Annotated in this window: 62 protein-coding genes (2 of these 62 cut by a window edge); 41 read left to right on the top strand and 21 right to left on the bottom strand. The window is 54.2% G+C overall.

All coding sequences use genetic code 11. From position 1 onward, the window contains the following. From P0Y67_RS05960 to P0Y67_RS05925, 8 genes are all read left to right on the top strand, one after another. Positions 1–127: the 3' end of a hypothetical protein gene (locus P0Y67_RS05960; protein WP_342391123.1), read on the top strand. It extends 206 nt beyond the left edge of the window; the window shows 127 of its 333 coding nt (coding positions 207–333); the start codon falls outside the window, past its left edge; it ends in the stop codon at positions 125–127. Between the two features lie 11 nt (positions 128–138). Then, the gene (locus P0Y67_RS05955; protein ID WP_342391122.1) at positions 139–468 is read left to right on the top strand and encodes a hypothetical protein; all 330 of its coding nucleotides are present in this window, start codon (positions 139–141) and stop codon (positions 466–468) included. Beyond that, positions 469–798 (top strand): hypothetical protein, encoded by a 330-nt coding sequence (locus P0Y67_RS05950; protein ID WP_342391121.1) that lies wholly within the window; start codon positions 469–471, stop codon positions 796–798. A 38-nt stretch (positions 799–836) separates the two neighbouring features. Beyond that, positions 837–1,181, top strand: a complete 345-nt coding sequence (locus tag P0Y67_RS05945) for a hypothetical protein (protein ID WP_342391120.1) — start codon at positions 837–839, stop codon at positions 1,179–1,181. A 71-nt stretch (positions 1,182–1,252) separates the two neighbouring features. Beyond that, positions 1,253–1,603: a hypothetical protein gene (locus tag P0Y67_RS05940; protein WP_342391119.1), complete on the top strand. Its 351-nt coding sequence runs from the start codon at positions 1,253–1,255 to the stop codon at positions 1,601–1,603. Between the two features lie 10 nt (positions 1,604–1,613). Further along, the gene (locus tag P0Y67_RS05935; RefSeq protein ID WP_342391118.1) at positions 1,614–1,970 is read left to right on the top strand and encodes a hypothetical protein; all 357 of its coding nucleotides are present in this window, start codon (positions 1,614–1,616) and stop codon (positions 1,968–1,970) included. 6 nt (positions 1,971–1,976) lie between these two features. Continuing rightward, complete coding sequence (locus P0Y67_RS05930) at positions 1,977–2,315, top strand: hypothetical protein (protein ID WP_342391117.1); 339 nt, start codon at positions 1,977–1,979, stop codon at positions 2,313–2,315. Then, positions 2,315–2,656 (top strand): hypothetical protein, encoded by a 342-nt coding sequence (locus P0Y67_RS05925; RefSeq protein WP_342391116.1) that lies wholly within the window; start codon positions 2,315–2,317, stop codon positions 2,654–2,656. Before P0Y67_RS05930 ends, P0Y67_RS05925 begins: the two co-directional genes overlap by 1 nt. 45 nt (positions 2,657–2,701) lie before the next feature. On the opposite strand, the gene P0Y67_RS05920 is transcribed toward P0Y67_RS05925, so the two are convergent. From P0Y67_RS05920 to P0Y67_RS05890, 7 genes are all read right to left on the bottom strand, one after another. Beyond that, positions 2,702–3,031 (bottom strand): hypothetical protein, encoded by a 330-nt coding sequence (locus tag P0Y67_RS05920; protein WP_342391115.1) that lies wholly within the window; start codon positions 3,029–3,031, stop codon positions 2,702–2,704. Positions 3,032–3,063: 32 nt separating this feature from the next. Further along, complete coding sequence (locus P0Y67_RS05915) at positions 3,064–3,366, bottom strand: hypothetical protein (RefSeq protein WP_342391114.1); 303 nt, start codon at positions 3,364–3,366, stop codon at positions 3,064–3,066. Between the two features lie 17 nt (positions 3,367–3,383). Further along, positions 3,384–3,737, bottom strand: coding sequence for a hypothetical protein (locus P0Y67_RS05910; RefSeq protein WP_342391113.1), 354 nt, complete (start codon positions 3,735–3,737; stop codon positions 3,384–3,386). Between the two features lie 198 nt (positions 3,738–3,935). Continuing rightward, positions 3,936–4,289, bottom strand: coding sequence for a NirD/YgiW/YdeI family stress tolerance protein (locus P0Y67_RS05905; RefSeq protein ID WP_342391112.1), 354 nt, complete (start codon positions 4,287–4,289; stop codon positions 3,936–3,938). A 200-nt stretch (positions 4,290–4,489) separates the two neighbouring features. Beyond that, positions 4,490–5,062: a TetR/AcrR family transcriptional regulator gene (locus P0Y67_RS05900; protein ID WP_342391111.1), complete on the bottom strand. Its 573-nt coding sequence runs from the start codon at positions 5,060–5,062 to the stop codon at positions 4,490–4,492. 55 nt (positions 5,063–5,117) lie between these two features. Then, a complete protein-coding gene (locus tag P0Y67_RS05895; protein WP_446728802.1) occupies positions 5,118–6,560 on the bottom strand; it encodes a coniferyl aldehyde dehydrogenase in 1,443 nt (480 codons plus the stop codon). 184 nt (positions 6,561–6,744) lie between these two features. Beyond that, positions 6,745–7,374: a tRNA-uridine aminocarboxypropyltransferase gene (locus tag P0Y67_RS05890; protein ID WP_342391110.1), complete on the bottom strand. Its 630-nt coding sequence runs from the start codon at positions 7,372–7,374 to the stop codon at positions 6,745–6,747. Between the two features lie 77 nt (positions 7,375–7,451). Between P0Y67_RS05890 and P0Y67_RS05885 the strand changes: the two genes are divergently transcribed. Then, positions 7,452–7,910, top strand: coding sequence for an EVE domain-containing protein (locus P0Y67_RS05885; RefSeq protein WP_046220450.1), 459 nt, complete (start codon positions 7,452–7,454; stop codon positions 7,908–7,910). A 195-nt stretch (positions 7,911–8,105) separates the two neighbouring features. On the opposite strand, the gene P0Y67_RS05880 is transcribed toward P0Y67_RS05885, so the two are convergent. Beyond that, positions 8,106–8,903 carry a Cof-type HAD-IIB family hydrolase gene (locus P0Y67_RS05880; RefSeq protein WP_027250502.1) on the bottom strand — a complete coding sequence of 266 codons (798 nt, stop codon included), beginning with the start codon at positions 8,901–8,903 and terminating at the stop codon, positions 8,106–8,108. 142 nt (positions 8,904–9,045) lie between these two features. Further along, the gene (locus tag P0Y67_RS05875; protein WP_342391109.1) at positions 9,046–10,110 is read right to left on the bottom strand and encodes an alpha/beta fold hydrolase; all 1,065 of its coding nucleotides are present in this window, start codon (positions 10,108–10,110) and stop codon (positions 9,046–9,048) included. A 148-nt stretch (positions 10,111–10,258) separates the two neighbouring features. Between P0Y67_RS05875 and P0Y67_RS05870 the strand changes: the two genes are divergently transcribed. Further along, on the top strand, positions 10,259–11,479 hold the full coding sequence (locus P0Y67_RS05870) for an EAL and HDOD domain-containing protein (RefSeq protein WP_342391108.1): 1,221 nt from the start codon (positions 10,259–10,261) through the stop codon (positions 11,477–11,479). 78 nt (positions 11,480–11,557) lie between these two features. Here P0Y67_RS05870 and P0Y67_RS05865 read toward each other — a convergent pair whose 3' ends face one another. Continuing rightward, positions 11,558–13,153: an AbgT family transporter gene (locus P0Y67_RS05865; protein WP_342391107.1), complete on the bottom strand. Its 1,596-nt coding sequence runs from the start codon at positions 13,151–13,153 to the stop codon at positions 11,558–11,560. Positions 13,154–13,630: 477 nt separating this feature from the next. Here P0Y67_RS05865 and P0Y67_RS05860 point away from each other — a divergent pair, with 477 nt between their 5' ends. Beyond that, positions 13,631–14,635 carry an acyltransferase gene (locus tag P0Y67_RS05860; RefSeq protein WP_342391106.1) on the top strand — a complete coding sequence of 335 codons (1,005 nt, stop codon included), beginning with the start codon at positions 13,631–13,633 and terminating at the stop codon, positions 14,633–14,635. Positions 14,636–14,666: 31 nt separating this feature from the next. Here the strand turns inward: P0Y67_RS05860 and P0Y67_RS05855 are convergent, their stop codons facing one another. Continuing rightward, positions 14,667–15,098, bottom strand: coding sequence for a DUF2500 domain-containing protein (locus P0Y67_RS05855; protein WP_342391105.1), 432 nt, complete (start codon positions 15,096–15,098; stop codon positions 14,667–14,669). Between the two features lie 54 nt (positions 15,099–15,152). Between P0Y67_RS05855 and P0Y67_RS05850 the strand changes: the two genes are divergently transcribed. From P0Y67_RS05850 to P0Y67_RS05840, 3 genes are all read left to right on the top strand, one after another. Next, complete coding sequence (locus P0Y67_RS05850) at positions 15,153–15,518, top strand: hypothetical protein (protein ID WP_027250508.1); 366 nt, start codon at positions 15,153–15,155, stop codon at positions 15,516–15,518. Positions 15,519–16,487: 969 nt separating this feature from the next. Next, positions 16,488–17,114: a lysoplasmalogenase gene (locus P0Y67_RS05845; RefSeq protein WP_027250509.1), complete on the top strand. Its 627-nt coding sequence runs from the start codon at positions 16,488–16,490 to the stop codon at positions 17,112–17,114. Between the two features lie 22 nt (positions 17,115–17,136). Further along, positions 17,137–17,460, top strand: coding sequence for a putative signal transducing protein (locus tag P0Y67_RS05840; protein ID WP_342391104.1), 324 nt, complete (start codon positions 17,137–17,139; stop codon positions 17,458–17,460). A 67-nt stretch (positions 17,461–17,527) separates the two neighbouring features. Here the strand turns inward: P0Y67_RS05840 and P0Y67_RS05835 are convergent, their stop codons facing one another. Continuing rightward, positions 17,528–17,794 (bottom strand): DUF1145 domain-containing protein, encoded by a 267-nt coding sequence (locus P0Y67_RS05835; protein ID WP_027250511.1) that lies wholly within the window; start codon positions 17,792–17,794, stop codon positions 17,528–17,530. Then, positions 17,791–18,396, bottom strand: a complete 606-nt coding sequence (rsmD, locus tag P0Y67_RS05830; protein ID WP_161444877.1) for a 16S rRNA (guanine(966)-N(2))-methyltransferase RsmD — start codon at positions 18,394–18,396, stop codon at positions 17,791–17,793. The genes P0Y67_RS05835 and rsmD overlap by 4 nt, the downstream gene beginning before the upstream one ends. Before the next feature lie 181 nt (positions 18,397–18,577). On the opposite strand from rsmD, the gene ftsY reads away from it, so the two are divergent. The 8 genes from ftsY to glpD all read left to right on the top strand — a co-directional run bounded on the left by ftsY (position 18,578) and on the right by glpD (position 26,984). Next, positions 18,578–19,879, top strand: a complete 1,302-nt coding sequence (gene ftsY / locus P0Y67_RS05825) for a signal recognition particle-docking protein FtsY (protein ID WP_342391103.1) — start codon at positions 18,578–18,580, stop codon at positions 19,877–19,879. Positions 19,880–19,881: 2 nt separating this feature from the next. Continuing rightward, a complete protein-coding gene (gene ftsE / locus P0Y67_RS05820; protein WP_027250514.1) occupies positions 19,882–20,550 on the top strand; it encodes a cell division ATP-binding protein FtsE in 669 nt (222 codons plus the stop codon). Then, positions 20,540–21,466, top strand: coding sequence for a permease-like cell division protein FtsX (ftsX, locus tag P0Y67_RS05815; RefSeq protein WP_342391102.1), 927 nt, complete (start codon positions 20,540–20,542; stop codon positions 21,464–21,466). The genes ftsE and ftsX overlap by 11 nt, the downstream gene beginning before the upstream one ends. A gap of 148 nt (positions 21,467–21,614) precedes the next feature. Beyond that, positions 21,615–22,475 (top strand): RNA polymerase sigma factor RpoH, encoded by an 861-nt coding sequence (gene rpoH / locus P0Y67_RS05810; protein ID WP_161444870.1) that lies wholly within the window; start codon positions 21,615–21,617, stop codon positions 22,473–22,475. A 573-nt stretch (positions 22,476–23,048) separates the two neighbouring features. Next, entirely contained in the window at positions 23,049–23,375 is a 327-nt protein-coding gene (gene glpE, locus P0Y67_RS05805; protein ID WP_027250517.1) for a thiosulfate sulfurtransferase GlpE, read from the top strand. Positions 23,376–23,445: 70 nt separating this feature from the next. Then, positions 23,446–24,297 (top strand): rhomboid family intramembrane serine protease GlpG, encoded by an 852-nt coding sequence (gene glpG / locus P0Y67_RS05800; protein ID WP_342391101.1) that lies wholly within the window; start codon positions 23,446–23,448, stop codon positions 24,295–24,297. 123 nt (positions 24,298–24,420) lie between these two features. Beyond that, entirely contained in the window at positions 24,421–25,185 is a 765-nt protein-coding gene (locus P0Y67_RS05795) for a DeoR/GlpR family transcriptional regulator (RefSeq protein WP_027250519.1), read from the top strand. Between the two features lie 284 nt (positions 25,186–25,469). Then, complete coding sequence (glpD, locus tag P0Y67_RS05790; RefSeq protein ID WP_342391100.1) at positions 25,470–26,984, top strand: glycerol-3-phosphate dehydrogenase; 1,515 nt, start codon at positions 25,470–25,472, stop codon at positions 26,982–26,984. Positions 26,985–27,089: 105 nt separating this feature from the next. On the opposite strand, the gene P0Y67_RS05785 is transcribed toward glpD, so the two are convergent. Beyond that, complete coding sequence (locus P0Y67_RS05785) at positions 27,090–27,497, bottom strand: flagellar basal body-associated protein FliL (RefSeq protein WP_192016030.1); 408 nt, start codon at positions 27,495–27,497, stop codon at positions 27,090–27,092. A gap of 158 nt (positions 27,498–27,655) precedes the next feature. On the opposite strand from P0Y67_RS05785, the gene P0Y67_RS05780 reads away from it, so the two are divergent. Both P0Y67_RS05780 and ubiA read left to right on the top strand, forming a co-directional pair. Continuing rightward, positions 27,656–28,267, top strand: a complete 612-nt coding sequence (locus P0Y67_RS05780) for a chorismate--pyruvate lyase family protein (protein WP_342391099.1) — start codon at positions 27,656–27,658, stop codon at positions 28,265–28,267. A gap of 12 nt (positions 28,268–28,279) precedes the next feature. After that, complete coding sequence (gene ubiA / locus P0Y67_RS05775) at positions 28,280–29,137, top strand: 4-hydroxybenzoate octaprenyltransferase (protein WP_303455257.1); 858 nt, start codon at positions 28,280–28,282, stop codon at positions 29,135–29,137. A gap of 69 nt (positions 29,138–29,206) precedes the next feature. Here the strand turns inward: ubiA and plsB are convergent, their stop codons facing one another. Then, positions 29,207–31,663, bottom strand: coding sequence for a glycerol-3-phosphate 1-O-acyltransferase PlsB (gene plsB, locus P0Y67_RS05770; protein WP_342391098.1), 2,457 nt, complete (start codon positions 31,661–31,663; stop codon positions 29,207–29,209). A 220-nt stretch (positions 31,664–31,883) separates the two neighbouring features. Between plsB and lexA the strand changes: the two genes are divergently transcribed. The 6 genes from lexA to P0Y67_RS05740 all read left to right on the top strand — a co-directional run bounded on the left by lexA (position 31,884) and on the right by P0Y67_RS05740 (position 37,873). After that, positions 31,884–32,504: a transcriptional repressor LexA gene (lexA, locus tag P0Y67_RS05765; RefSeq protein ID WP_192016026.1), complete on the top strand. Its 621-nt coding sequence runs from the start codon at positions 31,884–31,886 to the stop codon at positions 32,502–32,504. Positions 32,505–32,596: 92 nt separating this feature from the next. Further along, on the top strand, positions 32,597–33,394 hold the full coding sequence (locus P0Y67_RS05760) for a class I SAM-dependent methyltransferase (protein ID WP_342391097.1): 798 nt from the start codon (positions 32,597–32,599) through the stop codon (positions 33,392–33,394). A 243-nt stretch (positions 33,395–33,637) separates the two neighbouring features. Beyond that, positions 33,638–34,783, top strand: coding sequence for a cytochrome c oxidase subunit II (gene coxB / locus P0Y67_RS05755; RefSeq protein WP_342391096.1), 1,146 nt, complete (start codon positions 33,638–33,640; stop codon positions 34,781–34,783). Between the two features lie 13 nt (positions 34,784–34,796). Then, on the top strand, positions 34,797–36,401 hold the full coding sequence (ctaD, locus tag P0Y67_RS05750; RefSeq protein ID WP_342391095.1) for a cytochrome c oxidase subunit I: 1,605 nt from the start codon (positions 34,797–34,799) through the stop codon (positions 36,399–36,401). Between the two features lie 9 nt (positions 36,402–36,410). After that, complete coding sequence (locus tag P0Y67_RS05745; RefSeq protein ID WP_342391094.1) at positions 36,411–36,962, top strand: cytochrome c oxidase assembly protein; 552 nt, start codon at positions 36,411–36,413, stop codon at positions 36,960–36,962. Between the two features lie 8 nt (positions 36,963–36,970). Then, complete coding sequence (locus tag P0Y67_RS05740; RefSeq protein ID WP_342391093.1) at positions 36,971–37,873, top strand: cytochrome c oxidase subunit 3; 903 nt, start codon at positions 36,971–36,973, stop codon at positions 37,871–37,873. Positions 37,874–37,885: 12 nt separating this feature from the next. Here P0Y67_RS05740 and P0Y67_RS05735 read toward each other — a convergent pair whose 3' ends face one another. After that, complete coding sequence (locus P0Y67_RS05735; RefSeq protein WP_027250530.1) at positions 37,886–38,092, bottom strand: DUF2909 family protein; 207 nt, start codon at positions 38,090–38,092, stop codon at positions 37,886–37,888. Positions 38,093–38,145: 53 nt separating this feature from the next. On the opposite strand from P0Y67_RS05735, the gene P0Y67_RS05730 reads away from it, so the two are divergent. The 6 genes from P0Y67_RS05730 (at position 38,146) to P0Y67_RS05705 (ending at position 43,477) form a co-directional block, all read left to right on the top strand. Then, positions 38,146–38,826, top strand: a complete 681-nt coding sequence (locus tag P0Y67_RS05730) for an SURF1 family protein (protein ID WP_342391092.1) — start codon at positions 38,146–38,148, stop codon at positions 38,824–38,826. A gap of 34 nt (positions 38,827–38,860) precedes the next feature. Beyond that, positions 38,861–39,409: a cytochrome oxidase gene (locus P0Y67_RS05725; protein ID WP_342391091.1), complete on the top strand. Its 549-nt coding sequence runs from the start codon at positions 38,861–38,863 to the stop codon at positions 39,407–39,409. A 31-nt stretch (positions 39,410–39,440) separates the two neighbouring features. Further along, the gene (locus P0Y67_RS05720; protein ID WP_342391090.1) at positions 39,441–40,595 is read left to right on the top strand and encodes a COX15/CtaA family protein; all 1,155 of its coding nucleotides are present in this window, start codon (positions 39,441–39,443) and stop codon (positions 40,593–40,595) included. 18 nt (positions 40,596–40,613) lie between these two features. Beyond that, positions 40,614–41,540, top strand: coding sequence for a heme o synthase (cyoE, locus tag P0Y67_RS05715; RefSeq protein ID WP_342391089.1), 927 nt, complete (start codon positions 40,614–40,616; stop codon positions 41,538–41,540). Between the two features lie 87 nt (positions 41,541–41,627). Further along, on the top strand, positions 41,628–42,977 hold the full coding sequence (dinF, locus tag P0Y67_RS05710) for an MATE family efflux transporter DinF (RefSeq protein ID WP_342391133.1): 1,350 nt from the start codon (positions 41,628–41,630) through the stop codon (positions 42,975–42,977). Between the two features lie 107 nt (positions 42,978–43,084). After that, a complete protein-coding gene (locus tag P0Y67_RS05705) occupies positions 43,085–43,477 on the top strand; it encodes a 3D domain-containing protein (protein WP_342391088.1) in 393 nt (130 codons plus the stop codon). Positions 43,478–43,648: 171 nt separating this feature from the next. Here P0Y67_RS05705 and nfuA read toward each other — a convergent pair whose 3' ends face one another. Further along, on the bottom strand, positions 43,649–44,227 hold the full coding sequence (gene nfuA / locus P0Y67_RS05700) for a Fe-S biogenesis protein NfuA (RefSeq protein ID WP_342391132.1): 579 nt from the start codon (positions 44,225–44,227) through the stop codon (positions 43,649–43,651). Positions 44,228–44,345: 118 nt separating this feature from the next. Next, positions 44,346–45,029 (bottom strand): ComF family protein, encoded by a 684-nt coding sequence (locus P0Y67_RS05695; protein ID WP_342391087.1) that lies wholly within the window; start codon positions 45,027–45,029, stop codon positions 44,346–44,348. 46 nt (positions 45,030–45,075) lie between these two features. Here P0Y67_RS05695 and bioH point away from each other — a divergent pair, with 46 nt between their 5' ends. Both bioH and P0Y67_RS05685 read left to right on the top strand, forming a co-directional pair. Then, complete coding sequence (gene bioH / locus P0Y67_RS05690) at positions 45,076–45,900, top strand: pimeloyl-ACP methyl ester esterase BioH (protein WP_342391086.1); 825 nt, start codon at positions 45,076–45,078, stop codon at positions 45,898–45,900. A gap of 145 nt (positions 45,901–46,045) precedes the next feature. Continuing rightward, on the top strand, positions 46,046–46,510 hold the full coding sequence (locus P0Y67_RS05685) for an ATP-dependent Lon protease (RefSeq protein ID WP_337112575.1): 465 nt from the start codon (positions 46,046–46,048) through the stop codon (positions 46,508–46,510). Between the two features lie 82 nt (positions 46,511–46,592). On the opposite strand, the gene P0Y67_RS05680 is transcribed toward P0Y67_RS05685, so the two are convergent. Continuing rightward, on the bottom strand, positions 46,593–48,914 hold the full coding sequence (locus P0Y67_RS05680; protein ID WP_342391085.1) for a Tex family protein: 2,322 nt from the start codon (positions 48,912–48,914) through the stop codon (positions 46,593–46,595). Between the two features lie 211 nt (positions 48,915–49,125). Between P0Y67_RS05680 and greB the strand changes: the two genes are divergently transcribed. The 3 genes from greB (at position 49,126) to envZ (ending at position 51,832) form a co-directional block, all read left to right on the top strand. Beyond that, positions 49,126–49,602 carry a transcription elongation factor GreB gene (gene greB, locus P0Y67_RS05675; protein WP_027250540.1) on the top strand — a complete coding sequence of 159 codons (477 nt, stop codon included), beginning with the start codon at positions 49,126–49,128 and terminating at the stop codon, positions 49,600–49,602. 142 nt (positions 49,603–49,744) lie between these two features. Then, a complete protein-coding gene (gene ompR, locus P0Y67_RS05670) occupies positions 49,745–50,464 on the top strand; it encodes an osmolarity response regulator transcription factor OmpR (protein WP_027250541.1) in 720 nt (239 codons plus the stop codon). 9 nt (positions 50,465–50,473) lie between these two features. Continuing rightward, on the top strand, positions 50,474–51,832 hold the full coding sequence (envZ, locus tag P0Y67_RS05665) for a two-component system sensor histidine kinase EnvZ (RefSeq protein ID WP_218384610.1): 1,359 nt from the start codon (positions 50,474–50,476) through the stop codon (positions 51,830–51,832). A gap of 62 nt (positions 51,833–51,894) precedes the next feature. On the opposite strand, the gene P0Y67_RS05660 is transcribed toward envZ, so the two are convergent. Further along, on the bottom strand, positions 51,895–53,268 hold the full coding sequence (locus P0Y67_RS05660; RefSeq protein WP_342391084.1) for a uracil-xanthine permease family protein: 1,374 nt from the start codon (positions 53,266–53,268) through the stop codon (positions 51,895–51,897). A 211-nt stretch (positions 53,269–53,479) separates the two neighbouring features. Beyond that, positions 53,480–55,302, bottom strand: partial view of an ATP-dependent DNA helicase RecG gene (gene recG / locus P0Y67_RS05655; RefSeq protein WP_342391083.1) — the 3' portion only. It continues 259 nt past the right edge of the window; 1,823 of the gene's 2,082 nt are visible here — the last part of the coding sequence; its start codon lies beyond the right edge, outside the window — the gene reads right to left on this strand; it ends in the stop codon at positions 53,480–53,482.

Genomic DNA, 55,302 nt, shown 5'->3' with positions numbered 1-55,302 from the left:
TCACCCTGTGTTTGATGCCATGTATTCGACAGTACTGACTGCGCTTTCTACTCAAAAGCAATTGACAGTCCGGATTGTTGAAAACTCGGAAGACTGTGAAGTCAGTTATGTCCGAATGTTTATGTGAAGGCGAATAAAATGAAAATAAATCAAATATGTAAGCTGACTATCCTGTGTTTATCTTTGTTTTGGTCAGCGACTTCTGTCGCCACAGATGCAATTTACTGTCCGTATACGAAAGTGCTTGAGCTTCAGGTTCAGCCTGAAAATGTTTTAGTGCATTTAGAAGGGCAAGGGTGGAAACAGTTGGGCACTTACCTGGAACCGGCTTTAGATAGCCGAGTCTCTATCGTACTTGCGGCGCATGCGTCGGGTAAACAAGTCATGATGGCTTTTCCATTGAGCAGTGGCATTGAATGTGAAAAAACCAATTATGGTGTTTCTCCGTATAAAGTAAGGATTCGGTAAATGACCAAGTTTCTTAAATCTGCAGGCTTGCTATTCTTTCTGTTTTCAACCCCATTTTCGATAGCCGAAGAACATTACGTGTCAGGTAAAATTACTAACATTACCGCTATCGAAGGAGCATTGTTAGTGAACGTAGAAAATGGAGTGATTCCTGAAAATTGTGCTGGCACGTCTAATAACTGGATGAAAATAAAGCAGGAAAACACCACTATGATCTCTGTGGTTCTGGCACAGTGGGCTGCCAATAACCGAGTGGCGACTGTGTATACCTCTGGTATTGAAACAGGTGGTAAATACTGTTTAGTCATTCAGGTTGACCCGGCTGGCTGATGTTAATTAACTAATAAGAGAATTTTTTGGAGATTATGATGAGACAACTCTTTGTCTTTTTAATGGTGTTTGCATCTGTAAAATCTTATGCCGTAGATATGAATTTCGTCGGTTCAGGTGTTTCAACCATAAAAACCATTCATTCTTACTCTGAGTTTGGTGGTGGGGATGTTTACTTAAAGCTTGCAGAACCAGAGACCACATCTTGCCCAAGTGGATATTGGTTAAGAAAAACGGATCCTGGCTTTGAGGCCAATTTGTCGATGGCAATTGCAGCATTTCACGCGAAATCGCGTGTGATAGCGTACGGATTACCTGATGAAATGTGGCCGGGTTCACCAACAGGTAAGTATTGTCATCTTTATGCGATCCAGTACCAATAGGATATTGGTTCAATTAAATGTTTAGCCATTAAATGTTCAGCGATGATCTTTAGTTGGCTTCAGCATATTGAATGTTAAAAGTAAAAATGTTGATTAAGATGAAAAAATTAATTTTAAGTTTCATTGTAATGATTGCATTACCATTCTCTGTGTTTGCAGAGAAAGGTGATCCTGAATTTAACCAGCCATTTACTATTACCCAGGTATTCTCCGAAGGCACAACGACGGCAGGGTTTTATACTGCAGAAGCTTTAACTGGGTGCAAGTGGAATATTATGTATCTGGACCTTTCTACAGAATCGGGCAAAGCCATGTTCTCTCAGGTCCTGGCAGCCAAGAGCGCTGGGTTCAAGGTTGTCAGGATTTATTATAAGAAAAATGACAGTGAAACCTGTACGGCAAAAGGCTTACATATCCGATAGGGACATATTAATGAAAAAATACATTTTTATACTGATTGCAGTCTGTTTGTCATCGAATGCTTTTTCAGCAACTAACTACTGGGTTGATACAACAGGGAAAGTATTGAACATTGCCACGTATGCGACTACGGAAACCGTTCTGGTTTTCTTGGATAACAATGGTCAGGACGTCGCTGAATGTTCTGATAAACAAGCGTTTGCAATCAGCAACACCTTGTCTAGTGAGGCAAGAGCAAGAATGTATTCGATGTTATTAGCGGCAAAAACAGCAGGTACACCAATCACAATTGCTTATACCAAAGTGGGTAGCTGTGAAGCGTGGGGCAGTAATAACAGTGTGTACCGCAGAATCATGAGGCTGAGGTAATAAATCATGTTAAAAAAGATGATAGCGGTTTTATCTCTGGCGTTTTCGACAACCGCGTTGGCGGAATTTAGCTGTGAAGTTGAAGTCAATCGCGTGCTGGTATACGCAAATGGCAGTGTGAATGTCCTGCATTCCGGTCGAAATGAGTACACCTATATTTGTAATTTGAACACAGCAAGGCAAGGTGTGGGTATCACCACATGTGCGATGTGGACCAGCATGTTACAAAACATTCAAAAATCGTACGGCAAAGCGATATTTTACTACCCAGGTTCGGGCGACTGCAGCACATTAGCCACTTATGGTAGTGCGCCTGTACCTGTTTATATAGGATCAATGAAGTAATGAAAAACTCCAGTGCGATGAAGCTGTTCATTTCCGTCTTTTTGCTCATTTCTTCTTCATTTGTCTTTGCTGGCTCGGTGACTGGCACGGTATCACGTATCATCGTCAGGGATGATGGTCTGCATTACGTCTATATTAATGGTGATATTATTAATCGTGCAGAGTGCGCAAAGGACTATAAGTATTGGATAATAAAAGACGAAAACAGCACATACGGGAAGTCGCAGTACAGCCTGTTATTGGCAGCGAAAGCCAGCGGAAAAGCCGTTTATATTGAAGGTGCTGGCACCTGTATGCGCTGGGGAGATGGTGAAGACATCAAGTATGTCTCATTTAATTAACTTCTCTGTTAAATAAGCCCGTAAAATTCACTCACGGGCTTGATTTTAGTTAAGGTATATATCTTTTATTTTAAACCAGGGTCCTTCACAACCTTCAATTGTAATGGTCACTGAGAGGTTGGCGGTTTTAGCCGCCAGAATGGCAGATTTGATTGTGTTATCAGCCACACGAAGTCCGGCCCAGCCATTGTTTTCCGGGCATTGGTTATCTGAGATCGCCCTTGTAAAACCGCCTTTTAGTTGGGCTGCAACTGCGCCTTCGGCACTGACAAAGACCCGGCTTATCACCCCGTTATCTTGAGAGTGGCTTGCTGCTTGTAGATGAAAACTCAGTAGTGGCAAGAGTAAGAGGATAAAGGTCGATAGTTTTTTCATTAAAATCTGACTCTGGTTTTCATATAAAATCCTTATTTGAGGTATACACCAACAATGTTACCTTGTCCCTGGGGTGTGCAGTTCTCAAAGCGAATAATTACGGGTTTATTGGAAGCTTGTGCTGTTAATAAAATAGAGACGATCGCATCATATTTAGGGTGGTTAGGCGTTAAATAATATCTGGCACTTGAGCATCCATTAGCAACCAGATCAACAAATGTATTACCATTCATGTCATACACATGAAGGTTTTTGGGGATACTGGCAGAGGTGTAAATAGGCTCTGCAAATGAACAAAAAGAATAAAGTAGTAAGAGTGGAACCAGAATTTTCATAAAATAGCCTTAAGTCTTTATTTTCTTAGTTGAATACTTCTTAATTGGCAGTAATTATCGGCAGATCCCTTCCAAAATCTATCTGTATCATTCCAGACCTGAAACCGAACAGTTTGTTTTGCTACATATGCTGCCATAGCCATGGAAAGTAGCCGGTCTGCATAATCAGAATCTTTAATATATACACCGCCGGGGCACTCAGTAAGGCCTGTCGGCATGGTAATTAAAGTATCACCATCTAATGAAGGGACGACTTCGGCAACACCCCAACTATATATTCCTGTTATCAAACCTGTACTGGTTACCACAATTTCTGCTTGAGATAAATTTGGATAAATAAAAATCGTTAATGCCAGAAATAATTTTTTCATCATATTTTTCCTAATGTTATGAGAAAAATAATAATATCAGGTTTTATTTCTTAGTGAATAAAAATGTTAGTTTTATGATGTGAAAATTATCTTGTGTGGATTAAATGAACTGAAAATAAGGTTAAAAATGGAAAATTATTTATGAGCTGATAGAACAAAGCCCCGCATCGCGGGGCTTTTGTCATTTTAACTCGTTATTCATTGCCCGAGTTGCACGCTGTTGACATCCACTGTGGTGCCGTTGAGGTCTTTGTCGACTTCGCCCATCAGGATTACCTGGGTTTCCGGGCCGACTTGTTTATCGCCCCACAGGTGGTTGTCGATTTCGACGATCATTTCGCCTGTGCTGTCTTTGAAGCGGTAGTCTTCATCGCCGAGTGAGGCGACGATATGGCCGGTCAGGGTGACGCGCGCGTCGTCTTTGGCCTGCATAGCCTGGGCGACGGTTGAGTTGGCACCCTGGGTTTCATTGGGTCCTGTGTAGCCTCCCTGAGCGGCGGTTGCGGCCAGGGGCAGGGCCAGAGTGGCAAATAAGAAGATCACTTTTTTCATGACTGGGTTCTCCGTTATCGGGCTCATGGGAGCAGCGACTGTTTTCAGTATGACAGCTGAGCAACGATTTGCCGCTGTCATCGTGCTGTCTATGTCGCCAGAATAACGAAGAGAACGTGAAGCAAGCGTGAAATTCCCGTCAGGAATATATGAAAACTAGCGATAAAGAAGATTTTTTTATCGCCAATAGTGGTTCGCTATCAGGCTTGCCGGGCCATGCCGTGCCACAGCATATCAAAAGCCGCCTGACGTGAGGCGGGATCGGCTGCCAGTGCCGGTTGCTCGGCAAACAGGCTGACGGTGGATAAAAACAGGCTGTGGCAGGTGTTCAGCATCAGAGGTTGCGGCCAGTCTGCCAGTTCCCCTTGCTGCTGTCCCTGCTCTATCAATTGCGGCAGGAAAGGCAGGGCCTGACTGAGCATGGCATGCTGCTGGCTGAGCAGGTACTGCGGGTCGTTGGCCATCTGGCGCAGGAACTGAAATTGCTGGGGATGGGTAAGCCCCCAGCTGATGGCGGCTTGCCAGATGTGCTGCAACTGCGCCTGTACGCTCAGGCTGGTGTCCGGTGGTATCAGGGCCGTCGCCATGTCTGCTTTGATGCTCAGATACAGAGTTTCGACCAGCACCTGCTTGCTGGCAAAGTGATGGAACAGTGTGCCGTTGGCCACCCCGGCCTCTTTGGCGATCTTGGCGGTGGCAGTGGCCTGAATACCCTGCCGGGTAAAGAGGCTGAGGGCGGCATCTAACAATTGTTGCTTCTTATTCTGGCTCATAGCTCGCTGTCAGTGGAGAAACTGGCTCATCGGGGTGAGCCAGCATAATACAGGTTTAGCGTAAGAAGAAAGTCATCATCAGCTTTTGCACTCTGGCTCGCCAGCCGGTGAAAGGCGGTACGGCCAGTTTGGCGGTATTGATGCGGCCTTTGGTCAGCACGGTTTTGGCTTTGGAGAAAGTCAGAAAGCCTTCCTTACCGTGATAATGGCCCATGCCAGACGGCCCGATACCACCGAAGGGCGCATCGTCGGCCGCGACATGAAACACCGAATCATTGATGGCCATGCCGCCGGCGTGAACATCAGACTTCACGCGCGCTTGCAGGGTTTTGTCCTGCGTCATCAGGTACAAGGCCAGCGGACGGGGGCGCTGCTGGATGTACTGGATGGCCTCGTCGATGTTGCTGTAGGTGATCACCGGCAGCAAGGGGCCGAAGATCTCTTCTTGCATCAGGGTCAGGCTGTCATTCGGGTTCACCAGCAAATGCGGCACCATACGGTGCGCACCGGGGTCGAGGGCATCCGGGTGGACGGTTTCAATCCGGGTGTTGTTCTTGGCGGCTTCAGCCAGCCACTGGCTCAGACGGTCGAACTGGCGCTGGTTGACGACTGAGGTAAAGTCCTGGCTGTGCACGCCTTGCGGATACATTTGCGTAAATTGTTTCTTGAACTCGGCAATGAACGCATCTTCTTTGCCTTCCGGCACTAAGACATAATCCGGTGCCACACAGATCTGGCCCGCATTCAGGCATTTGCCGAAAATCATCCGTTCAATCGCTTGCGGCATATCGGCATCCGGGGCGATCAGGGTCGGTGATTTACCGCCCAGCTCCAGCGTAACCGGGGTGAGGTTATCCGCCGCGGCGCGCATGACATGGCGGCCGATGGCGGTGGAGCCGGTAAACAGCAGATGATCAAACGGCAGTGCCGTAAACGCCGCCGCAATGTCGGCTTCCCCTTCAATGACGGCGACCTCAGTATCAGCAAAGATATCTGCCAGCAGGGCGGTAATGACCCGGTTGGTTTGCGGGGTGAATTCACTCAGCTTAATCATGGCACGGTTGCCGGCCGCCAGCGCAGGGATCAGCGGGCCGATGCTCAGCATGACAGGGAAGTTCCAGGGCACCACGATACCGACCACACCGACCGGCTGGTAAATGACTTCCAGTTTGGCCGGCATCAGTAGCAAGCCGGCGTGACGCCGCGATGGCCGCATCCATTTTTTCAGTCGTTTAATGGTGTAGTTGATCTGCTGGACACAGGGCAGGATGTCGCTCAGCAGAGTATCCTGGTGACTGCGGTGGCCGAAGTCGGCAGACAGGGCTTCACACAGCGCGTCTTTGTGAGCAAGCAAGGCGGCTTTCAGCTGTTTGAGCCGGGCAACCCGGCTGGCATAGTCCGGCATGGTCTGCGCCAGGTACTCATTGTGCTGGGTGTGGAACAGTCGCTGCATAGTGAAAATCTGCTGGCTGTCTTGGCTCGCAGTGGCAAAGGTCATCCCTATCTCCTGTTTTGACAGAGTGAACCGCGTTGACGCGGTTTAGTATCAGAGAATGCCGGCCGGTTTGTCCGTAAACCGACTGACCAGTCGGTTTTAATATAGGGCGGCTCAGCGCTGCGCGCAAGAAATCAGCAAATTTAAATACCGTTCTGTGAGGTGCAGCCCGTGAGGTGCAGCGCGATTATGGCGCCGTCCGGCGCCGCGGATGCCCGCTTTTTTCCGCCGGGAAGGCTGCCAGAAAGGCGTCGAAATACTGCTGTAATGCTTTGGCATCGCTGTGCTCTCCCAGCAGATCCAGCAGGGCGATGCCTGTTTCGCAGGTGCACAGATTGCCCGTCTGCTGATTGCGGCGCAGTGAGTAACAGGAGGCGCGATCCACACTCAGGCTGAGCCTGGGCAGCTTAGCCAGCCACGGGCTTTTGCGCACCATCTTGCGTGCTTCCTGCCAGGTGGCATCAAGCAGAATGAATAACGGGGTTTTGCCTGTCTCGCGCGCAAAGGGGGCCGGGGGATGGGCGTCGTCGGCGGGAAACAGCAGCCAGGGCTGGAGCTTGTCATTGGCTATCAGTGTCAGCAGCGCCTCGGGCGGCTCGGTACGAGACCAAAGCAGGCGCTGGCAATGCGGCAGCGTTCTGGCCATCAGCGCCCCGGTATTGGTGTCTTTGCCAAATTCCTTGCTGTGAGTCAGCAGCACAAAGATCGCCTGAGAGCGCAGGCGCACCTCGGCATGGCAGATACAATTATGAACAAAGCCGCAATTCGGGCAGGGTGTTACCGTTTGTGGAGCAGGTTCGGCGCTCATGGTTGTCATCGCTTATGGTATTCTTGGGTCTGTGACCTCTGATGTTACTGCTCTGGTACCACAAAATCACGACAACAGGATGCGATATGGCTTATTGGTTATTCAAAACGGAACCCGATACTTTCTCTATTGATACCCTCAAGCAGATGAATGTGGCTTGCTGGGAAGGCGTTCGTAACTATCAGGCGCGCAACATGATGCGCGATGAGGTCAAAGTGGGTGACCAGGTCTTTATCTATCACTCTTCGTGCAAAGACATTGGGGTGGTGGGGATTGCCAAAGTGGTGCGCGAGGCCTATCCCGATCATTTTCAGTTTGATCCCGACAGCCCGTATTTCGACCCGAAATCCGATCCCGCCAATCCGCGCTGGGTAATGGTGGACATCGAGTATGTGCGCCATCTGCGCCTGGTCACGCTGAAACGCATCAAAGCCAATGATGCGCTGCATGAAATGCCGCTGGTGCAGCGTGGCAACCGCCTCAGCATCATGCCGGTCACGGAGCAACAGTGGCAGGAAGTGCTGCGTATGACAGGGCAGTTTTAACACACTGGGATCGTGGTTGATTGTTCCCTCCCCTTGACAAGGGGAGGGTGGGGTTCGAACGGCGGGCGCGGATTTTTGCGTTTGTGCCGTATAACCCCCTCCTAGCCTCCCCCTTGAAAAGGGGGAGGGATCGTATTGAGTTTGCTGAAACCACGAATATTCCCTCCCCATTGAAAAGGAAGCAGGGGAAGTGGCTTACAGCAGATGCTCGGCCAGATAATGCGCCACGGCTTCGTCGGCGCATGAACCAATCACGCCATTGTCAGGCAGGGCGGCCATCACTTTGTGGTGAGCTGTGCCCATTACCAGACCTTTGCCGGCCATGCTCAGCATTTCCACATCATTCATACCGTCACCGAAGGCGATACAGTCTGTCAGTGCATAGCCTTTCGCTTCGGCAACTGCTGCCAGGGCGTGACCTTTCGACACCCCGACATCCATCACTTCCAGACACCAGGGTGTGGAAAAGGCGATGCTGGCACGCTCGCCAAACACGGCACGGAACTTGTCTTCCAGCACCACCAACTTGTCGTGGTCTTTATCATCACGGGTGAAGAACACCTTCGCCACGCCATCCAGCGGCGGGTTGTTTACGTCAAACAGTTTGTATGTAAAGGTTTGGTGGAAATCACGCAGATACGCATCTTCGATGTTGAGCAGCCAGTCATCATGCCGGTAGATATGAATACGTAAGTCCGGCTCGTCTTTGGTGAGCTCCATCAATCCCAAAATCACTTCAGGCTGCACGTCCTGCTGGAACAGCACTTCGCCCTGACAGGTATGCACCCGGGCACCGTTGGAGGTGATCATGAAAGCCGGAATGCCCAGTTGCTCACGCATTTCGGCCACATCGACATGGTGGCGGCCGGTTGCGAAGACGAAATCTTTGCCTTGCTGGTGCAGCTGCTGGAGTACCTCTTTGGTGAAAGGGGCGATTTTATGATCGGGTGTCAGCAGAGTACCGTCGAGATCAGAAGCAACAATTTTATACATGGCACGTCTCTTTCTTTGATGGCTGCACCGGTTCGGGCCAGCCGGGTGATTTACCTACACAGGCAGTGTAAACCAGATTGGGATCAAGAAAAGAGGCTAATCTGCGACCCCGGTTTTTTCCGCTATTTCAGTCAGTGTGAGTTCAGCTTGGCTGACTGCTGGCCACCAGCGGGGTGGCGGCTGTCGCTGGCTGGCTGAACCGGGCGAAGTGTTCCAGCACAGCCGTGACCGCCTGTACCCGCTGCGAGTCCTGCTCGAAAAGCACTTCATGGCGGGCGCCTTTGATCACCTTCACCTGACACTGCCCGCCGGCCTGTTTGATCTGCTGGCTAAACAGGTTCTGCGCCCGGTTGTCGACTATAGTGTCCTGTTCATTTTGCAGCAGCAGTACCGGGCAGCGGATCTGACCGGCCAGTGCCACCGACTGGCGCGCGGCGCTCAATGCCTGCCAGACCCATCGGGAGCTGGGGCCGCCCAGTTTTAATGCCGGCTGATCTTCATACAGATTGCGGAACCACTCGTAACGGCACTTACTCTGGCATAAGGGGTTATCGGCAAAGGGCTTGGGATAATAAGGGGTCTGCCCTGGCGCATAGCCGGGCTGACGCTGGAGCTGCTCGGCGACTCTGGCCAGCGGCGAGGCAATAGGTTTCATCCAGTGGCTGACTTTGATGCCGTGCATCGGGGCGCTCAGCACGGCCGCTTCGATAGCATCCGGGTACTGGGCCAGATACAGGCTGGTGACTGTGCCGCCCATCGAATGGCCGAGCATAAAGAGCTGCTGGTAGCCCGCCGGTTTGACTATGGTATCTATAAAGGTGTGGAGATCACTGACGTAATCGGCAAACTCTTCCACATGGCCGAGCTGGCTGTCCGGGGTCAAGCGGCCGGAGCAGCCCTGGCCACGGTGGTCCAGGGCAAAAACATCATAGCCCTGACGTGTCAGCTCCCAGCAGAGTTCCTGATATTTATGAAAGGTTTCGACCCGGCCGTTGACCAGCACTATGGCTCTGTCAGCGCTGAACCCGGTCAGGCTCATCCAGGCAATGGGCACGCCTCCGACACCGGCGAACTGACTTTGCCGGCGCTGAGCCCAGCACTCGGCCACCGGTCCGGCCATGGTGGCCGCAAAATCGGGTTCCATACTGATCGCCCCGGCAGGGAGGGAAAATGAAAATCCTTGAGTCATGGGAAGCTTGTCCAACATTTGTCCGCTCTTTGTGGCGATATAAAGGAATTAGTAATATGTTCCAGTATAACGTAAAGTATTGATGGTTTTGGATACGGCATAAAATCTGGTGCCATTCTATTATTGTTATTGTCTTCCACCGGACAGGATCATTAATTTCCCCAATATGTACGCCTACGTTGCTCGTCAACCTATCTTGAACCGCCAGCAGAGAACCGTTGGTTATGAACTGCTGTTTCGTGATGGGGAGCAGAATGCCTTTCCGGACATCGAAGCCAATACGGCCACCAGCCGTTTGCTGGTGGAAAACTACATGGCGGTCGGCGATGATCTGGCCACCGCAAGCCAGCGTACCTTTATCAACTTCCCCCATGACAGCCTGGTGAAATTGCTGCCTTTATTGCTGCCGCGGCACAAGGTAGTGATAGAAGTGCTGGAAACCTGCACCCCGGATGACGAGCTGTTCGCGGCGATACGCCATCTGAACAAACAGGGTTATACCATAGCGCTGGACGACTTTGATCTGCAACCGGCCTGGCAGCGTTTCATGCCCTATGTGCATGTGATTAAGCTCGATTTCATTAAACTGGGTTGTCAGCGCGCCTGTGCTTTTGTGGCCCAGCATGAGAATCGCCGCCTGAAATTTCTGGCCGAAAAAGTCGAAAGCCGGGAGGAGTTTGAAGCCGCCCGGGCTGCCGGTTTTCATCTGTTTCAGGGCTATTATTTCAGTAAGCCTGAGCTGCTGAAAAACCGTCAGGTGACGCCTGAAACCCTGACCACTTTGAGACTGCTGCGGGAAATCAGCCGTACCCCGGTCGATTTTCCCCGTGTCGAGCGCATTATTGCCAGCGACGTGTCCCTGTCTTACCTCTTACTGCGCTATGTCAATTCCGCCGCCCACAGAACCTTATCGCCAATCGGCAACTTTAAGCAGGCGCTGGTGTATCTGGGCGAGGAGAAAATTAAGCTGTTTGTCTCTGTGGTGGCCGCGGCTCATGCTTCTATTCGCAAACCGCGCGAGCTGTATATTCTGTCTTTGCAGCGGGCGCGCATGTGCGAAGAGCTGGCCAGGGGAAGCGGTATTGCCCTGAACAGTGATCAGGCGTTTCTGGCCGGGATGTTTTCGCTGCTCGATGCCTTGCTCGATAAACCGCTGCCTAAACTGCTGGAGCTGTTACCTCTGTCTGAAGAGGTCCACAGCGCTTTATTGCTGCGGCAGGGGCCGCTGGGCGATATTCTGAATTTGCTCGATGCCTACGACAATGCCGACTGGGAAAGTACCGCCCGGTATTGCCAGCGGCTGGGGATGAATGAAGCTCAAGTGGCGAATGTGTATCACCAGACGCTGCGCTGGCTGGCCAGCTATCAGATCCCGTATCAGAAATAAGCTGTGTATCCCGCTGGGGGAAAGAGGAAAAACAAAACCGGGCGTTTGCCCGGTTTGTCGTTTCAGGAGGAAGCAGGATTAGCCGCCAATGTTGTAATAGGTCGCGGCGCCCGGACCGACCGGGATACCCAGTACAAACACCCAGACATAGAACATCAGGCTCCAGCCGACCACGAAGACCATGGAATATGGCAGCATAGTGGCAATCAGGGTGCCCAGTCCCAGATTCTTCTGGTAACGGGTCGCCACCGCCAGAATCATACCGAAGTAGCTCATCATAGGGGTGATGATATTGGTGACTGAGTCGCCGATACGGTACGCCGCCTGAATGGTTTCCGGCGCATAGCCGACCAGCATCAGCATAGGCACGAAGATCGGCGCGGTCACGGCCCACTGTGCCGAGGCGGAACCTATCATCAGGTTGATGAAGCCACACATCAGGATAAAGGCGAAGAACAGCATAGGCCCGGTCAGACCGATGGATTGCAGCATGTCTGCGCCCCCAACAGCAAAGACTTGGCCAAAGTTGGTCCATTTGAAGAATGCCACGAACTGGGCGGCAAAGAACACCAGCACGATATACATGCCCATGGACGACATGGAAGCCGACATCGCACTGATCACGTCGCGATCTGTCTTCATGGTGCCGACGACTTTACCGTACGCAAAGCCAGGGATGGCGAAGAACACAAAGATGAAAGCCACTATGCCTTTCAGGAAAGGCGAGCCCGCCACCAGACCGGTCTCAGGATGACGCAGGATGCCGTTTTCCGGCACGATAGTCAGCGCCAGCAGGACAGACACCGCCAGTGCTGCCAGCCCTGCCACTTTCAGACCTTTCTTTTCCAGATCCGTCAGCGCGCCCATTTTGTCTTTGCCCAGATCGTCGCTGGCTTCTTCGACATTGTAAGTGCCCAGTTTCGGCTCCACAATTTTCTCGGTCACAAAGGCACCCATGATGGTGATCGCGAACGTTGAGGCAAACATGAAGTACCAGTTCACTTCCGGACCAACCTGATAGGTCGGGTCAATCATTTGCGCGGCCGTCTGGGTAATTCCGGACAGCAGGGGATCGACTGTGCCCAGCAGCAGGTTAGCGCTGTAGCCACCGGAGACACCGGCAAAAGCCGCGGCCAGACCCGCCAGCGGGTGACGACCCAGCGAGTGGAACAGCATGGCGGCCAGTGGGATCAGCACCACATAACCCAGCTCAGAAGCCGTATTGGAAATGATACCGGCAAACACCACCACCAGAGTCACCATGCGGCGGGACGCGCCCATGACCAGTCCGCGCATTGCAGCAGAAAGTAAGCCAGAATATTCTGCAATCGCGACACCCAGCATGGCCACCAGCACGGTGCCCAGCGGAGCAAAGCCTGTGAAGTTTTTCACCAGATTGGCCACTATCATTTGCAGACCTTCGGCGTTCATCAGGCTGATCACGTGGATCATGCCGTCGGCGGCACGTCCCGGGGCGCCTTCCGGGCGCGGGTCTGGCACTGAAACGCCAAAGTAGCCGGCAATGCCGGAAGCAATCAGTATTGCCAGGCTGAACAGGGCGAAAAGGGTGATAGGGTGCGGCAGCAGGTTACCCAGCCACTCAACCGTATCCAGAAAACGCGTAAAGAGCGTTTTTTTGGTATTCAACTGTTTTTGTGAAGCACTCGAATGCATCACGACCTCCATTCTTACGTCATGTACCCGTCAATGGGCATCTTAATCGGTGCGGGAGGTTACGCTATTGTTAACACCATAAACAAGATAAAAATGTGTCTAAATGTTTCTGTTGTATGTTTTATAACTGCATACTGACGATCAACTTAGTTTTTTGTGTTCATTTTTGTGTTAACCGTGGACCATTTTACTTTTCTATATGCCTGCTGTTGATTATTTGTGCGAGTGACTCAGAGAATAAAGGACTCAGTTTTGCCTGGCCTGCTTCCTATGATGGCTGTAAAAGTGTGACTAATACCTCGTTTTGGTGTGAATTTAATAAAACATCATTCAAATTATCAATTTGATAACATACTGATAAGCATCTGCCTTTAGTTTGTGTAGACGACACGCCAGGAAGGCATGCACAAATTCTGAACAGGCAACTCATGACGCTTTCTTATTGAAAGAGGGGTTGTAACAAGTGAAGGAGATCCCATGCGGGAAAAAATAGTCTTTGTCGACTTACTGCGCTGTGTTGCCGCCGCTGCTGTGGTTGTGATCCATGTGTTAGGGCCTTACCGTGAACTGATCGGGCAGATCCCGGACCATGCCTGGATAACCGCAGTGAGTTATAACAGCTTCAGCCGTTGGGCGGTGCCTGTCTTTATCATGATCAGCGGCGCGCTCATGCTGACAGACATCCGGCCGTTTGAGTTTGGCTATTATGTCCGGCGGCGGCTGGGCAAGGTATTGATCCCCTTTCTGGTGTGGTCGGTGTTTTATGCGTTTTTTTCCGGCCTGACCCTGGACGGCTATCAGAACAGTGTCGCGATGGCGACACTGGTTCACATGCCAGAGCATGAAACCTATTATCACCTGGGCTTTTTTTACTACTTCCTGCCTTTGTATCTGGTGATACCGTTTTTGCAGGCGTGGGTGAAGCGGGCTGATCCCACGGCGGTGAAAGGGGTGACGCTGGTGTGGATGCTGCTGACGGCTTTGTTTTTGTTTTACATCGACGGTCCCTGGAGCCACCAGTTGGTGCTTTACAGCGGGTATTTGCTGCTGGGCTACTGTCTTTATCGTTATTCCTGGCCGACCCTGGGCTGGTTACTTCCCCTGGGCGTGGCGGGCTTGTTACTGACGGATTATATGGTACTCAGCCAAAGCTTTGCGGCGGGTGAATATACTGTGGGCCGCTGGCTGTCTTACAAAACTCTGAATACTGTGCTCATCGCCGCGATGGTTTTTGTGGTGTGCCGTTATATTGCTAATCGCCTCAGTGAAGAGACGCTTGCCAAGCTGGCTTTTGTGAGCCGCTACAGTCTGGGTATTTACCTGTTGCACCCGATTTTTCTGTGGCCGGTCAGGGCGTTTGATTGGTACTTTATTCACCCTGTTGTGATGATACCGTTCTGGACTCTGGCGGCCGGCGGCCTTGCTTTGCTGGCGAGCTGGCTGCTCAGCCGTCACCGGCTGACGGCCTGGCTGGTGCCCTGATGACACCGTCTTACTGACGTGGCGACATTTGTCAGCGTTTCAGCGCAAAGTGCAGAAATTGCCGACCCCGGTAAGTCAGGGTGCCTGAGTCACCGGCATTCAGGGCGTGGAAATAGTGCGGTCCGATCTGGAAATCACGTTTGGGGCCGCCTGTTACCGGCTGGACATACAGCCAGTATTCCTCACTGTCGCCGCCTGACTGAGTGTTGTTGAGAGCGACACTCTGTTTATCGAGTATCAGCACCTCTATTGTCTTTTCTATCGCCGCGTTGCCCGACAGATGACGGCGGTAGATGTAAGTGAATGAGGCGACAGCAACAACAAGCAACACCAGAAGAATCAGAAAAGGGGTAACGGGCATAGCAGGCTCCTTAGGTAACTGCCCGCTATTATGCTTGAGTGTGTAGCGGGTTGTCTGTGACAGAATGCGGCTATGGTGAGATCGCTGCCGGTAGATTTGCAACTGGCTGGTCTCCTTGTAAGGTTAAAGAAGAAGTGTGTAGCAGGAGAGATGTGGGTGTCAGAAATTGAATTAGTGGTGAGCCGGAGCCGGCGCCTCGAGCATTTGCTGCGGCACCATTATCATGCGGAAGGAAAAGGGCTGCATCAGTTAATTACCAGCTGTGAAGAGCGTTTGCCTCACGAGATCATCCCGACCCTGCGTTATGTGGCCACCATACGCAATAAAGTGGTGCATGAGGAAGGATTTAGCCTGGATGACAGTCGTCGCTTTCGCCGGGCCTGCCAGGCGTGCGAAAAAGAGCTGACGCCCCGCAGTGCGCGCAGGGTGTGGGCGGTTGCCGTTTTGTTGGTGCTGGGCATGACCGCCCTGGCGCTGTGGTTTTATTCAAACAATTGGCACCATATAAAGCTGGATCCGTAACGGATGGCGCATGATGGCGACAAAATAAAAAAGGTGCCCCAGGCACCTTTTTTATTGGCTAATTTTATCTTTTGCTTAATAAAGCACAGGCAGCAACATGAGACCGGCGACGACGGCGATCATGACAAGCCCTTGTTTTTGGGAAGGTGATAACATAGTTATAGGCTCCTGTTATGTTGCTGGAAAATTTGTTAAGAAAAGAATAGCACTTTTTTTATCGCCTGATCAAAGGAAGAGTGTGATATTTAGCAATAAATTTACTTTTAGTTGTCATGAAATCCCTTTGTTGATGACATTTGGCTGCTGAAAATGGTGAGGTCAAAAAACAATCTGATTGGGTTATTAAGTTTTAATTTTGTTTTAAGTATCTGATTATTTTGTTTTTTTAATGGACTTGTGTTTTTGTTTTTATCCGTGTTTAAGTTCTGATTGTGGTTTTGTGCTCTGGCGGCGTCTGGCGTTAGCTACCATTGTTTTTCGTGATAAAACTAAAGAAAACCGGTTCAGGTATACAGCCAGGTCAGGTTTTTGCATACGATTTGCGTTATTAATCGACATTCAGCGCTTGGTAACTGCGCGGGTGTCCGGTATGAGGGTTGAAGGCTGCTCTGATCTGTTATTGGTGCTGTAATTTATTTTATCTATTTGTTTTTAATGTATTTTTATTTTTATTTTGAACGTGGTTTCTATCCGATTTCTTTGCTTGATTCGCTAAACTAAAGCGGTATTTAGCGCATTAGTACGAGCCTGGCGGTTTTGGCAGCGGAAGCGCATTGTTTTTGTTCCCAGGCAGGGAATCGCAGCCATAGCATTGAACGAAAAGGAATAAAAGTGGCGGTAAAGGAATAAGTTATATGAAAGTGTGATGGATCACAGAGGTGAGAATTGACCGGGTTTCTGGCCTATCTGAGCTAGACAAACTGTGTTTGCTTTTTACACTGTCACAGCTTTGATAACTCGGGTGAACGTATGTGGGTCTGGTTAGCCGTCTCTTTTTCTGCTTTGTTACATATCAATGCCGCTTACCGCGGTCCGCAGTGGCAGTTTTATTTGTTTAAACCGCTGACGATTGTCTTGCTGCTGGCAACGATCCTGCAGTTTGGCCAAAGTGATGGCTATCAGCAATGGATCATTGCCGGTCTGCTGTGCTCGGTTGCCGGGGACATTTTTCTTATGTTGCCCAAAGACAAGTTTGTGCCGGGCCTGACCAGTTTCTTGCTGGCGCACATAGTGTATTCACTGGCCTTCTGGAATGAGCTGTCCGGCTCGATTGTCTGGTGGCTGCCTGCCTTGCTGATGGGGGCCGGGATTATCGTCTATCTGCTGTTGCTGCCGTCGCTGGGCCGGTTGGCTCTGCCGGTCGGTGTCTATATAGGGGTGATTTTGCAAATGACCTGGGCGGCGGGTGAGTACTGGCTGACGACCCGCACAGGTGCCGGCCTGGCCGCATTTGCCGGGGCGCTGGTATTTCTGGTCTCTGATACCTTGCTGGCCCTGGATAGGTTCAGAGGCCATTTCAGAGCAGCCACCGGCAGTATCATGACCACCTATTATCTTGCCCAGTCGCTCTTAGTGGTCAGTGTGCTGCTACGCTGATGATAAAGAGAAGAGGTGGGTAATGGCAGCTAGCTGGCAACAGATCTACCGGGCGGGCAACAGCCTTGAAGCGCACACCCTGAAAGGACTGCTGGAACATGCCGGTTTGGCGGTGCGTCTGACCGGGGAAAATCTCGGGGCGGCTGCCGGGGAATTACCGGCGGATGTGGTACAGGTGACAGTCTGGGTATCGGCACAGGATGCATTCCAGGCGCGCCAGTTACTCGCCGGGTACGAGAAGGGTAATCAGCGGCGCTGGCGGTGCGTGTCCTGCGGCGAAGAGAACGAAGGCCAGTTCGACTGGTGCTGGCAATGCGGCACCGATAAACCCGAGACCGAGCGCTGAATCGCTGAATCAATAAATTAATGAATCAACGAAGGGCGCCGTCTGGGCGCCCTTGCCGTGAGCTTTTTTACACCATGTGCTTGCGGCGAATATCCAGCAGCGCAAAGATGCCGAAAATCAGTATCGACCATTTTTCCCAGCGACTCAGAGACAGTTTGTCACCAAAGGCACCGAGGAAAATCAGCATTTGCAGGCCGTGCATCGCCAGCAGAAACGCCGTCATGATATACAGTGCGATCGCCGCCACACCCGGAAAAGGGTGGAACAGGTTCAGCAAAAGCACCGCCCAGACAAATCCGATCGCCACTTTCGCCAGTAAAATCAGCGCTTTCATATTTCCTCTCTTTGATACAGGCGGTAGCAAACTTGTCCCGCCGATTTTTCTTTGATGAGCTGCCAGTGTTCGGGCGTATCAGGCAGGCCCAGTTCCTTTTCCGCTTCCAGATAAATCAGGGCTTGCGGGGCCAGCCAGCCATTGCTTTCCAGCAGACGAATCACCTCCGGCAGCATGTCGCGCCGAAAAGGCGGATCAATAAACACCAGATCAAAAGCCGACCCCGGTCTATTCAGGAAAGCCAGGCTGTCCGTCTGATGCAGCTCGGCTTTGTCGGTTGCCAGTGTGTCCAGGTTACGCTTCAGCTGACTGGCGGCTTGGGTGTCGAGCTCCAGCAGCGTCAGGTGCTCCGCACCACGGGATAAGGCTTCAAGGCCAAGGCTGCCGCTGCCGGCAAAAAGATCCAGACATCGTGAGCCGTGGATATCCGGCGCCAGCCAGTTAAAAACGGTTTCTTTGACACGGTCGGTTGTCGGGCGTAACCCGGCAACATCGTGGACCGGCAGTTTACGTCCTCGCCAGCGGCCACTGATGATACGCACAAAGCCTGCCTGGCTGGGCGGGTTAGCTTTGTGTCCGGAATGCGTCTTACGTCTAGTCATACATTTCTTCGACCGTAGAGAAAGTGGTAGTATACATGGGCCTGATTATCTTTGTGTTTGTTCCTTGTTACCCTGGCGATTGGTTATGTTCGCCAGGCACACTAAGCTGGCAAGCCCAAAGATAAACAGGCCCTTTATTTTCAGGCCGTAAATTGTACCAATCAATGTCTAGGATTTGCCAATGGCAGAAAAAAAGAAGCGCGGATTATTTTCATGGCTGGGGTTTGGTGAAGAAGAACAAACCGAGCAAAAAGAACAGCATAAGCCGCAAGAAGAGGCCGTAGAGCCGGAACAGGCTCAGGATGCCGTCACTGAGACACAAACGCAGTCTGCATCTACAGAGGACTCGGTTCCACCTCATCAGGACATGGCGGAGGCGGAAGCCCCGCTGACGCACCGCGACGCCGAGCCCGAGTTGCCCGAGCAGAGTGCGCATCTGGATGTTGAGGCAGATACTCAGATCCGGCCGGTAGAAAAAGATGCACAGCCACAAAGCCAACAAGCAGCGGCTGAACCGGCCCTTGTTTCTGAGGAGCCGGCGGTGCAGGAAAAACCGCAGCGCGAGGGTTTCTTTGCCCGGCTGATGAAAGGGCTGAAGAAAACCCGCAACAATCTGGGGGCTGGCTTCTTTGGTTTATTCCGGGGCAAGCAGATTGATGATGATCTGTTTGAAGAACTGGAAGAGCAGCTGCTGGTGGCGGATGTCGGTATGGACACCACGCTCAAGATTATCGAAAACCTGACCGAAAAAGCCGACCGCAAACAGCTCAAAGACGGCGAGGCCCTGTACGGTCTGCTGAAAGACGAGCTGAGTGAGATGCTGGCCAAAGTCGAGCAGCCACTGGTGATTGATACCAGCCGCAAGCCTTATGTGATTTTAATGGTGGGCGTCAATGGCGTGGGTAAAACCACCACGATCGGCAAGCTGGCCAAGCAATTTCAGCAGCAGGGTCTGTCTGTGATGCTGGCCGCCGGAGATACCTTCCGTGCCGCGGCGGTCGAGCAGCTGCAGGTGTGGGGCGATCGTAATAACGTGCCTGTGGTCGCCCAGCATACCGGTGCTGACAGCGCGTCTGTGATCTACGATGCGATTGAGTCCGCCAAAGCGCGCAATGTCGATGTGGTGATTGCCGATACTGCCGGCCGTCTGCAGAACAAAGGCAATCTGATGGAAGAGCTGCGTAAGATTGTCCGGGTGATGCAGAAAATTGATCCGCTGGCGCCGCACGAAATTATGCTGACCGTTGATGCCGGTACTGGCCAGAATGCGATCAGCCAGGCCAAACTGTTCAGTGAAGTGGCACCAGTGTCTGGTATTACACTGACCAAACTGGATGGCACGGCTAAGGGTGGTGTAATTTTTGCCATCGCAGATCAGTTCAATATCCCTATCCGCTACATTGGTATTGGTGAAGGGATTGAAGATTTGCGTCCTTTTGCCGCCCAGGAATTTATTGAGGCTCTGTTCAGCGACGAGGATTAACTGTGATTCGGTTTCAGCAGGTCAGTAAAGCATATCGGGGCGGTCGTCAGGCCCTGCAAAAAGTGGATTTCCATCTGGGAAAAGGTGAGATGGCCTTTCTCACCGGCCATTCCGGTGCCGGTAAAAGCACGCTGTTGAAACTGATCGCTGCGGTTGAACGGCCGAGTGATGGCCGGATTTTCTTCAATGATCATGATATTACCCGGATAGACAGCCATCAGATCCCTTTTCTTCGCCGTCATATCGGGATGATTTTTCAGGATCACAGACTGCTGATGGACCGGACCGTGTTTGACAATGTGGCGCTGCCGCTGCAAATCGCCCAGTCTCCGGCCGGTGATGTCAAGCGACGGGTTTCCGCCGCGCTCGATAAAGTCGGCCTGCTGGATAAAGCACAATGCCTGCCGATTCAGCTGTCCGGCGGGGAACAGCAGCGGGTCGGGATTGCCCGGGCCGTGGTCAATAAGCCGCTGGTGGTGCTGGCGGACGAACCGACCGGCAATCTGGATGCCGATTTGTCCCAGCAGATGATGGGACTGTTTGCCGAATTTAACCGGGTTGGGGTGAGTGTACTGATGGCCACCCACGACACATCCTTGTTAAGCCGTCATAGTTACCGGCGGCTTGATTTACACCAGGGCAGTTTGCGCGAGGTGGCGTATGGCGCGTGAAGCTCAAGGCTGGTTCTCTGTCCAGCGTCAGGTGGGTAAGCAGGCACTCACTGATTTATGGCGCCGTCCGGTGGGCAATGTCCTGACGCTGGCAGTGCTGGCCTTTGCCCTGACCTTACCGGCCTGTTTTTATCTGGCGGCTAAGAATATTGCGATTGTCAGCCAGGCCTGGCAGAACCCGACTCAGCTGACTGTCTATATGGCGCCGGGTGCCGGCGATGCCGAGGCCCGTACACTGAGAGAGAGTCTGGCGGGCTGGACGGAAATCAGCTCGGCGGATTATGTCTCTCCTCAGCAGGGACTGAATGAGTTCCGTGAGCACGCCGGTTTTGCCAAGGCACTGAGCCTGCTGGATGAAAATCCCTTGCCGGCAGTGCTGATTATCAAACCGTCGGTGCAATGGCAGTCGGGCAGCCAGGCGGAAATACTGGCCCGCAAGCTCAGTGAGCAGGCCGGTGTGGATGATGTCCGGCTGGACAGCGACTGGCTGCAGCGCCTTGATGCCATCAAGCAACTCAGTGTCACGCTGACCATGATCATGGCTGGCCTGATGCTGCTGGCCGTGTTCCTGATAGTGGGCAATACACTGCGTCTTCAGCTGCAAAATCAGAAAGAGGCGGTGCAGGTCATGAAACTGGTCGGGGCGACCAACACTTATATTTTGCGGCCATTTCTGTACACAGGTGCCTGGTATGGTTTACTGGCCTCGGTGGCTGCGTTAGTGCTCACTACGCTGGTAAGCTTTATACTGGAAGGTGCGGTTGATAAACTGGCCGCTTTGTATGGCAGTGATTTCCACTTAACCGGCCTGGCCTGGGACGAATGCCTGCTATTGATCCTCTTATCGGCTCTGCTGGGCATACTGGCAGCCCGTCTTTCAGCCGGCAGACACTTAAAAGAAATTGAACCAATGTGACGAATCAGACTCTACGTATTGGTTATGCATGCTTGCATTTTGTGCAGCATTGAAGGCATTATTGTCGGTCTGGCAGTGTAATGCTGCTTGATTTAGGTGAAAGTCCAGGGTATTTGGCCCTGGCAAAGCATCCACAGGGGTTACTTGAATGACAAAAGAGATGACTTCATTAGCTTTAGTTTCTGCTGATAGCCTGGAAGGCTATATCCGGTCTGTAAACAGCCATCCAATGCTGACAGCCGAGCAGGAGCGGGAGTTAGCTGAGCGTCTGCATTATGACGGTGATATTGAGGCTGCCCGCAGTCTGGTATTGTCGCACCTGCGCTTTGTAGTCCATGTTGCCCGCGGCTATACAGGTTATGGCCTGCCAATGGCTGATCTGGTTCAGGAAGGCAACATTGGTCTGATGAAAGCGGTAAAACGCTTCAACCCGGAAGTAGGTGTCAGGCTGGTGTCGTTCGCTGTCCATTGGATCAAGGCTGAAATTCATGAGTATGTGCTGCGTAACTGGCGGATCGTGAAAGTCGCGACCACCAAGGCTCAGCGTAAATTGTTCTTCAACCTGCGTAAGGCGAAAAAGCGCCTTGGCTGGTTTAACAATGAAGAAGTCGAAATGGTGGCCGAGCAACTGGGTGTGGAAACCAGTGAAGTGCGTGAGATGGAATCCCGTCTTGCCGCGCAGGATGCCACCTTTGATATGCCGGCCGATGATGACGAACGTGATAACAGCTATACAGCACCTGTGTATTTCCTGGAAGACAAGTCATCTGACGTGGCGCTCAGCTATGAAGAGAATAACTGGGAAGATCACGCCAACAACCGTCTGTCACTGGCACTGGCGAATCTGGACGACCGCAGTCAGCACATCGTACGTTCGCGCTGGCTGGAGGACGATAAGTCCACGTTGCAGGATCTGGCTGATCATTATGGCGTCTCAGCTGAGCGAATTCGCCAGCTGGAGAAAAACGCGATGCGCAAATTGAAAGATGCCGTCGGTGACGCGCTGTAACGATCTTCATGGCGCAGGATCCTGAGGGTGAGGATCCCTGGGGGTCGCTGGATTTTCTATCCACAAACTTATTGAATGAAGAAACCGGCTTTGAGCCGGTTTTTTTGTGCCTGAACACCTATGGAATGGCGGTTTGCTGAGTGGCCACTGCCATGCCCGGCTGAAGTTGAAAATGTTATCCACAGGCTTTGATCGGATCTTTACTATATCTAGTGGATCCTTTTGGGCAGAAACACATTATCAACGCTATTCACAGTTTTTTCCACAGCTGGCGAAACTATGATCAGCCGGGTACCGGCTGGCACAGCTAGCCTGGCTAACTCTCGATCCTGTAAGGATATTCGGCAAAACCCGCACGCAAAAGGCAGCCAGATTTTTTTCAAAGCTGTGAGTAACTGAGTATACTGGCTGGCATTGCAATAATTGGGGATACCGCGCTCAATGAGCCAGGATCCCTTTGGCACACCATTGCTGGTTTTTGCGTCGATCGTGTGTCGCGCAAGATCGTGTGATGAGGGGGTTGCTGCAGCCAGATGCTGGCACCCCGGTTGATAATTACAGAATGAGGTCATCATGGAGCAGTTTGAACATATTTCGGTTGAGCAAGCGTACGCATTATTACAACAGTCCGACACTAAGGCGGTACTGGTCGACATCCGCGATCCTCAATCCCACGCCTTATCTCATCCGGAGTCTGCTTTTCATCTGACCAATGACACTATGGTCAGTTTTATGGATGACGTTGACTTCGAGCAGCCGGTGATCGTGATGTGCTACCATGGGATCAGCTCTCAGGGCGCAGCCCAGTATCTGATTAATCAGGGGTATGAAACCGTGTACAGCATGGACGGCGGCTTTGAAGCGTGGCGCCGTCAGGCCTATCCGTGTGTTGAGCAGTAATTCAGCCAGATGATCATCCTGCGTCTGCCGGTGACGCCAGCGGCGCACAAATTTCAACAGGGAGTCTGAGATGCAGCGCATCGCCGTGCTCAATAACCCCCGAATGGCACAGGCCTTCATAGATTATATGGCCTCCCGTGGTATTGAACTTACCCTGGCCGCTGAACCCGGCGGCCAGTTTGCCATTTGGTTGTCTGATCCAGCGCACCAGGTAGAAACTGAAGCCGAGTGGCAGCAATTTATCCGCCATCCTGACGATCAGAAATACCAGGCCGCCTCCTGGCAGGTGGCGAACCGCCGCCAGCAGCCTTCGTTTCGCTATGACAGTCCCAGTATGATCGACATGGTGAAATCGGGGGCCGGGCCTGTCTGTCTGCTGGTGATGGTGCTGGCGGTCGGCATATACGGCGGCTGGTTGTTGGGCTGGCAGGCGCCGCTTTTTTACTGGCTGCATTTTCCGACCATGCAGGGCGACAGCTGGGAAGTCTGGCGCTATGTGTCTCACAGTCTGATCCATTTCTCCGCACTGCATGTGATATTTAACTGTCTGTGGTGGTGGGTGCTGGGCGGACGGCTTGAGCGGCACAGCGGCAGCGGCAAGTTACTGGAAGTCTTCATCGTTTCCGCGTTGGTCTCCGGCCTTGCACAGTTCTGGTTCCACGGCCCCAACTTCGGCGGGTTATCCGGCGTGGTCTACGCGCTGATGGGCTACCTGTGGTGGCTGGGCTGGCTGGCTCCTGCGCGGGGCCTCGCTATTCCCAATGGCTATGTCGTCTTTATGCTGGTGTGGCTGGTATTAGGTTTCGTCGGCGTGATGGGGTTTGAAGTGGCCAATATGGCGCATCTGTTCGGGCTGATCTCAGGGTGCCTGCTGGCCTTTGTTGATGCGCATCTGCGACAGCCGGCGGATTCGGCACATTAAGGTTTCAGCCAGGAGTGGGATCACTTACCTAGTAACCAGACCGATTGCCCAGTAAGATGAGCACGCCCGGAAAGCGGGCCACTACGGTCATTGGATCTTCGTCAATCAGGAGCAGTAACAGCAGTGAAGCAAAGCAAACGTCATCAGGAGATCATCGATCTCGTGAAAACTCAGGGCTATGTCAGTACCGATGACCTGGTTGCCCGTTTTAACGTCAGCCCGCAGACGATCCGCAGGGATCTCAATGAGCTGGCCGAAGAGAATAAAATCCGGCGCCATCACGGCGGGGCGACTGTGCCGTCCAGCTCGGTCAATACTTCCTACACAACCCGTAAAGTGATGCAGCTGGCCGAGAAAGATCGCATCGCGCAGGCGATGGTCAAGCATATCCCGGACGGCGCCACGCTGTTTATTGATATCGGGACCACGCCGGAAGCGGTTGCGCGCGCCTTGCTGGATCACTCGGATTTGCGGATCGTGACCAACAACCTGAACGTGGCCGGTATTCTGACCGGTAAAGATGATTTCCGGGTGATTCTGGCCGGTGGTGAAGTGCGCAATCGTGACGGCGGCATAGTGGGGGAAGCGACCCTGGATTTCATCTCTCAGTTCCGTCTGGACTTTGGCATCATAGGGATCAGCGGCATTGATCTCGATGGCTCCCTGCTCGATTTCGATTATCACGAAGTACGGGTAAAACAAGCCATTATTGAAAACAGCCGCTGTGTCATGCTGGGCGTTGATCACACGAAATTCGGCCGCAATGCCATGGTGAATCTGGGGGATATCAGCCAGATTGATATGCTGTTCACCAACAAAACACCGCCAGAGCCGCTGGCCAAGCGGATGGCAGAGCTGGATACCCACCTCGAAATCATACTCGACTGACAGATCTGGTTATGAGCGTTTTCGCTCATAACTGGTTACAGCGAGCATTAATCTGCCTGTACACTCCCGGAAAGCTGCCTGATAAGGCAGCTTTTTTTGTGCGTATGATCATATAGGTGTCATTTTTCGAGCATAAAAAGGATGATATTCGCTTTCCAATTGGCTATATTGAGCGATATCGAACATTTATACAAAGTGAACACTTTCGAATGCATGTCCTAATATAAGCAGAGAGGCAATGCATACGGTAAGCGCGCAGCGCAGTTAAGGCACAGGTGAAAGGCATGACAGCAGCAAATGAAATTCTGGATATTATCGTCGTAGGGGGTGGCATTAACGGCGCGGGTATTGCCGCTGATGCCGCAGGTCGCGGATTGAAAGTGGCATTGTTTGAAGCCGATGATTTTGCTTCTGCGACGTCATCTGCCAGTTCAAAGCTGATCCACGGGGGTCTGCGCTATCTTGAGCATTACGAGTTTCGTCTGGTTGGCGAAGCCCTGGCAGAGCGAGAAGTGCTGCTGCGTAAGATCCCGCATATTGCCCGGCCAATGCGTTTTCGCCTGCCGCACCGGCCACACCTGCGTCCTGCCTGGATGATCCGGGCCGGCTTGTTTTTGTATGATCACTTAGGCAAACGTACCACGCTGCCTGCCAGTGAAGGATTGCGCTTTGGCGCGGATTCCGCCCTGGTGCCTGAAATTACCCGCGGCTTTGAATACTCAGACTGCTGGGTCGATGACGCCCGTCTGGTTATCTTAAATGCGATGGAAACCGCGGCCCGTGGCGGCGAAGTCCGTAACCGCTGTCGTGTTGAAAAGGCCGAGCGCGACGGCGAGCTGTGGCAAGTGACTGTGCTCGATAGTCAGACCGGCGAGCGTTTCATCCGTCGCTCGCATGCGCTGGTGAACGCGGCCGGCCCTTGGGTGAAAACCTTTTATGACACCAGCCTGGATACCCCGTCGCCACGCAATATTCGCCTGATCAAAGGCTCGCACATAGTGGTACCGCGCGTACACGACGAGCCTCAGGCCTACATTCTGCAAAACGAAGATAACCGAATCGTGTTTGTGATTCCGTATCTGGACAGATTCTCGATTGTCGGCACCACAGATGTGGAATATCACGGTGACCCGCGCAAGGTGGCGATTGATGAAGACGAAATCCGCTACCTGCTCAAAGTGTACAACGATCACTTTAAGCACAAACTGCAACGCCAGGATGTGGTATGGACTTACTCTGGCGTCCGTCCGCTGTGTGATGATGAATCCGACTCACCGCAGGCCGTGACCCGTGATTACACCCTGGAGCTGGAACAGGAAGGCTCTCAGCCGCCTTTGCTGTCGGTGTTTGGCGGCAAGCTGACCACCTACCGCAAGCTGGCCGAATCGGCACTGCGCAAGCTGGCACCTTTCTTCCCGGACATGGGACCGGCCTGGACGGCGCAAGCCTGTCTGCCCGGCGGCGAGGCGGATTTTGACCGTGAGCGCCTCAGTGCTGATTTACGCCACCGTTTTAGCTGGATGAGCGCGTTTACCGCTGATCGCATGGCAACGAATTACGGGATCATGAGCTGGCAGATACTGGAAGGTGTCAGCAGTGAAGCGGAGATGGGGCAGCATTTTGGCGAAGGTTTTTACGCCAGAGAACTCGATTACCTGATGAGCCGTGAATTTGTTGTCAGCGCAGACGATGCTCTGTGGCGGCGCAGCAAACTGGGGCTGTATCTGAGTAGTGAGCAGCAACAGGCGGTGGCAGAGTATATTGCCTCGCAACATGGCAAGGCGCACGCTGCAGCCTGATACTGTGTAATAACATACGGGAAATAAAGACCAAAGCGCCCACCGGGCGCTTTTTTTGTAACCTCTAAACCACAGGTTATGGCGGTAGTGAGTGTTTTGTCGGGGTTACTGGTACAGATATTTGGTGAACAGCAGCTCAGTTAATAGCTTTTGGTTGGTCTCTGCTATCAGCAGGTCATTCACTTTGTCCAGGCATTGCTGGCGTATGGCTTCGCGACCGGCCAGAGACTTGATTTTCACTTCCGGCTGTTCGCCAATGATTTGGATAATGGCGTCACGGATAAGCGGCGCATGGTGTTCAACCAGAGGGATATAGTCCGGGTCGGAGACCATGAGATCGACCTGCAGGCGCAGATAACCCAGCTTTTTACTTTGGGTGATATAGTTAGTGGTGATATCCGGCGTCAGGGTGAAATAACTGTATTCAGGGGTCTTTGCCGGCGCAGATTGTGCCAGCGCAGGCTGAGTCAGGGTAATCAGCACCATCGCCAATGTCAGGAGTAGAGATTTCATCTTGCTATCCATCTGTATCAGGGAAAAATCTGTTACCCAAGTGCCTACTTTGGCGAGGAATGATATTCCTGTCCGTGACGGCTTGCTACAATAGGGCATCATTCAGTGTTATCAATTGGCCACATTCTATCACCCTTTCTAGGAATTGAATTGGGAAGATGTCGAAATTCAAGCAGATATATAAGTCCGCTCTGGACAATGCCGACTGGCAACTGACAGAAAACATACACCTCAATCAGCCGCAACTGCAAAGCTGGTTGCAGGAAAATGGCTCGTTGTCACGCCGTTTTGCCCGTTATTGTCATCAGTTCAGTGTGCTTCTGCTGGCGCAGGAGCCGATCAAAGCCGGCAGCTTACAGCCTGATGAACAGGCGATGCTGGGGCCAGTGGATTGCCTGGAGCGTATCGTCCTTTTGCATGGCGACGGTGTGCCCTGGGTGTTTGGCCGCACGCTGATCCCTGTGCCGACCATGACGGGTGAGGAGCAGGACATCGCCCGGCTGGGAGAATCGCCGCTGGGATACCGGGTGTTTACCGATCAGAGTGCGCGCCGTGATGCCCTGCAGCTGGCCCGCCTGAATGTTAATGACGATACGTTATGGGCGCGTCGCTCTCGCCTGTGGGTAAAAGAAAAGCCGATGCTGGTGGCTGAGCTGTTTCTGGCACCCGCTCCGGTATATCAGCAGCAGAGCTCTAAAGTCGCGCCATTCAGCGGTAAATTATCAGCGGTATCAGGCAGCGAAAACGCTGCCCATTACGAACAAAAGTAGGAGAGTGAAGGTTTGGAGATCACCAAGGCCAGGGCGTACTGGCAGCTAGCGCGGATGGATCGCCCGATTGGTAGTTTGTTATTGATGTGGCCGACCCTGTGGGCATTATTTCTGGCCGCAGATGGCATGCCGGATATCAAGGTGCTGGTGGTGTTCGTGCTCGGGGTTTTTTCGATGCGGGCGGCGGGCTGTGTCATCAATGATTACGCAGACCGGCATTTTGACGGCCATGTGAAGCGTACCGCGCAGCGTCCTTTGCCTTCCGGTTTGATCAGCGAGCGCGAAGCGCTGGGCTTTTTTGCCGTGTTGTCGTTAGTGTCTTTCGCGTTAGTGCTGACCATGAATACACTGACTATCCAGTTGTCTGTGGTCGGTCTGTTACTGGCGGCTGCTTATCCGTTTATGAAGCGCTATACCCATCTGCCGCAGCTGGTGCTGGGCATGGCCTTCGGCTGGGCCATTCCAATGGCGTATGCCGCGCAGTCCGGCGCTTTACCGCCAGTGGCCTGGATGCTGTTTGTCGCCAATATACTCTGGACCATTGCTTATGATACCCAGTACGCCATGGTCGACAGGGATGATGATTTAAAAATCGGCATCAAATCCACCGCCATTCTGTTTGGCCGCAATGACAAGCGCATTATCGGCCTGCTGCAGCTGGGCACATTAGGGCTGCTGATTGTGGTGGGTATGCAGATGGGGTTATCTCAGCTGTACTACTGGAGTCTGCTGGGTGCGGCGGCGCTGTTTGTTTATCAGCAGATGCTGATTCGCGGCAGGGAGCGCGAACCCTGTTTTAAGGCTTTTCTCAACAATAACTATGTGGGGATGCTGGTGTGGCTGGGCATGGCCGCTGGCTTAATGCTCTGAGGTGATGATTCCGCTCCGGTTGTAAAAACGCCCGCGTCTTGCGGGCGTTTGCTGTTTTAAGCGGGTGGATTATTTGTCCGCTGAATCCGGCCCCGGCTCTTTTTTCTCTTCCCGGTTCATGACTGCCTGAATGGTCAGCTTCACTTCCGGCGACACCAGATCGGCCAGTAAATCGGCCAGAGTGGCCACCGGACGGGACACGGCATGGTTGTCCTGATTCAGGTAGCCTTCCTGACGCAGGGTTTTGACCATCGCAGAGAAGACGCCTTTATCGAAGAATTCAGGCGCATTAATACCGTGAAGACGGCTCAGGCGCTGTGCCATCATCTGGCTTTGCTGCTCCAGATCGCTCTTCATCAGCTGAGGTTCGCTGCGCAGCAGAGTCAGGGTAATGGCGTAGCGCTGCAAGGTTTCGGTAATGGTATTGCCCAGCAACTGAAGCGGCCCGATACGGACACTGTTGAGCGACAATTCATTGCCGTCGCTCAGGATCAGTCGCTGGCGGATCAGCTCATCAATCAGGGCATCAACCGCTTCCGGTAAATCCGCCCAGTCAAAGCGCAGGTAAAGCTCGGCCTTCAAAAACGGATACAGCAGGCTGATCTGACGATGCATTTCGGCCCGGCTCAGGCGCTGATGCGAGACGACTATGTGGGCAATCAGCGAAGGCAGCGCAAACAGGTGGATGATGTTATTGCGGTAATAGGTCATCAGCAGTGACTGCTGGCGATCCAGCGACACTATCTCTCCCAGGCTGTCACGCTCAACCATGAACTTATCCATGCTGATGGCATTTTCAACCAGCTCAGCCGCTGTGTCTGACGGCTGGGTACAGTCCGACGAGTACGGCGTGTTATGGAGCAGCTGCAGGTAACAGTCAATCTGTTGCTCCAGCTCTTCACGGCTCAGGGCGCGCTGGCGGGAGGCCAGTAAGGCCAGCGCACAAAGGGTCAGACCGTTGGTCGCCGCGGCATCGTTGATGTGGGTCATCATCTTATCGGCCAGGTTGTTGACCACAGGGTTGAGCCATTGCGGGCGGGCAGGTTCAATCGGGTCGATATGCTGACGCCAGTCCGGCACCTGCTCGTTCAGGTACTGATTGAGCGGGATAGGTTCACCGAAGTTGACATAACCCTGGCCGAAATTGCGCAATTTACGCAGGGTGCGCAGTACCTGGCCCAGGCTTTCTTTTTCTTTGCGCTTGCCACGCAGCTCTTTGGCGTAAGTGGCCACTTCCATCACGTGCTCGTAGCCAATATACACCGGCACCAGAGTGACCGGGCGGTTGAGGCCGCGCAGCATGGCCTGAATGGTCATCGACAGCATGCCGGTTTTCGGTGCCAGCAAGCGGCCGGTCCGGGAGCGGCCGCCTTCACTGAAATATTCCACCGAGTAACCTTTGGCAAACAGCTCGCCGAGATATTCGCGAAATACCGTTGAATAGAGGCGGTTGCCTTTAAAGCTGCGGCGGATAAAGAACGCGCCGCCGCGGCGGAAAATCGGCCCGGCCGGGAAAAAGTTCAGGTTAATACCCGCTGCAATGTGCGGCGGCACCATGCCCTCCTGATAGAGCACGTAAGACAGCAGCAGGTAATCCATATGGCTTCGGTGGCACGGCACATAAACAATTTCATGGCCGTCCTGCGCTAATTGGCGGACCCGCTGGGCATTGCTGACATTGATCCCTTTATAAAGGCGGTTCCACAGCCAACTCAGGAAACGGTCACCGTGACGCACCAGGCTGTAGGAGAAATCGGCCGCAATTTCTTCCATCATATCAATGGCTTCTTTGCGCACTTTTTCTAACGGCACATCGCGGCTTTCCGCTTCCTCGCGGACCACTTTTTCTATCGCTTTGGAAGCCAGCAGGCGGTTAAACAGCGCCTGACGCTGCGGCAGACGAGGGCCGGCAGCCGCCAGCTTCTGGCGGGAGAAATGGATCTTAGCCACCCGGGCCAGCTTATTGGCAATGGCGTTATCTGTTCCGTGCTTGTCGGCCATAAAGCGTAACGACATGGTCGGGCTGAGGCGGACCATACAATCCCGGCCCTGCGCCAGCACGGCGAAGCATTTTTCCGGGCCATTTAAGGCTTTCAGTATCGGTTTTTGCTCCCCTTCAGTGCCGGGTTTGCGGCCCCACAATACCGAAGCGGGCAGCAGATGAACATCCAGTTGCGGATCCGCTTTATGGGCTGCCAGCAAATCGGTAAACAGGGTTAAGGATTTGGCCGGTAACTGGCCGTCACGGCCGAAAATGCTCGGGCTGTTGGCGACGAAGACATAGCGGGGAAACACCTGGCCGTTGATGACGACAGGTTCGAGCGGATCGGGCAGCCCGACGGCCCGGGTCGCCGCACTCAGAGTCAGCAGATCGGTCTGCGAGCCGAAAGGCAAGGTGTAGATAATAGGGCGGTCGAGATCCAGTTCCAGTTCAGAAACCGGATCGGACGGAATGGTACGGGTCTTAACCAGTAAAGAAAGCGGCAAATTCAGAAGACTTTGCGAAAATTTCTGCCAACTTGACATGTTTATAACTAGCCTCGAAATCTTAATGCGTGGCAAGGATAGCAGAAAACGCGCCGGGTATTGCTGCGAAAAATACGATACAGGATAGTAAAAAGTAAAATTTTGTTCGCTGGCGTTATGGCGGGGTCAGCCAAGCCAGCATTTCATTGAATATAGTCTTTTCAAAACAATGAACACTGGATATACTCACAGTGAACTGTATAAAAAGACAGGGTATGTCATGAAGCCGTTAACGCCACGCCAACAAGAAGTCTTTGATTTGATCAAAGCAAAAATTGAAGTAGCCGGCATGCCGCCGACTCGGGCGGAAATTGCCCGTGAACTGGGGTTCCGATCTGCCAACGCGGCAGAGGAGCATTTAAAAGCGCTGGCTCGTAAGCAGGTGATTGAAATTGTACCGGGTGCATCACGCGGTATTCGCCTGCTGGTGAATGACGAGGATGCACAGGAACGTGGTCTGCCGCTCATCGGCCGTGTTGCCGCCGGTGAGCCGATTCTGGCTCAGGAACATGTTGAAACCCACTACGATGTCGACCCGTCAATGTTTAAACCGCAGGCTGATTTCCTGCTGCGTGTGAATGGCATGAGCATGAAAGACATAGGGATTATGGACGGCGATTTGCTTGCAGTGCATAAAACCCAGGATGTCCGTAACGGCCAGGTGGTTGTTGCCCGTGTCGATGACGATGTGACGGTAAAACGTCTTGAAAAGAAAGGGTCTCAGGTGTATCTGCATGCCGAAAACGAGGCGTTCGCACCGATTGTGGTGGATCTGACTCAGCAGCACCTGACCATTGAAGGTATTGCCGTGGGTGTTATCCGCAACGGCGACTGGGGCTGAGGCCTGATTGTGTGTAAAGAAGCGACGAATTCTTTGCAATAGTTAATGATAGTCATTATCATCAAGGTATCACCTTGTAGACGATGACGATAATGACTAAATCTGCCCGCTATCATATTCCGGCTGCACTCTTGCAGCCGCTCTGGCTGCGTAGTCGCGAGAGTCTGGCTGACGGTGGTTTGATTTATGACCCCTTAGCCGCAGCGGCCTGCCGGCAATGTCATCTGGCCCCGGATTGCCTGGCCGGTAATGTCGATCAACACCAGTTGCTGCACGCGACCCTGACCCTGTTGGTGGATCAGCGGGTACAGCATTTTCTGCGCCGTTTTCCTAATGGTCATGTCATCAATGTCGGGGCCGGGCTGGATACCCGTTTCTACCGGTTGGATAATGGCCGGTGCCGCTGGCTGGAGCTGGACTGCAACGAGAACCTGCTGTGGCGGCAAAAGTTGTTTCACGCCAGTGAACGGTATCGGATGCGGCCGGGTTCTGTGACAGATCTGAGCTGGTTATCCCAGCTGCCGACCTCATTTTCTTCACCTGTTATGCTGGTGTGTGATCAGGCTTTGTTGCAGATTTCTGCGCAGGAAGTGGCGAAATTTGTCCAGCGGATAGGTTGTCATTTCAATCAGCTGGAATTGTGCCTCGTGCTGGCTGGCGATCGCTGTGACAGTGGCCTGGGCCATAAATTAGGGACGCAGAACTATGCACATGGTTTTGAAGATCCTGTCCGCCAGCTGCTGCAATGGCTGCCCTGGGCCGAGCACGTATCCAGCCACTCACCACTTACTGTGCCTTGTCCGCGCTGGCGCCCCTGGCAGCGTTGGCTGTCGCACTTGCCTTCGTTCGGTCACAGATTGACACCTGTGGTGTCGCACCTTCGTTTTTAAGTCCGCCCTTTTCTCTTTCTGCCCGCTTATGTCTACCAGCGCCCATTTCTTGCGGGCGTTGACTATTTCTCACTCAAAATTTTGTTCATTCTGGCAAATCTGTCCTAAGTTAAATGTAAACAAGCTGTTATAGCTATTTTGCGCTGATTAGGGAATCCTGGCTGAGACAGGTGTCTGTTGTCTCCGGCGTGGGACGGTAACTGGCACTTGACTGTCAGGGTGACTGAGGGAGGGAGCCACGGAATGATGCGGCGATTGTTTTATGGATTATTGGGCCTGCTGAGTGTGCCCGCATGGGCAGAAACCCAGTCGATGCCGCTGAATATGACCCAGGGTGTCACCGGGGTCAGTCAGCAGGTCTATTCACTGCACATGACGATTTTTTATATCTGTGTCGCGATTGGCATCGTGGTATTCGGCGTGATGTTCTGGGCGATTATCCATCACAGAAAGTCACGGGGTGCTGTGGCGGCTTCCTTTCATGAAAGTACCCGGGTTGAACTGCTCTGGACCCTGATTCCTTTTGTTATCCTGATCGTGATGGCCATTCCGGCGACTAAAACCCTGCTGGCGATGGAAGATACCTCGCAATCGGACATTACTATTCAGATAACCGGCTCACAGTGGAAATGGCACTATCGCTATTTCGGCGAAGAGGTTGAATTTTACTCCAACTTAGCCACCTCTCAGGCGCAAATTAACAATGAACGGCAAAAGCGCGATAACTACCTGCTGGAAGTGGATCACCCGCTGGTGGTGCCTGTCGGGCAGAAAATCCGCTTTCTGATGACCTCGCAGGATGTGATTCATTCCTGGTGGGTACCCGCGTTTGCCGTCAAGAAAGACGCCAATCCCGGCTTCATCAACGAAGCCTGGACCAAGATTGATAAGCCGGGTATTTACCGCGGGCAATGTGCTGAGCTGTGCGGTAAGGATCACGGCTTCATGCCGATTGTGGTGATTGCCAAGCCGCAGGCCGATTTTGAGGAATGGCTGCAAGTCACCAAAACCGCCCAGCGGGAGGCGAAAGCTGAAGAGTTGCGTCTGCTGGATATGCAAATGCCCATGGAAGAGCTGATGGCGATGGGCGAGACAGTCTACAACACCCGCTGTGCTGTGTGTCACCAGGCCAATGGTCAGGGTTTGCCGGGCGCGTTTCCGGCACTGGCCGGTACAGGGGTTTCGGTTGATCCGGCTAAAAAACTGGAACACATCAGCATTGTGGTCCACGGACGTAACGGTACGGCAATGCAGGCGTTCGGCCCGCAGTTGAGCCTGAAGGAGCTGGCATCTGTGATTACCTATGAGCGTAATGCCTGGGGTAACAATACCGGCGATATGGTTCAGGCAGCAGAAGTACAGGCAATTCTTAAGGGCGAGCAGCTTTAGGGAGTAACAGGGCATGACGGACATGATGCGTGAACAGGCAGTGGAAGAGACCAGTCATACTGAGCATGATACACATCATCATCAAAGTGGTATCAAGCGCTGGCTGTTTACTACCAACCATAAGGATATCGGGAGCCTGTACCTGATGTTCAGCTTTACTATGTTCCTGGTCGGTGGGGCGATGGCCATGGTGATCCGGGCCGAATTGTTCCAGCCTGGCTTGCAACTGGTGGATCCTAACTTTTTTAATCAGATGACCACAGTGCACGGTCTGATCATGGTCTTTGGTGCCGTGATGCCAGCGTTTACCGGGCTGGCTAACTGGATGGTGCCGCTGATGATAGGGGCGCCGGACATGGCGCTGCCGCGGATGAATAACTGGAGCTTCTGGATTCTGCCGTTTGCGTTCGCCATGCTGCTGGGGTCGTTGTTTATGGAAGGCGGCGGTCCGAACTTTGGCTGGACTTTCTATGCACCGCTCTCGACGACTTACAGTCCGCAGAGCACAGGCCTGTTTGTGTTTTCTATCCATATTATGGGTATCAGCTCCATCATGGGGGCGATTAACGTCATAGTCACTATCATGAACTTGCGTGCGCCTGGCATGACGTACATGAAAATGCCGCTGTTTGTCTGGACCTGGTTGATCACGGCGTTTCTGCTGATTGCTGTGATGCCGGTGCTGGCGGGAGCGGTCACTATGGTGCTGACCGACAAATACTTTGGCACCAGTTTCTTTGATGCCGCCGGTGGCGGGGATCCTGTGATGTTCCAGCATATCTTCTGGTTCTTCGGTCACCCGGAAGTGTACATCATGATTTTGCCGAGTTTCGGTATTGTTTCCGCGATTATCCCGGCGTTTTCGCGCAAAAGGCTGTTTGGCTACAGTTCCATGGTATACGCAACGGCGTCTATTGCCGGTCTGAGTTTCCTGGTGTGGGCCCACCATATGTTTACCACAGGGATGCCGGTGGCTGCCGAGCTGTTTTTCATGTACTGCACCATGCTGATATCCGTGCCGACCGGGGTAAAAGTGTTTAACTGGGTGGCGACCATGTGGCGAGGTTCACTGACCTTTGAAGTGCCTATGCTGTTTGCCATTGCTTTCATTGTTCTCTTTACCATAGGCGGGTTCTCCGGCCTGATGCTGGCGATCACCCCGGCAGATTTCCAGTACCACGATACCTATTTTGTGGTGGCCCATTTCCATTACGTACTGGTGTCAGGCGCGATCTTCTCCATCATGGCCGCGGCTTATTACTGGCTGCCTAAATGGACGGGGCATATGTTCGATGAACGCCTGGCGAAGTGGCATTTCTGGTGCTCAGTGATTTCCGTCAACATCCTCTTCTTCCCGATGCATTTCCTGGGACTGGCAGGGATGCCGCGACGCATTCCGGATTATGCGCTGCAATTTGCCGATGTGAACGCCATCGTCAGTATTGGCGGCTTTCTGTTTGGTCTGTCGCAGCTGATTTTCCTGGCGGTCGTCGTGAAGTGTGCGCGTGGCGGGGAACCGGCAGGCGCGAAACCCTGGGATGGCGCCGAAGGGCTGGAATGGACAGTACCTTCGCCGGCACCTCATCATACTTTCTCCACGCCGCCTAAGGTGGACTAAGGAGGCGATATGGCTGACATCGATAAGGAAAAAGGCAAGAAGAAGTCATTACTGAGCCTGATTTTACTGTCACTGGGGATGTTTGGTTTCGCCTTTGCGCTGGTGCCTCTCTATGACGTGTTTTGTGAAGTCACTGGCATCAATGGCAAGACATCCAACCAGGCCGCCATTGCCAGTGAACAGGTAGACGACAAACGCACCGTTACCGTGGAGTTTATGGCCTACATCAATCCGGGCATGGCCTGGCGGTTCGAACCGGAAGTGACCCGGCTGGTGGTGCATCCGGGCGAAACCTACAAAGTGCTGTATTCGGCCCAGAACCTGACGCAGACCGCCACAGTGGGCCAGGCGGTACCGTCCGTCTCTCCGGGGCTGGGGGCGCAGTATTTTAATAAGATTGAATGTTTTTGCTTTAACCGTCAGCCATTGGCTGCCGGGGCGTCAGCAGAGCTGCCTTTGCTCTTCTATATTGATCCCAAGCTGCCTGAGGATATCAATACACTGACACTGGCTTATACCTTGTTTAACGCTCAGCCGGAACCTGCGGCGCAAACGCAATGAGGTCGACCATGGCGAATCCGTACACAGAACATGAGCAGTCCCTGAAACCTTCCCATGAGCATTACTATGTGCCGGCGGCCAGCGCCTGGCCGATAGTGGGGGCTGTGGCGTTATTTTTGATAGCCATGGGCGCCGGCGCCACCGTCGGTGGACTGTTCGGCGGCAATGGTCCCTGGATTTTGATGAGCGGGGTGGGTTTGCTGCTGCTCATGCTGGTGGGCTGGTTCCGCGATGTGATCCGCGAATCGATGACCGGCCTGTACAGCTCACAGATGGACCGCTCCTTTCGACAGGGCATGAGCTGGTTCATTTTCTCAGAAGTGATGTTTTTTGCCGCCTTTTTCGGGGCGCTGTTTTACGCCCGGATGATAGCCGTGCCCTGGCTGGGCGGGGCGAGTAATAACGCCATGACACACGAAGTGCTGTGGCCGGAGTTTGTCGCACAGTGGCCGCTGATCATGACACCTGGTGGTACGGAAACTCAGGCCATGGGACCGCTTGGTCTGCCGCTCTACAATACCCTGATTCTGCTGACCTCTTCTGTGACGGTACATTTTGCCCATGTGGCGCTGGAGAAAGGTAACCGCCCGCGCCTGACCCTTTATCTGCTGCTAACTGTGCTGCTGGGTAGCTTGTTCGTGTATCTGCAGGGTGTCGAATATATCCATGCCTATCAAGACATGGATCTGACCTTAGATGCCGGGGTCTACGGCAATACCTTCTTTATGCTGACCGGTTTTCACGGCCTGCACGTGACTCTGGGTACTCTTATTCTCTTTATCGTCTGGCTTAGGGTGTTGAAAGGGCACTTTACACCGGAGCACCATTTTGCCTTTCAGGCCGGTGCCTGGTACTGGCACTTCGTTGACGTGGTGTGGCTGGGGTTGTTTGTCTTTGTCTATATTCTCTGATGCCAGAGGGCCTCAGAATGGCCGGGGATGCGGCTCGATAAGACCTGTTGCCAGTGCCAGCAACAACAGGGCAAACAGCAGGACAGAAAACAGCACGCGCCGGCCAAGGTAGTGAGACATAGGCTTGCTTTGCTTGCCTTTCAGCATCACTGGCAAGGCACGGAATAAGTTAAACAAGATAAAGAACAGCAGGCAGACAATCAGGATTTTCAGCAACATGATAGCTCCGTGGTTGGCTGAATCAGGGCGTCAGGGATGAGGCAAAGGACGCGATGAGACGGACAGGGTTTATTCTTTTTACTTTGGTGGTCCTGTCGGTGTTGGTCAAGCTGGGAATGTGGCAGATCTCACGCGGACAGGAAAAAGAAACGCTGACAGCAGCGCTGAAGCTCAGGGGAGAGCAGACATTCTACAGTGTCGCCAGCCTGCCGGATGATCCTTTGTGGTACCGGGTCAGGTTAAGCGGCGAATATGATCACAGCAAAGCGATTTTACTGGATAACCAGCTGGATCGCGGCCGGCCGGGTTATCACCTGTTTTACCCGTTCCGGACAGAAAACGGCGCCTGGGTACTGGTGAACTTAGGCTGGTTGCCTGCGCCGCAATACCGGGATGAGCTGCCTGTGTTACCCGAATTTCATGGCCAGGTCATGCTGACGGGCATGATTGCACCCTCGACTCAGCTTCCTGAGCTGAGCGAGGCAGGGACAGAAAACGGCTGGCCAAGGCGGGTGCAAAATATCAAGCCACAAGAACTGGCAGGTGCAACGGGATTGCCCTTGCCTGACTGGGTCATACAGATAGCGGCGGATGACCCGCTGGCGCTCAAGCAGAACTGGCAGGCCGTAGTGATGGGGCCGGAAAAGCATTATGCCTATGCCGTGCAGTGGTTTCTGCTAGCGCTGGCCGTCGCCGGGCTGGCCTGGTGGTGGCTGAAACGCAGTACGCACTAAGAACGCAGTAGGCACTGAGAAACAGGAGTCAGGGATGAGAAAACACATCAATTTAGTGTTGTTGTTACTGTTGTTTGTGCTGCCTGTGGTGGTAGCCAAGCTGGTGCTGGACAACCACTGGTATCAGGGGGGAGCCATCAATCGGGGGCAACTGCTGGAGCAGCCTGTGGTGACCGACTGGCTGGGGATGCGTGGTAAATGGCAGCTGGTGTATCTGCTGCCGGCAGAGTGTGATACCCGCTGTCAGGGCGCCTTGTTTAATTTGCGTCAGGTGCCTCAGGCCATGGGCGCCGAACAGGAGCGTATTGCCAGCCTGGTGCTGGTCTCAGGTCAGGGGGATACAGGCTTGCCTGCTGCAGAGCATGTGCAGGCCGGCAGCAGTACAGTACTGGCCGCACCGGAGCCTGTCCTTGCTCAGATCCGTGCGTTGGAATTCGGCGCTCAGGCCATTTATATCTCAGATCCGCAGGGCAATGTCATGCTGGCTTATCCTCTGGTGGAAGGGCAGACGCAGGTGCTGGCTCAGGGTAAGGACATGCTGAGGGATCTCAAACGTTTACTCAAGGTTTCCAAAATAGGCTGATGCTGCAAACCGCATGCGCTAAGGAGTGGCGATGTTATCAATGGCTTCTTCCCGTTACCGGCAGGCCGACCGGCGCTTTACCTGGCTGGTTGGACTGACTCTCTTATTATCCGTTGCTGTGATAGCCCTGGGGGCGTATACCCGGCTGACAGAAGCCGGGCTTGGCTGCCCGGACTGGCCCGGCTGCTATGGTTTCATGACAGTCCCTAAAACTGACGCGCAGCATGCACTTGCCCAGCAGGCTTTCCCGGATCACCCGGTGGAAGTGCATAAAGCCTGGAATGAAATGATCCACCGCTACATGGCCGGTGCGCTCGGGCTGCTGATAGTTGCTTTGAATGTCCTGGCCCGTCGCCGTGATGACAGGCCGCGCCGCTTACCTCTGGTGTTGCTGGGGCTGGTGGTGTTTCAGGCGTTGCTGGGTATGTGGACTGTGACCATGTCGCTCAAGCCGGTGATCGTGATGGGTCATTTGCTGGGCGGCTTTACCACAGCCAGCCTGTTGCTGGTGCTCTGGTTGCGAATGTTGCTGAGACACAGAAAGCGGCCTGCGATAGCGGGTGCCTCTTCTTCTCAGTTGGTCAGTGTCAGGCGCTTAGCCGTGGCCGGGCTGATAGTGGTGGCGGTGCAGATTGCACTGGGCGGCTGGACCGCAGCCAACTATGCCGCTGTGGTCTGCACTCAGCTGCCTGTTTGTGAAGTGGACTGGGTGAGTAAATTTGATATCAGGGCGTTTGAGCCCTGGCAGCCGGGTTTTCAGACCTATCAATATGGCGTGCTCAATTTTGACCAGCGGGTGTCTATTCATGCCGCGCACCGCATCGGCGCCATGCTGACCACCCTGGTGATTCTGCTGCTTGTCTGGCGGCTGTGGCACATCGGCTGGCGGCGTTACGCCGTGCTGATACTGGCGCTGCTCTCAGTGCAGATCGCGCTGGGGGTGACGAATGTACTGGCCAGCCTGCCACTGCCTGTGGCTGTGGCCCATAACCTGGGGGGATTGAGTTTACTGCTCAGCGTACTGGCGGCGAACTGGTCTTTGTTGATGGCCCCGGCTGCGGTGAATGTCAGCCGGGCTGCACGGATACCGCGAGTGAAAACGGTCCGTCATGCACTGATTCGGGCGCAGGCAGGCACACATGGAAGGCAAACGCATTTTGGCCGTATGACACCCAAGTCAGGCTAATTCAGGGAGGTAGGCGACATGGCGAAATCACAATCACTGGAACAGCGCCAGATAGCGTATTCCGGCCGAAGCTGGCGCCAGCTGGGGCGCGATTATCTGATGATGACCAAGCCAAAAGTCGTGGCGATGCTGTTGCTGACGGCGCTGGTGGGTATGTGTCTGGCAGTCCCGGGGATCCCGCCCGTTAAAGCCGTAGTGCTGGGTTTGCTGGGGATCGGCTTGCAGTCGGCGTCTGCAGCGGCCTTTAATCACGTGCTCGACCGGCAATTAGACGCCAAAATGGCCCGTACCCATCACAGGCCCTTGGCGCGCGGACGGGTGCCGACTGTTAATGCGGTGATTTTTGCCACTGTGCTGATGATAGTGGGCTTTGCCTTGCTGTGGCAGCTGAACCCGCTGACCGCCTGGCTGACGCTGGCCAGTCTGGTAGGTTACGCCCTGGTGTATACCCTGTGGTTAAAACACGCGACGCCGCAGAATATCGTCATCGGTGGCCTGGCCGGTGCCGCGCCGCCCTTGCTCGGCTGGGCAGCGGTAACCGGCCAGTTTGATCCTCATGCGCTGTTGCTGGTGATGCTGGTGTTCGCCTGGACACCGCCGCATTTCTGGGCGCTGGCGATACACCGCCGCGATGATTATGCCAAAGCCGATATTCCTATGCTGCCGGTGACGCACGGGATTGCCTTCACCAAGACCATGGTGCTGCTGTATACCCTGATTCTGACGCTGATCGGCCTGCTGCCCTGGCTGACTGGCATGAGTGGTGCGCTGTATCTGGCGGGCAGTCTGGGGCTGAATCTGGGTTTTGTCGGTTATGCCTTGAAGCTCAAGTTTGCCGATGAACCTGGCCATGCTTGGGCCACGTTCAAGTTTTCTATCTGGCACCTGCTGGGACTCTTTGTGGTGTTACTGGCTGACCACTGGCTGGGAATACTGCTGGTATAACACAGGCAGATTCATGCTAACAGCTGGCAGTCATGGGTCCTGCTGTTACACTGTGCGGCTAAGCGTGTGAATCATAAGGTTGAAACTGTGCTGGCCGCATTAAAAGATATCTCCCTTCACCGCCAGGTCTTTGCCCTGGCGATTCCTATGGTGCTGTCCAACATCACTGTCCCTTTGCTGGGGCTGGTGGATGCGGCTGTGATCGGCCATCTTGAGCATGCCTGGTATCTGGGTGGCGTGGCTGTCGGCGGCACTATGATCAGCGTGACCTTCTGGTTGCTCGGTTTTCTGCGCATGGCAACCACAGGGCTGTGCGCGCAGGCGTACGGCGCCAGTAATAAGTCTTCGCAGGCGGCTGTATTACTGCAGGGGATAGCTCTGGCCTGGGGGCTGGCAGCGTTGCTGATCCTCAGCCATAGCCTGATAGCGGATGCGGTGTTTTCCGTCAGTGATGCCAGCGATGCAGTCAAAACCTATGCGGATCAGTATTACTCGATTCGAATCTGGGGGGCGCCGGCGGCCCTGGCCAATTTTGTCATCATGGGCTGGCTGCTGGGCAGTCAGAATGCCCGACTGCCGATGTGGCTGCTGATTATCACCAACAGCATTAATATCCTGCTCGATGTCCTGTTTGTGCTGGGACTGGGCTGGCAGGTGGCCGGTGCGGCCGCCGCCTCAGTGATCGCTGAATACAGTGGCATGGTACTGGGGCTGTATTTTGTTGCCTGCCAGTGGAAAACCCTGAATTTGCCGCCCTGGCGTAGCCAGCTCAATAAAGTCGGACAGGGCATGGGGCGCTTGCTGCGCCTCAATCGGGATATCTTCCTGCGCAGCTTGTGCCTGCAGCTGGCTTTCAGTTTCATGACGTTTCAGGGCGCCAGCCTGGGTGATAACGTGGTGGCTGCCAATGCGGTGCTGATGAGTTTTCTGATGCTGGTGTCTTACGGGATGGACGGCTTTGCCTATGCCATGGAAGCCATGGTGGGCAAAGCCATAGGTGCCAGAAACCGCGAAGCCCTGAGCCGGACGCTGATCAGTACCACTTTGTGGAGTGTGGTGATTGCTTTGCTGATGACGCTGGCCTTCACGCTGTTCGGGGACGCAATTATCGCCCTGATCTCGGATATCCCGGCAGTGCAGCGCGAAGCAAGTCGTTACCTGCCCTGGCTGGCTGCCGTGCCTCTGGTGGCGATGTGGTGCTTTCTGCTGGATGGCATTTTTATCGGCGCGACCCGAGGCAAAGAAATGCGCAACAGCATGTTTATCGCGACCTGTAGTTTTTTCCTGATCTGGCAGCTGTTTAACCAGTTTGGCAACCATGCGCTGTGGGCGGCGATGTTAGGTTTTCTGGCCATGCGAGGGCTGTTGCTAGCGGCTATTTTTGCGTATCAATGGCAAAAAAATATTTTTCTTGAAGAGGCCTGTTCTAACAAATAGTTATCATATTTTATGCTGTTCAATAAACCTGTACGGGCCAATAACTCTGTCCTTTCTTATTGATAGTGTTTAAAATATGACCTGTTTTGGAGTTGAGCAGGTTGAAAATGAAACAAAAAATCGGTGTTTTTTTATTGCTTTTTATGGGTTTACTGTGGTGCTTTAATGCTAGTGCAGTGGCTCCGGGAGCCAAAGTTAGAGTAACGGCAACGGCGTATAATTCCGTGGCAGCCCAGACCGACAGCAGCCCATCAATTGCTGCCTGGGGAGACAGACTAAAGCCGGGAATGAAGGCAATCGCAGTATCTCGAGACCTTTTGAAAATGGGCCTCAAACACGGCTCTAAAGTAAAAATCTCAGGCCTGCCTGGTGAGTATGTGGTGCTGGATAAGATGCATCACCGCTGGTCAAAGAAAATTGATATCTACATGGGCCGGGATGTCCGGGCTGCTAAAAACTGGGGCCGACGCGCTGTGACTATCACAGTTTTAAAAGCCTGATATCGCACAATACCTAGCCGAATAATCGCACGAAAGCCTGATTATCCTGATAGGCATTAAGCACAGACAAGAATGAAAAAAGCCGCGAATGCGGCTTTTTTTATGTGATTTTTCCCGGTGCGCGAGAGTAGGGATGAGATCCCGCGCGGGCATAAATCAGTAGTAAGACAATCAGTAGTAAGAATGGTCACCACGGGCGTGTTCAGTCACGTCGCGCACACCTTTCAGCTCGCCTTCAAACTCGGCCAGCAGCTGCTTTTCGATCCCTTCTTTGAGGGTCACATCTACCATGGAGCAGCCGTTACAACCGCCGCCGAACTGCAGAATAGCAACGCCATCTTCAGTGATTTCAGACAGGGAGACATGGCCGCCGTGACCGGCAAGCTGAGGGTTAACCTGGGTCTGAATCATATAATCCACGCGCTCCATCAATGGCGCATCGTCCGACACTTTGCGTACTTTGGCGTTGGGCGCTTTCAGTGTCAGCTGTGAACCCATTTTGTCGGTGACAAAATCAATCTCCGCGTCGGCCAGAAAGGGCAGGCTCAGCTCATCAACATAAGCCGAGAACATACCGAGCTTAATTTCGGTGTCACTGGCTTCTACGGCTTCCGGCGGGCAATAAGACACGCCGCACTCAGCATTTGGGGTACCCGGGTTGACCACGAAGACACGGATGTTGGTGCCTTCCGGCTGCTGGGCCAGCAGCTTAACGAAATGCTGCTGGGCATTTTCTGTAATAGTAATCATAGACACGACGTTATACCTGACTTAGTAAGCGTTAAACCTATTCTACTCTTTGGCGGAAGAACTCGCACCCCTGAATCTTGTGTGGTTTTTTTGAACAGTCAAAACGAGCCGTCACCGGTCAGCGATAATGCGGTGTAAAGGCCAGGCAGTAGACATCGATCCGGGCGACGTGCTGCTTTCTGAGCAGCTGAGACAACACAGAGACGGTACTGCCTGTGGTCACCACATCGTCGACGATAGCCACGTGCTCCGGCCACACTCTTTTGTTAAGTATAAATGCCTGCTTGAGATTCTGCAGGCGGGCTTTTCTCGACAGCTGGTGCTGCGGGCGGGCCCATTGGCTCCGGCGCAGTGCCTGGTGATCGGTATCGCCGCCTGTGATCTCCGCCAGTGCCTCAGCCAGCAGCGCACTTTGATTGAATCCGCGGATCAGCCGGCGCCAGGGATGCAGCGGCACAGGCAGCAGCAGCGGGGCAGGTTCTGTCACCTGCTCGGCTAACAAAGCGGCCAGTGGCTGGCTGAGCCAGAACTTACCCTGAAATTTGTATTGCTGAACCAGCCGGTTGAGCGGAAAGCCATATTCTCCGAGGCGCACCAGCCGATCCCAGGGCGGCGGCTGACGCAGGCAGTGGCCGCAATGGCTGACCGGCTCGAGTGTGGTGGCCCCGCAGCGCCGGCAATAAGGCGGCCGAGGCAGGCTGGCCAGGCAATGCTGACACCAGTAGTGATCACCGTCACGCAGCGGTAAACGGCACAGGGCGCATCGCTGGTTTGGCCAACGAAAGATTGATCTTACAGCCACAGGGGATAACATCCTTGCCATCCGGTTTGAAGTGAAGGAAGTGTACATGACGGCATCTGTCTACTGGCAAGCATTTGGTCAGGACCCGGCTCAGGGTTCCGATCTGGTTCTCATTCATGGCTGGGGCATGAATGGCGCCGTCTGGCAGCATCTGCTGCCACAGCTGGAAGCGCAATACCGGGTGCATGTCGTTGACATGCCGGGCTATGGGTACAGTGCCGGTGTGAAGGCGCAGTCTGTCGAAGCCATGGCGGATGCCTTACTGACCGGCGCGCCGGCGCGAGCGGTCTGGCTGGGCTGGTCGCTGGGCGGACTGATCGCCAAGCAGGCGGCGCTGCAGGCGCCCGAGCGGGTCAGCAAACTGATCACTGTGGCCAGTTCGCCGCGTTTTGCCGCGATGGATAGCTGGCGCGGCATCAGGCCTCAGGTGCTGAGTGACTTCCAGCAACAGCTCAGTGACGATTTCAGCCTGACGGTTGAGCGCTTTATGGCGCTGCAGGCGATGGGCAGCCCGAGTGCGCGGCAGGACATCCGGTTACTCAAGCAGGCCGTGCTGTCGCGTCCCCAGCCGTCACCGGACGCGCTGGCTGCCGGTCTGGACATGCTGGCGGAGGTGGATTTGCGCCGGCAGCTGGCTCAGATCCAGCAGCCCTGGCTGCGTCTCTATGGCCGGCTTGACGGGCTGGTGCCGGTCAAAGTGGCCAGCGATATGGACAAGCTGGCACCGCAGTCAGAGAAAGTGGTTTTTCCGCAAGCCTCCCATGCGCCCTTTATTTCTCACCCGCAGGACTTTCTGCAGTCATTACAGGTGTTTATTGAAGGTGATGCCTCGGCAGCCCTGGCGACAGAATCCACAGAAATATTAAAGTAAAACCTTGAGTGGTCGATAATCAGTGTGTAGCGGCAGAGATTTCTGCCATTTTTGCAGTTATTCATGAGGCGCACTACAGCCGTTGCTCGGGTGCGTCAGCGTAGAGCCTGTGGCTCAAAGCGTTGTCTGTAGGAGTCGCCTGAACATGATAGTGTCGCCCCTGAATGCCGGTATACCGACACTGGCGCCATCGGTAAACCCGATGACGGAGCAGGCTGCGCGGGATAACAAGATCCGTGAAAAAGTGCGTCCGGCCAGTGCCAGTCTCCCCTCCGGCGGTGAGCCTTCGCTCAAAGGCGATGACAAACAAATGCGGCGGCCGGGCTGGGATCCCAGTGAACACCCGGATTACGCCTCGCTGGATGGCGCCCAGCAAAAAAGCTACGGCTATCAGCAGGAATTCGAACAGCTGGTGCTGGCACTGTCGGCAGACAGCTATATGAAAGATGTCAGTGAACTGGGTTACAGCATGCATATCCGCTTGCCAAGGGCGCTGCTTGAAGAGCTGGCCCAGATCAGCAAAATGGAACGCATCCGCAGCGTGATCCGCTACAAGTATGCTCAGGCCACAGTGCCGAATCCGCCCACCGAAATGCTGAAAATTGTCTGATTGATGGTTTGTATGAGCTGAAGGCTGAGTTGAAGACAAAAAAGGCGGGTCAGACCCGCCTTAATCGTTTTCTGGCCGAGGATTATTTCTTGGCTTTGGCAAACGCCGCGGCAAAGGCGCCGCCCATGGCGTTGTTGTCCGGCTGGCTGTCACGCTGCTGACGAGGCGCCCGGCGTGTTTGATCGCCCTGACGCTGGCCGCCCTGCGGTTTGTGGCTGGCTTCCTGGCCCGGCTCGTCGCTCAGACGCATCGACAGGGCAATCCGTTTGCGCTGCAAGTCCACTTCCATCACTTTGACTTTCACCACATCGCCGGCTTTGACCACTTCGCGCGGATCGGAGATGAACTTGTCCGACAGCGCCGAAATGTGGACCAGACCATCCTGATGCACACCGATATCGACAAAGGCCCCGAAGTTGGTCACATTGGTGATCACCCCTTCCAATACCATGCCCGGAATCAGATCTTTCACTTCGTGAATGCCTTCGGCGAAGGTGGCGGTCTTGAACTCAGGGCGCGGATCGCGGCCCGGTTTGTCCAGCTCGCGGATGATGTCGGTGACGGTCGGCAGGCCGACTTCGTCCGTGGTGTAATCGGCTGCTTTCAGACCGCGCAGGAACTCGCTGTTACCGATCAGGGCATCGAGCGGCTTGTTGTTTTTCGCCGCGATGGTTTTAACCACGTCGTAAGACTCAGGGTGGACGGCGGAGGCATCCAGCGGGTTCTTGCCGTTCATGATCCGCAGGAAACCGGCGCACTGTTCGAAAGCTTTGGGCCCCAGACGCGACACTTTCTTCAGTGTGGTGCGGGCATCAAAGCGGCCGTGCTCGTCACGATATGCCACGATATTGCTGGCAATCGCCGGCGACAGACCGGCCACGCGGGTCAGCAGGGCCGGTGAGGCGGTGTTGACATCGACACCCACGGCGTTAACACAGTCTTCCACCACCGCGTCCAGACGCTTAGCCAGATTGCTCTGGCTGACATCATGCTGGTACTGGCCGACACCGATGGATTTGGGATCGATTTTCACCAGCTCGGCCAGCGGATCCTGCAGGCGACGTCCGATGGAAACCGCGCCGCGCAGCGACACATCCAGATTCGGAAATTCGTTGGCAGCCAGCTCAGAGGCCGAGTACACCGAGGCCCCGGCTTCGCTGACCATCACGCTCTGGATCTTCAGGTTGCTGTCTTTGAGCAGCTGTGCCACGAAACTGTCGGTTTCACGTGAAGCAGTACCGTTACCGATCGCAATCAGATCGACATTGTGCTTTTTCAGCAGCGCCAGCACAGTGGCGGCGGACTGGGCCACCTGCTTCTGCGGCTGGTGCGGATAAATGGTGGCGGTATCCACCAGCTTACCTGTGGCATCTATCACGGCCACTTTACAGCCGGTACGCAGGCCCGGATCGAGTGCCAGCGTGGTGCGCGGGCCGGCAGGGGCCGCCATCAGCAGATCGTTCAGGTTGTCGGCAAACACCTGCATCGCGCCGTCTTCGGCTTTTTCGCGCAGTGCCGCCATCAGTTCGGTTTCCATGTGCATCAGAATCTTGATGCGCCATGCCCAGCTGATCACCTGCTTACGCCAGCTGTCCGCCGGCTTTGCGCCCAGGTTCACGCCGTAATGATCGGCAATGATGACTTCACAGTAAGAGCCGCGCACACCTTCTTCCTGATTGGGATCCGCATTGAGCGCCAGTTGCAGCACACCTTCGTTGCGGCCGCGGAACATCGCCAGCGCACGGTGTGACGGCACCTGAGTCAGTTTCTCGTTGTGTTCGAAGTAGTCTTTAAACTTGGCGCCTTCCTGCTCTTTGCCTTCCACCACGCGGGCGGTCAGCTCAGCATTGCCTTGCAGGTGGCGGCGGATTTTATCCAGCAGCGCCGCGTCTTCGGCAAAACGCTCCATTAAAATCGCGCGGGCACCGTCCAGGGCCGCTTTGCTATCGGCGACACCTTTGTCGGCAGACACATAGCTGGCAGCAGCGGCGTCGGGATCGTTGTCCGGTTTTGACCACAGCAGATCGGCCAGCGGCTCCAGACCGGCTTCAATCGCGATCTGGCCCTTGGTGCGGCGCTTGGGTTTGTACGGCAGGTACAGATCTTCCAGCCGGGTTTTGCTGTCGGCCGACAGAATCTCGGCTTTCAGCTCAGGCGTCAGCTTGTCCTGCTCAGTAATGGATTTGAGGATCACCTGACGGCGGTCTTCCAGTTCGCGCAGGTAGCCCAGGCGGGACTCCAGATTACGTAACTGGGTATCGTCCAGCCCGTCAGTCACTTCTTTACGGTAACGGGCAATAAAGGGGACGGTGTTACCGTCATCGAGTAGCGCCACGGCTGCGGCAACCTGCTGCGTTTTGACATTCAGTTCAGACGCAATCAGGTGATGGATACTCGTGGTCATAGAATTCCTTTGGCTACAGTATGTCTCAGGCCGACCATCTAACCACAATTCCGCCCGTCAGTCAGCGCTCAAATCCCCGCAAAATGTCAGGAGTTTGCCAGCCGTGCGGACAGGTGTGATCTTGGTGCCGTCCGGTGTCTGCGAACGACTCGCCGTCAGGCCTTACAACATCGTATAATCAAGCCATTACCAGTAAGCAGAGACAGACGCAATGAGAACCCCTTTGATCACCCGGGAAGGGTATAACCGGCTCAAGCAGGAGCTGGATTTTCTGTGGCAGGAAGAGCGGCCGGAAGTGACCAGGAAAGTCACCTGGGCGGCCAGTCTGGGCGATCGCTCGGAGAATGCCGATTATCAGTACAACAAAAAGCGTCTGCGTGAAATTGACCGCCGGGTGCGTTACCTGCGCAAAACGTTAGAGAAAGTGAAAATTGTCGACTATTCCCCGGTGCAGGAAGGCAAGGTGTTTTTCGGTGCCTGGGTCGAGGTGGAAAACGAAGCCGGTGACAGCAAAAAGTTCCGCATTGTCGGCTATGACGAGATTTTCGGCCGCAGGGATTACATTTCTATCGATTCGCCGATGGCGCGGGCGCTGCTGAAAAAAGAAGTGGATGATGAAGTGGTGGTGCGCACACCTGAAGGTGATAAAGTCTGGTTCATCAATACGATAACTTACGTAACAGACTAAGATCTAAAGGCATGCCGGGGTGGCGACACACTCGGTAACAATTTCACGGTGATCATTTGCTCACTGTATCAGTCACAACAGGCAGCGGTCGCGTAAAATAGCGCCTCGGCGACATCCAGAGTTCGAAGCATAAGGTGGAACGATGCAAGACAATTTCAAGATTTTAGTGGTTGATGACGACATGCGCCTGCGCGCCTTGCTGGAGCGTTACCTGTCTGAGCAGGGGTTCCAGGTGCGCAGTGTGGCCAATGGCGAGCAAATGGACCGCCTGCTGGCCCGTGAGAATTTCCACCTGATGGTATTGGATCTGATGTTGCCGGGCGAAGATGGCCTGTCGATTTGCCGTCGTCTGCGCAATGCTAACAACATGCTGCCGATCCTGATGCTGACGGCCAAGGGCGATGAAGTCGACCGGATTGTCGGTCTGGAAGTCGGTGCCGACGATTACCTGCCCAAGCCGTTTAACCCGCGCGAGCTGCTGGCCCGTATCCGTGCGGTACTGCGCCGCCAGACGGTTGAAGCACCTGGCGCGCCGAGTGTGGAAGGTAAGATAATCACCTTTGGTGAGTTCCGCCTCAATCTGGGCACCCGGGAAATGTTCCGCGGAGAGGAAGCCATGCCGCTGACCTCCGGTGAATTTGCGGTGCTCAAAGCCTTAGTGACCAACGCCCGCGAGCCGATGTCGCGCGATAAGCTGATGAACATGGCCCGCGGCCGCGAATACTCGGCGATGGAGCGTTCGATTGACGTACAGATCTCTCGTCTTCGCCGCATGATTGAAGAAGATCCGAGCCGTCCGCGTTATATTCAGACCGTCTGGGGGCTGGGTTACGTGTTTGTCCCAGACGGCAGCGAGGCCTAAGTCATGCCGATGCGCCTGTCGCCGCGCTCGACCTTTACCCGCACCCTGATCCTGCTGGCTGGCTTACTGATAGCCAGCCAGATTTTTTCCTATCTGGCGGTGCTGAATTACGCACTGCTACCGAGTCTGCAGCAGTTCAACCGCATCATGGCTTATGAAGTCAAACTGATGCTCAAAGAAGATGTGGAACTGGCCGACGGCCACAAGTTTCACCTTGATACCCCGCTGCGCCGGCAACTGCTGGAGCAGCTCGGGGTCACGCTTCATGCCGACGACAGTCCGGAATCGGCCGAATTCAGGGAAGCGACCCGCATTGATTACCTCAGTGAGGAAATGACCCGAGAGCTGAACACACCGACGGAAGTGCGTCTGGTCTTAGGGACAGACAGCTATGTGCTGTGGCTCGATTGTGACGCCATGCCGGGTTACCTGATGCGGGTGCCGCTGTCTGAATTGCAGGAAGAAGATTTTGCCCCGCTGTTTGGTTACAGCCTGTTTATTGCTGTGATGGTGATTGCCGGGGGCTGGATGTTTATCCGGATCCAGAACCGCCCTCTGGTGGCGCTGGAGCAGGCGGCACTGGAGGTGGCCAAAGGCGGCTCGCCGCCACATCTGGATGTGCAGGGAGCCTCGGAGATCCGGGCGGTGACCAAAGCCTTTAATCGTATGGGCGAGGGGATCAAACAGCTCGAAGACGACCGGGCATTGCTGCTGGCCGGTGTCAGCCATGATTTGCGCACCCCGCTGACCCGTATTCGCCTGGCGACCGAAATGATGTCGCCCGAAGACGCCTATCTGGCTGAAAGCATGATTAAGGACACCGAGGAGTGTAATGCCATTATCAGCCAGTTTATGGAGTACCTGAAATCTACCCAGCTGCTGGAGCAGGAACTGCTCGATCTGAACATACTGCTTGAAGATGTGGCAGAAGCAGAAGGGGGCATTGAGCGCGGGATTGAACAGTCGCTGGGTACCATTAACGGCAAAGTGTATGCCAACGGGGTGGCCATTAAACGGCTGATCAGCAACCTGCTGGTGAATGCGCTTCGCTACGGTCACGGTTGGGTGCGGGTCACCAGCGGCATGACGGCCGATCGCCAGATGGCCTGGTTCTGTGTTGAGGATGATGGCCCGGGCATTGAACCGGATCAGGTGGCCAGAATGATGCAGCCGCTGACCCGCGGCGACAGTGCCCGCGGCAGTGACGCGGAAGGCACCGGCCTGGGGCTGGCTATCGTCAAGCGGATTGTGGATCAGCATCAGGGCGACATTCAGTTCAGTAACCGCAGTGCCGGTGGCTTGAAAGTGCAAATCAGCCTGCCGGTGCGGACAGTCAAACACAATGGCAAGCGGAGTGTGAAGTCTTAAGCTCTTACCCCCTGTAACCCCCTCGATCCCTCCCCCTTGAAAAGGGGGAGGCTCATACAGAATCAGTCTTTCTTCTCTTCCGGCAGGATCAGATTGAGCAGAATTGCCGTCAGGCCACCGGCTGCCATACCGGAGGACAAAATACTCTTCACAAACTCAGGCATAAACTGAAGAATTTCCGGTTTTTGCGCAATGCCTAATCCCATAGAGAAAGACAGTGCCATGATCAGAATGGCGCGGCGGTCCAGCTCGCAGCGGGAGATAATCCGCACCCCGGAAGCGGCAATGGTGCCGAACATCACAATAGTGGCGCCGCCCAGCACAGGTTCCGGGATCAGCTGTACCAGGTTGGCAACGGCCGGGAACAGGCCGAGCAGCACCAGCATGCCTGCGACAAAATAACCGATGTAGCGGCTGGCAACACCGGTCAGCTGGATAATGCCGTTGTTCTGGCTGAAGGTGGAGTTCGGGAAGCTGTTGAGCACCGCTGCCAGTGCCGAGTTGATACCGTCAGCCAGCACACCGCCTTTGATGCGCTTCATGTAAACTGGGCCACTGACGGGCTGTTCAGAGGTTTCTGAGGTGGCCGTGATATCGCCAATGGCTTCCAGTGAGGTAATGGCAAAGACGATCACCAGCGGGATCAGCAAAGACCAGTCAAACCCGAGGCCGTATTGCATCGGTGCAGGGATCGCAATCAGGCTGGTTTCCGCGAGCTGGCTGCTGTCTATCATGCCCATTGCCCAGGCCGCGAGTGTGCCGGCGGCCATGGCAATCACAATCGATGAGACACGCAGATACGGGTTTTTCATCCGGTTCAGCAGCACGATCAGCCCCAGCACTATGCCTGCCAGCAGGAGCGTGTCCAGGCTGCCGAAGCTGCCGTTTTCAATGGCCGCATAGCCGCCGCCGATGGAGGTCAGGCCGATCTGAATCAGCGTCAGGCCAATCAGAGTGACCACAATGCCGGATACCAAGGGCGTGATGATGCGGCGGGTGTGCTGCAAAATCCGTGAAATAGCGACTTCAGTAAGAGAAGCGGCCAGAATCGTTCCGAAAATCGCCGCCATCATGGTCGGGACATCCGCCCCGCCAGCTTTCATCGCCAGCCCGGCCCCTATGATAGGGCCAAGAAAGTTAAAACTGGTGCCCTGAATCGACAGCAGGCCGGAGCCGACCGGGCCTATGGTGCGGATCTGAATGAAAGAAGCCACCCCGGAAGCCAGCAGCGACATACTGACTATGGTATTGGTGTCGCTGGCGGGCAGGCCCAGTGCCTGACAGATAATCAACGACGGCGTAATCACGGCCACGAACATCGCCAGCAAATGCTGCACAGCCGCAAACAGGGTTTGTGGCAAAGGCGGTCTGTCATCGAGTCGGTAGATCAAATCGGATGAACGCGGTGGCGTTATTTCTTGGTGCTGGCCAGTCATGATGCTTCCTTATGTGCGTCGACAGGACGGCTTCAGACTGCGAGGGGACAGACGCTGAAGCCGACAATGACCTATGGGTCAAAAGTGGCCACTATTCTAATGAGGTTGTTATTTTTAGCAAACGTTTGCGTAATTAAATTGACGGCAAAATAGCGACTAAAAGCAGAAAATAGTCATACTTTGTCACTATCAGCAAACAAAAGACGGGTGATCAGGCGTTAGAGTAGTTTTCTTTCTGGCCCAGCCAGCGGTCGATGATGGCTTTGGCATTGGCCGGATATTGCTCGTGCAGGTAACGCGCCAGCTTCTGCACCTGGGGGATAAGGTGCTGGTCACGCACCAGATCGGCGACTTTGAAGTCGGCAATGCCGGTTTGTTTGGTGCCCAGCAGCTCACCCGGGCCACGAATTTCCAGATCGCGCTGGGCAATCACGAAGCCGTCGCTGCTTTCGCGCAGTACCGCCAGCCGCTGCTGGGCGGTTTTGGACAGCGGCGCATGGTAGAGCAGCACGCAATGGCTGGCCACATTACCCCGGCCCACCCGGCCGCGCAGCTGGTGGAGCTGGGCCAGTCCCAGCCGCTCCGGGTTTTCGATGACCATCAGGCTGGCGTTGGGCACATCGACACCGACTTCGATCACAGTGGTGGCGACCAGCAGGTGCAGCTCTCCGGCTTTGAAGCGCTGCATGATGTCTTGTTTCTCAGTGGCTTTCATCCGGCCATGTATCAGCCCGATTTTCAGCTCGGGCAATTGTGCCGTCAGCTCAGTGGCCGTATCCGAGGCCGCCTGGGCTTCCAGCACTTCAGACTCATCAATCAGGGTGCATACCCAGTAAGCCTGGCGGCCTTCATTGAGGCAGGCGGCGCGGATGCGCGCTATGATATCGGCACGACGTGTGTCTGAAACGGCAACGGTCTGGATCGGGGTGCGTCCGGGCGGCAGCTCGTCAATCACCGAGGTTTCCAGATCAGCATAGGCGGTCATGGCCAGCGTTCTGGGAATCGGCGTGGCCGTCATGATTAACTGATGCGGGTACCGGCCATCGTTGGCCCCTTTCTCCCGCAATTCCAGCCGCTGGTGGACACCGAACCTGTGCTGTTCATCGATGATCACCAAAGCCAGGTTGCTGAACACGACCTGCTGCTGAAATAAAGCGTGCGTGCCGACCACCATTTTGGCATCGCCGCTTTCGATGCGCGCCAGCTCGGTGTCGCGCGCTTTGCCTTTGAGTTTGCCGGCCAGCCAGCCCACCTGAATGCCGAGCGGTTCCAGCCACTGGGCAAAGTTGAGGGCATGCTGTTCGGCCAGCAATTCGGTCGGGGCCATCAGCGCGACCTGATAACCGTGGTCTATGGCCCGGACGGCCGCCAGAGCGGCGACCAGGGTTTTACCTGAACCGACATCGCCCTGCACCAGACGCATCATAGGGATGGCTCTGGCCAGGTCTTTTTCGATATCAGCTACCACGCGCTGCTGCGCGCCGGTCGGGCTGAAGGGCAGGCCGGCCAGTAACTGCTGTTTGAGTGAGGTACTGGGCGGCAGCGGCCAGGCCTGGTGCTGCTGACTTTTCTGGCGAACCGCCAGCATAGAGAGGTTCTGTGCCAGCAATTCTTCCAGGATCAGCCTTTGCTGGGCCGGGTGCTGACCTTTTTCCAGCTGATCCAGCGACACATCCGGCGTGGGCCTGTGCATCAGGTGCAGGGCATCGGCCAGGGTCATTTGTCGGTCGTACAAGCCTTCGGGCAGCAATTCGCTGACCGCGGCTTTGTCGAGCAGGTTCAGCGCCTGCTCGGTCAGGCTGCGCAAGGTTAACTGGCGCAAGCCCTCTGTGGTGGGGTAGACAGGGGTGAGGGTGTCTTCGACCGCCAGTGCGGTCGGTTCAGAAAACACGCTGTAATCAGGATGGATCACTTCCAGCCCGTGCTGACCGCGGCGGATCTCGCCGTAGGCTTTGACCTGTTTTCCCTCGGACAGGGCGTTTTTCATCGCGGCGTTGAAATTGAAAAAGCGCAGGGTGACAGAGCCGCTTGTGT

Source organism: Photobacterium sp. SP02, from assembly GCF_038519165.1.
Classification (GTDB): Bacteria; Pseudomonadota; Gammaproteobacteria; order Enterobacterales; family Vibrionaceae; genus Photobacterium; species Photobacterium halotolerans.
The sequence above is the reverse complement of the archived record's forward strand: the minus strand, read 5'-3'. Positions and strand labels throughout refer to the sequence as shown.

Excerpts from the sequence above, each read along its gene's own strand:
- P0Y67_RS05955 (WP_342391122.1), top strand. The coding sequence starts at position 139 with ATGAAAATAAATCAAATATGTAAGCTGACTATCCTGTGTTTATCTTTG.
- P0Y67_RS05950 (WP_342391121.1), top strand. The coding sequence starts at position 469 with ATGACCAAGTTTCTTAAATCTGCAGGCTTGCTATTCTTTCTGTTTTCA.
- P0Y67_RS05945 (WP_342391120.1), top strand. The coding sequence starts at position 837 with ATGAGACAACTCTTTGTCTTTTTAATGGTGTTTGCATCTGTAAAATCT.
- P0Y67_RS05940 (WP_342391119.1), top strand. The coding sequence starts at position 1,253 with ATGTTAAAAGTAAAAATGTTGATTAAGATGAAAAAATTAATTTTAAGT.
- P0Y67_RS05935 (WP_342391118.1), top strand. The coding sequence starts at position 1,614 with ATGAAAAAATACATTTTTATACTGATTGCAGTCTGTTTGTCATCGAAT.
- P0Y67_RS05930 (WP_342391117.1), top strand. The coding sequence starts at position 1,977 with ATGTTAAAAAAGATGATAGCGGTTTTATCTCTGGCGTTTTCGACAACC.
- P0Y67_RS05925 (WP_342391116.1), top strand. The coding sequence starts at position 2,315 with ATGAAAAACTCCAGTGCGATGAAGCTGTTCATTTCCGTCTTTTTGCTC.
- P0Y67_RS05920 (WP_342391115.1), bottom strand. The coding sequence starts at position 3,031 with ATGAAAAAACTATCGACCTTTATCCTCTTACTCTTGCCACTACTGAGT.
- P0Y67_RS05915 (WP_342391114.1), bottom strand. The coding sequence starts at position 3,366 with ATGAAAATTCTGGTTCCACTCTTACTACTTTATTCTTTTTGTTCATTT.
- P0Y67_RS05910 (WP_342391113.1), bottom strand. The coding sequence starts at position 3,737 with ATGAAAAAATTATTTCTGGCATTAACGATTTTTATTTATCCAAATTTA.
- P0Y67_RS05905 (WP_342391112.1), bottom strand. The coding sequence starts at position 4,289 with ATGAAAAAAGTGATCTTCTTATTTGCCACTCTGGCCCTGCCCCTGGCC.
- P0Y67_RS05900 (WP_342391111.1), bottom strand. The coding sequence starts at position 5,062 with ATGAGCCAGAATAAGAAGCAACAATTGTTAGATGCCGCCCTCAGCCTC.
- P0Y67_RS05895 (WP_446728802.1), bottom strand. The coding sequence starts at position 6,560 with ATGACCTTTGCCACTGCGAGCCAAGACAGCCAGCAGATTTTCACTATG.
- P0Y67_RS05890 (WP_342391110.1), bottom strand. The coding sequence starts at position 7,374 with ATGACAACCATGAGCGCCGAACCTGCTCCACAAACGGTAACACCCTGC.
- P0Y67_RS05885 (WP_046220450.1), top strand. The coding sequence starts at position 7,452 with ATGGCTTATTGGTTATTCAAAACGGAACCCGATACTTTCTCTATTGAT.
- P0Y67_RS05880 (WP_027250502.1), bottom strand. The coding sequence starts at position 8,903 with ATGTATAAAATTGTTGCTTCTGATCTCGACGGTACTCTGCTGACACCC.
- P0Y67_RS05875 (WP_342391109.1), bottom strand. The coding sequence starts at position 10,110 with ATGTTGGACAAGCTTCCCATGACTCAAGGATTTTCATTTTCCCTCCCT.
- P0Y67_RS05870 (WP_342391108.1), top strand. The coding sequence starts at position 10,259 with ATGTACGCCTACGTTGCTCGTCAACCTATCTTGAACCGCCAGCAGAGA.
- P0Y67_RS05865 (WP_342391107.1), bottom strand. The coding sequence starts at position 13,153 with ATGCATTCGAGTGCTTCACAAAAACAGTTGAATACCAAAAAAACGCTC.
- P0Y67_RS05860 (WP_342391106.1), top strand. The coding sequence starts at position 13,631 with ATGCGGGAAAAAATAGTCTTTGTCGACTTACTGCGCTGTGTTGCCGCC.
- P0Y67_RS05845 (WP_027250509.1), top strand. The coding sequence starts at position 16,488 with ATGTGGGTCTGGTTAGCCGTCTCTTTTTCTGCTTTGTTACATATCAAT.
- P0Y67_RS05840 (WP_342391104.1), top strand. The coding sequence starts at position 17,137 with ATGGCAGCTAGCTGGCAACAGATCTACCGGGCGGGCAACAGCCTTGAA.
- P0Y67_RS05835 (WP_027250511.1), bottom strand. The coding sequence starts at position 17,794 with ATGAAAGCGCTGATTTTACTGGCGAAAGTGGCGATCGGATTTGTCTGG.
- rsmD (WP_161444877.1), bottom strand. The coding sequence starts at position 18,396 with ATGACTAGACGTAAGACGCATTCCGGACACAAAGCTAACCCGCCCAGC.
- ftsY (WP_342391103.1), top strand. The coding sequence starts at position 18,578 with ATGGCAGAAAAAAAGAAGCGCGGATTATTTTCATGGCTGGGGTTTGGT.
- ftsX (WP_342391102.1), top strand. The coding sequence starts at position 20,540 with ATGGCGCGTGAAGCTCAAGGCTGGTTCTCTGTCCAGCGTCAGGTGGGT.
- rpoH (WP_161444870.1), top strand. The coding sequence starts at position 21,615 with ATGACAAAAGAGATGACTTCATTAGCTTTAGTTTCTGCTGATAGCCTG.
- glpE (WP_027250517.1), top strand. The coding sequence starts at position 23,049 with ATGGAGCAGTTTGAACATATTTCGGTTGAGCAAGCGTACGCATTATTA.
- glpG (WP_342391101.1), top strand. The coding sequence starts at position 23,446 with ATGCAGCGCATCGCCGTGCTCAATAACCCCCGAATGGCACAGGCCTTC.
- glpD (WP_342391100.1), top strand. The coding sequence starts at position 25,470 with ATGACAGCAGCAAATGAAATTCTGGATATTATCGTCGTAGGGGGTGGC.
- P0Y67_RS05785 (WP_192016030.1), bottom strand. The coding sequence starts at position 27,497 with ATGAAATCTCTACTCCTGACATTGGCGATGGTGCTGATTACCCTGACT.
- P0Y67_RS05780 (WP_342391099.1), top strand. The coding sequence starts at position 27,656 with ATGTCGAAATTCAAGCAGATATATAAGTCCGCTCTGGACAATGCCGAC.
- plsB (WP_342391098.1), bottom strand. The coding sequence starts at position 31,663 with ATGTCAAGTTGGCAGAAATTTTCGCAAAGTCTTCTGAATTTGCCGCTT.
- lexA (WP_192016026.1), top strand. The coding sequence starts at position 31,884 with ATGAAGCCGTTAACGCCACGCCAACAAGAAGTCTTTGATTTGATCAAA.
- P0Y67_RS05760 (WP_342391097.1), top strand. The coding sequence starts at position 32,597 with ATGACTAAATCTGCCCGCTATCATATTCCGGCTGCACTCTTGCAGCCG.
- coxB (WP_342391096.1), top strand. The coding sequence starts at position 33,638 with ATGATGCGGCGATTGTTTTATGGATTATTGGGCCTGCTGAGTGTGCCC.
- ctaD (WP_342391095.1), top strand. The coding sequence starts at position 34,797 with ATGACGGACATGATGCGTGAACAGGCAGTGGAAGAGACCAGTCATACT.
- P0Y67_RS05745 (WP_342391094.1), top strand. The coding sequence starts at position 36,411 with ATGGCTGACATCGATAAGGAAAAAGGCAAGAAGAAGTCATTACTGAGC.
- P0Y67_RS05740 (WP_342391093.1), top strand. The coding sequence starts at position 36,971 with ATGGCGAATCCGTACACAGAACATGAGCAGTCCCTGAAACCTTCCCAT.
- P0Y67_RS05735 (WP_027250530.1), bottom strand. The coding sequence starts at position 38,092 with ATGTTGCTGAAAATCCTGATTGTCTGCCTGCTGTTCTTTATCTTGTTT.
- P0Y67_RS05730 (WP_342391092.1), top strand. The coding sequence starts at position 38,146 with ATGAGACGGACAGGGTTTATTCTTTTTACTTTGGTGGTCCTGTCGGTG.
- P0Y67_RS05725 (WP_342391091.1), top strand. The coding sequence starts at position 38,861 with ATGAGAAAACACATCAATTTAGTGTTGTTGTTACTGTTGTTTGTGCTG.
- P0Y67_RS05720 (WP_342391090.1), top strand. The coding sequence starts at position 39,441 with ATGTTATCAATGGCTTCTTCCCGTTACCGGCAGGCCGACCGGCGCTTT.
- cyoE (WP_342391089.1), top strand. The coding sequence starts at position 40,614 with ATGGCGAAATCACAATCACTGGAACAGCGCCAGATAGCGTATTCCGGC.
- P0Y67_RS05705 (WP_342391088.1), top strand. The coding sequence starts at position 43,085 with ATGAAACAAAAAATCGGTGTTTTTTTATTGCTTTTTATGGGTTTACTG.
- nfuA (WP_342391132.1), bottom strand. The coding sequence starts at position 44,227 with ATGATTACTATTACAGAAAATGCCCAGCAGCATTTCGTTAAGCTGCTG.
- bioH (WP_342391086.1), top strand. The coding sequence starts at position 45,076 with ATGACGGCATCTGTCTACTGGCAAGCATTTGGTCAGGACCCGGCTCAG.
- P0Y67_RS05685 (WP_337112575.1), top strand. The coding sequence starts at position 46,046 with ATGATAGTGTCGCCCCTGAATGCCGGTATACCGACACTGGCGCCATCG.
- P0Y67_RS05680 (WP_342391085.1), bottom strand. The coding sequence starts at position 48,914 with ATGACCACGAGTATCCATCACCTGATTGCGTCTGAACTGAATGTCAAA.
- greB (WP_027250540.1), top strand. The coding sequence starts at position 49,126 with ATGAGAACCCCTTTGATCACCCGGGAAGGGTATAACCGGCTCAAGCAG.
- ompR (WP_027250541.1), top strand. The coding sequence starts at position 49,745 with ATGCAAGACAATTTCAAGATTTTAGTGGTTGATGACGACATGCGCCTG.
- envZ (WP_218384610.1), top strand. The coding sequence starts at position 50,474 with ATGCGCCTGTCGCCGCGCTCGACCTTTACCCGCACCCTGATCCTGCTG.
- P0Y67_RS05660 (WP_342391084.1), bottom strand. The coding sequence starts at position 53,268 with ATGACTGGCCAGCACCAAGAAATAACGCCACCGCGTTCATCCGATTTG.